Source organism: Paraliobacillus sp. PM-2 (genome assembly GCF_001368815.1).
GTDB lineage: Bacteria > Bacillota > Bacilli > Bacillales > Amphibacillaceae > Paraliobacillus.
In genome coordinates, this window is the sequence record NZ_CTEI01000001.1 from 634,384 (window position 1) to 692,054 (window position 57,671).

Annotated in this window: 49 protein-coding genes, 1 tRNA gene and 3 riboswitches (2 of these 53 only partly in view); of the genes, 35 read left to right on the forward strand and 15 right to left on the reverse strand. The window is 35.1% G+C overall.

The annotated features are described in order from the left end of the window. Positions 1 to 2,080 carry the 3' portion of a putative bifunctional diguanylate cyclase/phosphodiesterase gene (locus BN1058_RS02810; protein ID WP_176694430.1) on the forward strand. Its footprint begins 155 nt before the window's first position, so only the last 2,080 of its 2,235 coding nucleotides appear in the window; its start codon lies beyond the left edge, outside the window; its stop codon occupies positions 2,078 to 2,080. A gap of 85 nt (positions 2,081 to 2,165) precedes the next feature. On the opposite strand, the gene BN1058_RS02815 is transcribed toward BN1058_RS02810, so the two are convergent. Then, positions 2,166 to 3,791 (reverse strand): sodium:solute symporter family protein, encoded by a 1,626-nt coding sequence (locus BN1058_RS02815; RefSeq protein WP_090852562.1) that lies wholly within the window; start codon positions 3,789 to 3,791, stop codon positions 2,166 to 2,168. A 173-nt stretch (positions 3,792 to 3,964) separates the two neighbouring features. After that, positions 3,965 to 4,072: riboswitch (SAM riboswitch) on the reverse strand. Between the two features lie 245 nt (positions 4,073 to 4,317). On the opposite strand from BN1058_RS02815, the gene BN1058_RS02820 reads away from it, so the two are divergent. The 3 genes from BN1058_RS02820 to BN1058_RS02830 are packed head-to-tail and all read left to right on the forward strand — an operon-like array spanning position 4,318 to position 8,889. Next, positions 4,318 to 5,865 (forward strand): DUF2334 domain-containing protein, encoded by a 1,548-nt coding sequence (locus BN1058_RS02820; protein WP_090852565.1) that lies wholly within the window; start codon positions 4,318 to 4,320, stop codon positions 5,863 to 5,865. 21 nt (positions 5,866 to 5,886) lie between these two features. Next, complete coding sequence (locus tag BN1058_RS02825) at positions 5,887 to 7,626, forward strand: polysaccharide deacetylase family protein (protein ID WP_090852568.1); 1,740 nt, start codon at positions 5,887 to 5,889, stop codon at positions 7,624 to 7,626. 3 nt (positions 7,627 to 7,629) lie between these two features. Then, entirely contained in the window at positions 7,630 to 8,889 is a 1,260-nt protein-coding gene (locus tag BN1058_RS02830) for a glycosyltransferase family 2 protein (RefSeq protein WP_090852571.1), read from the forward strand. Between the two features lie 49 nt (positions 8,890 to 8,938). On the opposite strand, the gene BN1058_RS02835 is transcribed toward BN1058_RS02830, so the two are convergent. Both BN1058_RS02835 and BN1058_RS02840 read right to left on the reverse strand, forming a co-directional pair. Next, complete coding sequence (locus BN1058_RS02835) at positions 8,939 to 10,720, reverse strand: methyl-accepting chemotaxis protein (RefSeq protein WP_090852575.1); 1,782 nt, start codon at positions 10,718 to 10,720, stop codon at positions 8,939 to 8,941. 301 nt (positions 10,721 to 11,021) lie between these two features. Then, on the reverse strand, positions 11,022 to 11,744 hold the full coding sequence (locus BN1058_RS02840; protein WP_090852578.1) for a metallophosphoesterase family protein: 723 nt from the start codon (positions 11,742 to 11,744) through the stop codon (positions 11,022 to 11,024). Positions 11,745 to 11,948: 204 nt separating this feature from the next. Between BN1058_RS02840 and BN1058_RS02845 the strand changes: the two genes are divergently transcribed. Beyond that, positions 11,949 to 13,064 (forward strand): DEAD/DEAH box helicase, encoded by a 1,116-nt coding sequence (locus BN1058_RS02845; RefSeq protein WP_090852581.1) that lies wholly within the window; start codon positions 11,949 to 11,951, stop codon positions 13,062 to 13,064. Positions 13,065 to 13,108: 44 nt separating this feature from the next. Here the strand turns inward: BN1058_RS02845 and BN1058_RS02850 are convergent, their stop codons facing one another. Next, positions 13,109 to 13,756 carry a PAQR family membrane homeostasis protein TrhA gene (locus tag BN1058_RS02850; protein WP_090852584.1) on the reverse strand — a complete coding sequence of 216 codons (648 nt, stop codon included), beginning with the start codon at positions 13,754 to 13,756 and terminating at the stop codon, positions 13,109 to 13,111. Between the two features lie 172 nt (positions 13,757 to 13,928). Here BN1058_RS02850 and BN1058_RS02855 point away from each other — a divergent pair, with 172 nt between their 5' ends. The 11 genes from BN1058_RS02855 (at position 13,929) to BN1058_RS02905 (ending at position 27,126) form a co-directional block, all read left to right on the forward strand. Next, positions 13,929 to 14,273, forward strand: coding sequence for an ArsR/SmtB family transcription factor (locus BN1058_RS02855; protein ID WP_090852587.1), 345 nt, complete (start codon positions 13,929 to 13,931; stop codon positions 14,271 to 14,273). Between the two features lie 16 nt (positions 14,274 to 14,289). Further along, on the forward strand, positions 14,290 to 15,588 hold the full coding sequence (locus tag BN1058_RS02860; protein WP_090852590.1) for an arsenic transporter: 1,299 nt from the start codon (positions 14,290 to 14,292) through the stop codon (positions 15,586 to 15,588). A gap of 14 nt (positions 15,589 to 15,602) precedes the next feature. Beyond that, positions 15,603 to 16,022, forward strand: coding sequence for an arsenate reductase (thioredoxin) (arsC, locus tag BN1058_RS02865; protein WP_090852593.1), 420 nt, complete (start codon positions 15,603 to 15,605; stop codon positions 16,020 to 16,022). 214 nt (positions 16,023 to 16,236) lie between these two features. After that, on the forward strand, positions 16,237 to 17,097 hold the full coding sequence (locus BN1058_RS02870) for an ROK family protein (RefSeq protein WP_090852596.1): 861 nt from the start codon (positions 16,237 to 16,239) through the stop codon (positions 17,095 to 17,097). Positions 17,098 to 17,207: 110 nt separating this feature from the next. Beyond that, positions 17,208 to 17,321, forward strand: a riboswitch (SAM riboswitch). Positions 17,322 to 17,395: 74 nt separating this feature from the next. Continuing rightward, positions 17,396 to 18,496: a methionine biosynthesis PLP-dependent protein gene (locus tag BN1058_RS02875; protein WP_090852599.1), complete on the forward strand. Its 1,101-nt coding sequence runs from the start codon at positions 17,396 to 17,398 to the stop codon at positions 18,494 to 18,496. A gap of 303 nt (positions 18,497 to 18,799) precedes the next feature. Then, positions 18,800 to 20,101, forward strand: a complete 1,302-nt coding sequence (locus BN1058_RS02880) for a hemolysin family protein (RefSeq protein WP_369688249.1) — start codon at positions 18,800 to 18,802, stop codon at positions 20,099 to 20,101. Between the two features lie 198 nt (positions 20,102 to 20,299). Continuing rightward, positions 20,300 to 21,160 (forward strand): aldose epimerase family protein, encoded by an 861-nt coding sequence (locus BN1058_RS02885; protein WP_090852606.1) that lies wholly within the window; start codon positions 20,300 to 20,302, stop codon positions 21,158 to 21,160. A gap of 92 nt (positions 21,161 to 21,252) precedes the next feature. Next, on the forward strand, positions 21,253 to 22,677 hold the full coding sequence (locus tag BN1058_RS02890) for a hypothetical protein (protein WP_090852609.1): 1,425 nt from the start codon (positions 21,253 to 21,255) through the stop codon (positions 22,675 to 22,677). A gap of 76 nt (positions 22,678 to 22,753) precedes the next feature. After that, on the forward strand, positions 22,754 to 24,196 hold the full coding sequence (locus BN1058_RS02895) for a DEAD/DEAH box helicase (RefSeq protein ID WP_090852612.1): 1,443 nt from the start codon (positions 22,754 to 22,756) through the stop codon (positions 24,194 to 24,196). A 46-nt stretch (positions 24,197 to 24,242) separates the two neighbouring features. Then, positions 24,243 to 25,226 carry a Gfo/Idh/MocA family protein gene (locus tag BN1058_RS02900; RefSeq protein WP_090852615.1) on the forward strand — a complete coding sequence of 328 codons (984 nt, stop codon included), beginning with the start codon at positions 24,243 to 24,245 and terminating at the stop codon, positions 25,224 to 25,226. A 205-nt stretch (positions 25,227 to 25,431) separates the two neighbouring features. Next, positions 25,432 to 27,126 carry an FAD-dependent oxidoreductase gene (locus BN1058_RS02905; protein WP_090852620.1) on the forward strand — a complete coding sequence of 565 codons (1,695 nt, stop codon included), beginning with the start codon at positions 25,432 to 25,434 and terminating at the stop codon, positions 27,124 to 27,126. A gap of 81 nt (positions 27,127 to 27,207) precedes the next feature. Here the strand turns inward: BN1058_RS02905 and BN1058_RS02910 are convergent, their stop codons facing one another. Together BN1058_RS02910 and BN1058_RS02915 are read right to left on the reverse strand one after the other, a co-directional pair. Further along, complete coding sequence (locus BN1058_RS02910; RefSeq protein WP_090852623.1) at positions 27,208 to 29,259, reverse strand: CocE/NonD family hydrolase; 2,052 nt, start codon at positions 29,257 to 29,259, stop codon at positions 27,208 to 27,210. Between the two features lie 11 nt (positions 29,260 to 29,270). Then, complete coding sequence (locus BN1058_RS02915; RefSeq protein ID WP_255306963.1) at positions 29,271 to 29,966, reverse strand: TetR/AcrR family transcriptional regulator; 696 nt, start codon at positions 29,964 to 29,966, stop codon at positions 29,271 to 29,273. 145 nt (positions 29,967 to 30,111) lie between these two features. On the opposite strand from BN1058_RS02915, the gene BN1058_RS02920 reads away from it, so the two are divergent. The 9 genes from BN1058_RS02920 to BN1058_RS02960 all read left to right on the forward strand — a co-directional run bounded on the left by BN1058_RS02920 (position 30,112) and on the right by BN1058_RS02960 (position 36,885). Next, positions 30,112 to 30,204 (forward strand) — tRNA-Ser (locus BN1058_RS02920). An 89-nt stretch (positions 30,205 to 30,293) separates the two neighbouring features. Then, positions 30,294 to 31,214, forward strand: a complete 921-nt coding sequence (gene cyoE, locus BN1058_RS02925; protein ID WP_090852625.1) for a heme o synthase — start codon at positions 30,294 to 30,296, stop codon at positions 31,212 to 31,214. Between the two features lie 203 nt (positions 31,215 to 31,417). Further along, on the forward strand, positions 31,418 to 31,684 hold the full coding sequence (locus BN1058_RS02930; protein ID WP_090852628.1) for an AbrB/MazE/SpoVT family DNA-binding domain-containing protein: 267 nt from the start codon (positions 31,418 to 31,420) through the stop codon (positions 31,682 to 31,684). Between the two features lie 325 nt (positions 31,685 to 32,009). Continuing rightward, complete coding sequence (locus BN1058_RS02935; RefSeq protein ID WP_090852631.1) at positions 32,010 to 32,738, forward strand: SIS domain-containing protein; 729 nt, start codon at positions 32,010 to 32,012, stop codon at positions 32,736 to 32,738. 102 nt (positions 32,739 to 32,840) lie between these two features. Beyond that, a complete protein-coding gene (gene nagA, locus BN1058_RS02940; protein ID WP_090852633.1) occupies positions 32,841 to 34,013 on the forward strand; it encodes an N-acetylglucosamine-6-phosphate deacetylase in 1,173 nt (390 codons plus the stop codon). A gap of 10 nt (positions 34,014 to 34,023) precedes the next feature. Further along, a complete protein-coding gene (gene nagB, locus BN1058_RS02945; protein WP_090852636.1) occupies positions 34,024 to 34,755 on the forward strand; it encodes a glucosamine-6-phosphate deaminase in 732 nt (243 codons plus the stop codon). A gap of 103 nt (positions 34,756 to 34,858) precedes the next feature. Further along, positions 34,859 to 35,725, forward strand: coding sequence for a LysR family transcriptional regulator (locus BN1058_RS02950; RefSeq protein ID WP_090852639.1), 867 nt, complete (start codon positions 34,859 to 34,861; stop codon positions 35,723 to 35,725). Between the two features lie 108 nt (positions 35,726 to 35,833). After that, a complete protein-coding gene (locus BN1058_RS02955; protein ID WP_090852643.1) occupies positions 35,834 to 36,202 on the forward strand; it encodes a CidA/LrgA family protein in 369 nt (122 codons plus the stop codon). Next, positions 36,199 to 36,885: an LrgB family protein gene (locus BN1058_RS02960; RefSeq protein ID WP_090852645.1), complete on the forward strand. Its 687-nt coding sequence runs from the start codon at positions 36,199 to 36,201 to the stop codon at positions 36,883 to 36,885. Before BN1058_RS02955 ends, BN1058_RS02960 begins: the two co-directional genes overlap by 4 nt. A gap of 163 nt (positions 36,886 to 37,048) precedes the next feature. Here BN1058_RS02960 and BN1058_RS02965 read toward each other — a convergent pair whose 3' ends face one another. Beyond that, positions 37,049 to 38,002 carry a ribose-phosphate diphosphokinase gene (locus BN1058_RS02965; protein WP_090852647.1) on the reverse strand — a complete coding sequence of 318 codons (954 nt, stop codon included), beginning with the start codon at positions 38,000 to 38,002 and terminating at the stop codon, positions 37,049 to 37,051. A 511-nt stretch (positions 38,003 to 38,513) separates the two neighbouring features. Between BN1058_RS02965 and BN1058_RS02970 the strand changes: the two genes are divergently transcribed. Beyond that, a complete protein-coding gene (locus BN1058_RS02970) occupies positions 38,514 to 40,259 on the forward strand; it encodes a phospho-sugar mutase (protein ID WP_090852650.1) in 1,746 nt (581 codons plus the stop codon). Positions 40,260 to 40,361: 102 nt separating this feature from the next. Here BN1058_RS02970 and BN1058_RS02975 read toward each other — a convergent pair whose 3' ends face one another. Next, positions 40,362 to 41,357 carry an EAL domain-containing protein gene (locus BN1058_RS02975; RefSeq protein ID WP_090852653.1) on the reverse strand — a complete coding sequence of 332 codons (996 nt, stop codon included), beginning with the start codon at positions 41,355 to 41,357 and terminating at the stop codon, positions 40,362 to 40,364. A 223-nt stretch (positions 41,358 to 41,580) separates the two neighbouring features. On the opposite strand from BN1058_RS02975, the gene BN1058_RS02980 reads away from it, so the two are divergent. Next, the gene (locus BN1058_RS02980; protein WP_255306964.1) at positions 41,581 to 42,522 is read left to right on the forward strand and encodes an LCP family glycopolymer transferase; all 942 of its coding nucleotides are present in this window, start codon (positions 41,581 to 41,583) and stop codon (positions 42,520 to 42,522) included. Between the two features lie 176 nt (positions 42,523 to 42,698). Next, positions 42,699 to 42,779, reverse strand: a riboswitch (cyclic di-GMP riboswitch). A 76-nt stretch (positions 42,780 to 42,855) separates the two neighbouring features. On the opposite strand, the gene BN1058_RS02985 is transcribed toward BN1058_RS02980, so the two are convergent. The 3 genes from BN1058_RS02985 to ppc all read right to left on the reverse strand — a co-directional run bounded on the left by BN1058_RS02985 (position 42,856) and on the right by ppc (position 47,435). Further along, on the reverse strand, positions 42,856 to 43,059 hold the full coding sequence (locus BN1058_RS02985; RefSeq protein ID WP_090852655.1) for an aspartyl-phosphate phosphatase Spo0E family protein: 204 nt from the start codon (positions 43,057 to 43,059) through the stop codon (positions 42,856 to 42,858). 201 nt (positions 43,060 to 43,260) lie between these two features. Beyond that, positions 43,261 to 44,478, reverse strand: a complete 1,218-nt coding sequence (locus BN1058_RS02990; RefSeq protein WP_090851207.1) for an ISL3 family transposase — start codon at positions 44,476 to 44,478, stop codon at positions 43,261 to 43,263. Between the two features lie 191 nt (positions 44,479 to 44,669). Next, the gene (gene ppc / locus BN1058_RS02995) at positions 44,670 to 47,435 is read right to left on the reverse strand and encodes a phosphoenolpyruvate carboxylase (RefSeq protein ID WP_090852658.1); all 2,766 of its coding nucleotides are present in this window, start codon (positions 47,433 to 47,435) and stop codon (positions 44,670 to 44,672) included. A 532-nt stretch (positions 47,436 to 47,967) separates the two neighbouring features. Here ppc and glpK point away from each other — a divergent pair. Together glpK and BN1058_RS14450 are read left to right on the forward strand one after the other, a co-directional pair. Beyond that, a complete protein-coding gene (gene glpK / locus BN1058_RS03000; protein ID WP_090852662.1) occupies positions 47,968 to 49,461 on the forward strand; it encodes a glycerol kinase GlpK in 1,494 nt (497 codons plus the stop codon). A gap of 96 nt (positions 49,462 to 49,557) precedes the next feature. Next, positions 49,558 to 49,692: a hypothetical protein gene (locus tag BN1058_RS14450; protein ID WP_255306965.1), complete on the forward strand. Its 135-nt coding sequence runs from the start codon at positions 49,558 to 49,560 to the stop codon at positions 49,690 to 49,692. Between the two features lie 42 nt (positions 49,693 to 49,734). On the opposite strand, the gene BN1058_RS03005 is transcribed toward BN1058_RS14450, so the two are convergent. After that, positions 49,735 to 50,661 (reverse strand): aldo/keto reductase, encoded by a 927-nt coding sequence (locus BN1058_RS03005; RefSeq protein WP_090852665.1) that lies wholly within the window; start codon positions 50,659 to 50,661, stop codon positions 49,735 to 49,737. Positions 50,662 to 51,013: 352 nt separating this feature from the next. Here BN1058_RS03005 and BN1058_RS03010 point away from each other — a divergent pair, with 352 nt between their 5' ends. Continuing rightward, complete coding sequence (locus BN1058_RS03010) at positions 51,014 to 51,397, forward strand: SMU1112c/YaeR family gloxylase I-like metalloprotein (protein WP_090852668.1); 384 nt, start codon at positions 51,014 to 51,016, stop codon at positions 51,395 to 51,397. A gap of 43 nt (positions 51,398 to 51,440) precedes the next feature. Here BN1058_RS03010 and BN1058_RS03015 read toward each other — a convergent pair whose 3' ends face one another. After that, positions 51,441 to 51,902, reverse strand: coding sequence for a nucleoside deaminase (locus tag BN1058_RS03015; protein ID WP_090852672.1), 462 nt, complete (start codon positions 51,900 to 51,902; stop codon positions 51,441 to 51,443). 213 nt (positions 51,903 to 52,115) lie between these two features. Here BN1058_RS03015 and BN1058_RS03020 point away from each other — a divergent pair, with 213 nt between their 5' ends. The 4 genes from BN1058_RS03020 (at position 52,116) to BN1058_RS03035 (ending at position 54,290) form a co-directional block, all read left to right on the forward strand. After that, positions 52,116 to 52,298 carry a cold-shock protein gene (locus BN1058_RS03020; protein ID WP_090852675.1) on the forward strand — a complete coding sequence of 61 codons (183 nt, stop codon included), beginning with the start codon at positions 52,116 to 52,118 and terminating at the stop codon, positions 52,296 to 52,298. Positions 52,299 to 52,416: 118 nt separating this feature from the next. Beyond that, a complete protein-coding gene (locus BN1058_RS03025) occupies positions 52,417 to 52,971 on the forward strand; it encodes a chromate transporter (protein ID WP_090855928.1) in 555 nt (184 codons plus the stop codon). After that, positions 52,968 to 53,501, forward strand: a complete 534-nt coding sequence (locus BN1058_RS03030; protein ID WP_090852677.1) for a chromate transporter — start codon at positions 52,968 to 52,970, stop codon at positions 53,499 to 53,501. The genes BN1058_RS03025 and BN1058_RS03030 overlap by 4 nt, the downstream gene beginning before the upstream one ends. A 72-nt stretch (positions 53,502 to 53,573) precedes the next feature. Then, positions 53,574 to 54,290, forward strand: a complete 717-nt coding sequence (locus BN1058_RS03035) for a SurA N-terminal domain-containing protein (protein ID WP_090852680.1) — start codon at positions 53,574 to 53,576, stop codon at positions 54,288 to 54,290. Positions 54,291 to 54,307: 17 nt separating this feature from the next. Here the strand turns inward: BN1058_RS03035 and BN1058_RS03040 are convergent, their stop codons facing one another. Beyond that, complete coding sequence (locus tag BN1058_RS03040; protein ID WP_090852684.1) at positions 54,308 to 55,369, reverse strand: aromatic acid exporter family protein; 1,062 nt, start codon at positions 55,367 to 55,369, stop codon at positions 54,308 to 54,310. Positions 55,370 to 55,788: 419 nt separating this feature from the next. Between BN1058_RS03040 and BN1058_RS03045 the strand changes: the two genes are divergently transcribed. After that, complete coding sequence (locus BN1058_RS03045; RefSeq protein WP_090852687.1) at positions 55,789 to 56,232, forward strand: IDEAL domain-containing protein; 444 nt, start codon at positions 55,789 to 55,791, stop codon at positions 56,230 to 56,232. Positions 56,233 to 56,380: 148 nt separating this feature from the next. Here BN1058_RS03045 and BN1058_RS03050 read toward each other — a convergent pair whose 3' ends face one another. Next, on the reverse strand, positions 56,381 to 57,671 hold the 3' portion of the coding sequence (locus tag BN1058_RS03050) for a penicillin-binding transpeptidase domain-containing protein (RefSeq protein ID WP_090852690.1). 710 nt of this gene lie beyond the right edge of the window; the window shows 1,291 of its 2,001 coding nt (coding positions 711–2,001); its start codon lies off the right edge, out of view; its stop codon occupies positions 56,381 to 56,383.

Genomic DNA, 57,671 nt, shown 5'->3' on the forward strand with positions numbered 1-57,671 from the left:
TCGAGCTATTGTTATTACGCAAGGAAAGAAGCGTCATTTCTGGTTAATGATCGGTGTAGGGTTGTCGCTTTATTGTCTAGCTAATGCTAGTTGGATCTATTTATTTATTGTTTATCAAGTTACTACATATCCCTTTGTTTCTTTATTTTTATTAGTTATGGCATATTTTGTATTTTTAGCCTCGCTTGTTTATAAAATAAAGACGATTGAGATGAAAGAACCTGTTCAAGCTTTCTCTTTTAGCATTAGCGTATTTATGACATTTATCGTAGTGATTCACATGCACTACTTTATTCAGCCAATCATGTCACTTGTCAATGGTTCCATAGGTATGACCGTACTTATACTAGGGTTTCAAATAAGTACAATCAGTATCTTTTTTGCTGCTAGTTTATTGTTTTATGTTTCTCGCAAAAGTGCAGAAAAAGATCCTATTTTATTTCTTATAACCGGTATGTTCTTCCATGCTTCAGGTGTTTTTCTCTATTATTGTTTTTTAGTAAATAATATAGACTCTGTGATAGCTGATGTGGTTTGGTTACTTGGATTATTGTTTATTGTAAGTTCTTTAAAATTAGTAGAAGCACCTACAGAAATATCAGAGTGGAAAATGATTAAATACTTTGAAAATAGAGAGTCAAGATTTCCCTATATCATTGTTTTTATCTTATTAATAATGATCATTGAAAGTCACGATTGGGAATTAAATGCGTTAATTATTGGAATGACTATTATGTTGCTTATGATTAGTGGTAGGCAATGGTATGTCATGCGACATCACAGAAAATTAGTGAAAGAATATCGTTATTTGGCCTTTCATGACACATTAACTGGATTAAAGAATCGAACAAAATTCACCAAAGATTTAGAGACCATGATGCAAAAATCAGAAAAAGAACAACAACCATTCTTAATGTTTTTAATGGATCTAGATCAATTCAAAAGTATTAATGATACATTGGGTCACAATGTAGGAGATATGCTATTAGAAGCTGCATCTAAGCGGTTAAAGAAGGCCTTTGAGCAGGTGGGTAAGGTTTATCGCATTGGTGGAGATGAGTTTGTTATTATTGTACCCGGTTTGAAAAGGATATATGGCACACTATATGCGAAAACTGTATTAGATCTGTTTTCAACTCCTTTCTTGATAAAAAATCATACCATTATGGTAACACCTAGTATTGGTATTAGTGTATACCCAGAAGATGGCCAAAAACAAGAAACCTTGATTCATCATGCTGATGCGGCCATGTATTTAGCTAAAGAAAAGGGGAAAGCACAATACTGTTATTTTAATCAACAACTTTATCAAACTATCTTACGGAAAAAAAATATTGAATTAGAATTGCAACAGGCGATTGAGCTGAATCAATTTTCTTTATATTTTCAACCGAAGATCAATTTAAAAAGTGAGGAAATCATTGGTGTTGAGGCATTCATTCGATGGAATCATCCGAGATTAGGGGTGATATCGCCGTATGAGTTTATCCCGGTTGCAGAAGAAACAGGGTACATTTTTGCCATTGATGAATGGGTGATCACGCATGCCTGTGAACAACTTAGGCTTTGGCATCAAAAAGGATATGAAAATCTTACTATATCTATTAATGTATCTGCAAAACAATTGGAACAAAAAGATTTCAATACAAGACTTAAACAAATACTAAATCAAATAGCGTTAGATCCACAGTATTTAGAGTTAGAAATAAAAGAAAGTACGATGGGGAATATTGTACAGACGATTGACACATTAAATGAACTTCATGCTATTGGTGTTCGCATAGCCATTGATGATTTTGGTACAGGGTATTCCTCTTTGCATATATTACAATCATTACCTTTTGATACCATTAAAATTGATCAGTCTTTTGTAACCCAATTAGAGAAAAAGGAAAACGTATCGGTAATTAAAACAATTATTGACATTGGATCCAATCTTAATATGAAGGTTGTAGCCGAGGGAGTGGAGACAGCGTATCAAGCGCGAACCTTAGCAAATTTAAAATGCAAATATGGGCAAGGGTACTTTTTTTCTAAACCTTTGTCAGCAGAACAATTGCACCAATTTCTTGAGCAATAAGATGTCATGCGTGATCGATTATAATAAAATAAGGATCAACCCAACTAGCTGACCCTAGTGGGTTTGATCCTTTTTGATTATGGCTTTATTGATTCGTTACATGTAATGGTTGTGTAGCATACTGTGTTTCGTTTTTTTCTCGTACAAACAAGATACTAGAAATAAACAAGGTGACAATCGTTGAGAAGCCAAACAAACCGATTAAACCTAGCTCATGTAATGGTTTGAAAAAGATAATGGTAAAAGCACCTAGAATAATCGTAGTAATTACGGCAAGAAAGTCCTGTTTCGTATGATTTTTCACAGAAAAATAAATATTGGCATAATTTGTTAGAAGAGTAACGCTGATGATTGTTAGCACATTGGTTGACATACCGATCCATACTGGGTGAATATTTAAAAAGAATGAAGCAGGTTGCCAATCACCTAGATGATACCATAGCAATCCAGTAATAAATCCACTTATTAAAGAACTAACAACTGCACGTTTTGTTACAACAGGCCAAAATAATGCTGCAACAACAGGTGCAAATGTAGCAGCATTTCTTGTTGTCCATGCGAGTACATTCCACCATGCAGATTGTTCTGTTCGTAATAAACCAAATATAATCATTAATCCAGTAAGTAATAGTAAAGATAATTTAGTATAGCTAACTAATTGTTTATGACTTGCATTCGGGAAAATTGCACTACCTACATCTTTTCCAAGACTAGTAGCACCAGAAAATTGACACGGAGCCCCCCAACCAAGCGCGCAAGCCCAAATCCCTAAAAAGAACAAACCAACTAGAGGAGCAGGTAAAACTTCCATTAAATATTGTGGTAAGGCTACTAATCCAAGCGTTTCTCCTGGAATAACTACAGCTGCGGCTAAACCAAATAGAATGCCACATAGAATAAAAGGAATCCCTAAAAAGACAGCACCTATTAACCCTTTTTGTCCTTCTTCAGGGGTTCGACAAGATAGAGCCATTTGAAAAGCTGCTTGTGCTAGAATAACGTTCACTAAAAAGGTACCAAACCATGCAACAATTACTTGAATTCCTACAGCGTCAAAATCAAACATGGACGGTTTGTTTTGAGCAAGTTGAACCAAACCTTCTATACCAGGATTGAGGAAGAAGGCAATCAAACCAATTATGAACATAATTAGAAACACAATCGTATTCATGGTTTGGGTAAAAGCAACAGACCACATGCCTCCAGCTTGTAAGTAGATGAACAATAAAATAGCAGTGAATGCGACAGAGAAACTGAGCGAAATACCTGTAAAGACGTTTAATGCGGATGCAAATGCAATCGCTGTTGCAACGGACCACATTGGAAAAGCGAATGCTGTAATTAATCCAGCAATTCCTTTTGCTGTACGACCAAATTTATCACCGATTAGTCCCGATACGGTAACCATCATACGTTTGCGAAAGGATTTGATCATTAATAGCGCTATAATTAAAACTTGAATGGTTTCTGCAATACCATACCAAATGGCAGAGACACCTGTAAGGTATGACAATTCCACAATGGATATATAAGTAGACCCTGAGAATAATCCAGTGATACAAAAAGCAACTGTCCACCAACGGAAATTTCGCCCTCCAACAAAAAAATTATTTCCATTTGATGCTTTTACACGTGCTACATTACCAATGATGATTAATAAGAAAGTGTAAATAAGTGCAAAGGCAATCATCCAAACCCCATATTCTGTCATGTTATCCCTCCAATTCATTTTACAAAGACCTTTTTGCTCAGCATGGTTGTTATTTGAATTTCATTCGATACAAGTTACCTATTTTCAACTAAAAAAACCTCCTTTCTTAGCTAACAAATAAGAAGAAGGTTTATGATCCTATACGTTCCCGGATATCGAATATCAGGAATTTCTTCTTATCTTTCAGCTAGTTAGCTGCTGGATTTGGCACCTTATTTGCTTGAAACAAACGGTTGCCGTGGGATCATAGGACCAGATTCCTCCACCACTCATGATAAGCGTTATTTAATTTCTACTAATCATATCGGTAATAGTGTATATTGTCAAGTTATTCTGAATATTTGTGAAAATTTATTGAACTTCTTCCTCTAATAGCAGGTATTTTTTAAATTTATCTACATATTCATGTAAACAGGACTTTAGATGTAGGATAAACAAAGGAGGAAGTGAACTGATTAAATACAAATTAATTATCGTTTTCCTGTCTAGCACGTTATACTTTTCGCCTGTGTTTGATGGTTTAGTAGTGGTTGCAGATCCATCAAATGAACCCCAAATTGTGATCGTTTATTCTACCGATAGTGAATCAATAACTAAGGAAAAAAATCTATTAGCGTTGTTATTAGGCCACTTTACTTCAGATATCACATGGATAAATAGTAATTATTTAAAAGAAACAGATACCGCCGAAGCGACGCATCTATTTTATTATGGCCTATCAAAAAAGCAACTATCAAAAAAGACAATGAATATACTCGAATCATTTTCTGGTCCTTTTATTCACCTGGGTCATAATGTCGAACAAATGAATGACACGTTTTCATTCGATACAATCAATGAGTTAATGTATGCCTCCTCAATCGCTGTACCCAACCAAATAAACAAGAAAATAGTTGTAGAAGATATGCCTGTCTTGCTTATAGAAACAGAAGAGGATCTCCAAAAAGAAGTGTTAATAACAGCGAAAAAAGGAGAAAGAACAGTTCCATTACTAGTAAAAGAAAAAAATGCCTATTATTACGCAACGACTTATTTGTTTCCGCCAACGAGTTATTTGTTTGCAGACTTTTTACATGAATTATTTGATACGACTACACATCTCAGACGGCAAGTACTTATAAGAATTGAAGACATTCATCCTAGAACGGATGCGGCAAGATTAGAGGAAATTGCTGATGTTTTGGATGAACGAAATATTCCTTATTTGCTATCCGTTACTCCGATGTTTAAGAATCCGAAAACTGGTGATGAATTTTTTTTATGGGAAAATCAAGCATTAGTAAATGTGCTACAAGAGATGCAAGAAAATGGTGCTTCTATTGTTTTGCACGGGTATACGGATCAATTTAAACAAAGTCCAACAGGTACTGGATTTGAATTTTGGGATAAGGATAGAAATAAACCCATTTCATTCCTTAATGAAAAAAAGTATATCACTGAACGTATAGAAAAGGGCGTTCAGGCTTTAGTAGATAATGAGTTATATCCATTAGCTTTTGAGGTCCCGCATTATGCTATCTCACAGCAAGGCTATCAAGTGTTAACTGAATACTTTTCGACAATTGTTGGACAAATACAACTTACGGATGATGATTGGAGAATGATGAGTGCATCTCCTTATATCACAGCTCTACCCACTTTAAATGGAATGGTATTGATACCTGAAACAGCTGGATATATAATATATGATAAGCCACTACAATCCATACAAGATGTGAGAGAGAAGATAAAACATATACAAATCGTGCGAGATGGATTTGTTGGTGTTTTTTTTCATCCATTTATGGGGGGTGATTGGTTAAATACGTTATTAGATGAATTGGATTCAATGGAACAGGTTTATTGGTTTGATTTAAAAAAACAGAAACACGTTGTTTCTACAGATTTTGTCCATATCGAAACAAATAAAGGCAATATCAAGGTAAATCATATAAAGAATAGTTTAAAACCTATTCATCAAGAAGCCACAGATGTTGGAAAATCAAATCACTATGTTATTGGATTACTTATAGGTGTTGGTCTAATGATAAGTATCATTCTCTTTTCAATTGTACGATTCAGACATTCACATTAATCTATCTATGGAGGGAAAGGGATGGGGAAGCATTGGAAACCAATAATTTGTGTTGTACTATTAGGCATTATTTTTATTGAAAGTTCGATACATGTCATTCATGCTAAAAAACTTTCTTCTACACCAGCCGTCCTCGTAGTAGGTAAGTTTGATGGGGAAAAGGGGCATGTGAATCAAAGAAAGCTAGATTTATTAATCAGTCATTTTACAACAAATATTGTTTTTAAATCGATAAAAGAAGTAAAAGGGAATGATTTTCAAGATCGTACACATGTCGTTTATTTTGATGATCAGTTAGCTACCATTCCAAATGATTTTGTGGAATTACTATCTGATTTTCATGGTACTGTTTTAGCAATTGGAGAAAATGTTGCGCAGTTAGGTGAACGGTTTGCATTTATAAAGCAAAATGAAAAGCGTAACATCAATCAGATTTATTTGGCGACAGATAAAGCGGAAACCTTAAGTATACAAAAACAATCGATTATAAATATAGAAACAAGTAAAGAGGTGAAAACATGGCTATTTGGTAAAGGGGATAGTAGCAAAGAATATCCATTATTAATTCAAAATGAATCGATATTTTATTTAGCAATAACAACGATAGAAATGCCGGTAGCTACTCTCATTGGAGAGGTATTACATGAAGTTTTTTCAGTTGACCATCCTCATGAATATCAAGGGTATATTCGACTCGAGGATGTACATCCATTAGTGGAAGTTGATAAATTAATGAAGATTGCCCAATTGTTGAAGGAGCGCAAAATACCATATATGGTAGCAGTTATTCCAGTCTATATCCATCCGCAAACAAAAGAAAAATATCATCTCTCTGATTCCCCAGAATTGCTTAACGCTTTATCATTTATCCAAAACAATGGTGGTAGTATTGTTTTGCATGGATACACTCATCAATTTAGAGATAGTGAGACAGGTGAGGGGTTTGAATTTTGGGATGTAGAACATAATATGCCAATTTATCACGGAGTAAAGGAAACACCAGAAAAGAAGGGGATAGATGATTTTGCTAAGCGCGAAGACTATGACATTTACCTTAGAGAAAAACAAAAAATAGAGACAACATATATTGAAAAAAAGCTAACAAAAGGAATTAATGAATTGGCGAATTATCGTCTTTATCCCCTCGCTTTTGAGGCACCACACTATACCATGTCACAAAATGGTTATCAAATAACTTCACAATTCTTTTCGACCTACGTTGGTCAGTTACAATTAAGTGATCAAAATTGGCAAAAGATGATGGGAGCTCCTTATATAACTAACCCTCAATTTCTCAATGGGATGACGTTATTACCGGAAACGATTGGCTATATGGAACAGGCATCTTTTTCATTACAAAAGATGCGTAAAGCGATTAAAAGTCAGATGATGGTGCGAGATGGAATGGTTGCTGGATTTTATCATCCTTATTTAGGTGTAGAAGGTTTTAAAGAAATGCTTACATTACTAGAGCATGTACCTAACATGAAATGGATTGATTTAAAACAGATGGATAACGAAGTAGCAACAAGCCATGTAACGATTCAATCTAATGATGGAGAAATGCATACAGGAATAGATTATTTGAAATTATTTCAATCTGATAAGCGATATTTAATTTACCATATAAAAAAATTGCCACAAGTTCTTCTATGGATATTTATTGGTATAGGCAGTTGTGCAGTGTGTTTATTTATTTATTACATTTTGCTAAACAAGCATCAGCAACGTTCTCGATATCATTCGTACAGGAGGAAATAAGTTTTGGCAAATATGATGTTATATCTTTCCTTATTTTGTATTTGGGCTTTATTACTTTATCATCTGTTTTTAATGCAAGGTGGGTATCTGTTATCTCGAAAGAATCGACAGATGGAAAGACGATGGCAGCAAAATAAAACACCTTTTCCAACTGTTTCTATTTTAATTCCAGCACATAATGAGGCATTAGTGATTGGAGATACGTTACAGGCAATGTGTCAATTAAACTATCCGCTCCAGTCACTTGAAGTTATTGTTATTAATGATCATTCCAGTGATGGAACAGGTGAAATTGTTGAAGATTATGTGAAACAGTATCCATTTATTAAGGTCATTCACACCGTCCCACCATTAGGGGGGAAAGGCAAATCACGAGCATTGAATTTAGGATTAGAACAAGCAGTTGGTGACATCATTTGTGTATATGATGCAGATAACATCCCCGAATCGGATGCAATTTACTGGCTAACAGCAGGGCTAGCCAATGATTCGAAAGCAGGCGCAGTCGTTGGGAAGTTCCGAGTGAATAATGCGAATAAAAATTTTTTAACACGTCTAATTAATATAGAAACGATCTCTTTTCAATGGCTTGCTCAAGCTGGAAGATGGTTTTGGTTTAAAATGACCACGATACCAGGAACTAATTTCGCTATTAGACGGTCTATATTAGAAGAATTGGGTGGATGGGACGAAAAAGCCCTATCGGAAGATACGGAGTTAAGCTTTCGTGTGTATGATTTAGGTTATCATATTCGTTTTTTTCCTTCTGCAATTACTTGGGAACAAGAACCAGAATCTTGGAAGGTTTGGTGGAAGCAGCGAACGCGTTGGGCTAGAGGCAACCTTTATGTAATAACCAAATTTATCTTGCAATTTTATCGGTTGAAAAATAAAAAAGTATTTATTGATTTATTCTACTTCTTTTTTACCTATTTATTATTTTTCTTTGGTGTAGTTACATCTCATGGATTATTCATTACTAATTTATTTATAGATTTAGGATTAACCATTGGTTATGTATCCATTCTTTTAATAGGTATAGGGTTTTTGTTATTCATTATTGAAGAGATGTTAGCATTAAGTCTAGAAAAAGGACAGTTGACAGTTAAAAATATGTTAATTGTAGGATTGATGTATTTTACTTATTCACAATTATGGTTATTTTTAGTTGTTTATGCCACATTTTTAGAGATGAAGCGTATAGTACTTAGACAAGAAGTGAAATGGGATAAAACAAAACGATTTGTTAGTGAAAAGAAATAAGTGAGTTAGATAAATTATCTAACTCACTCATTTTAAAAATGATGTTTTTTTATAATTTGAATTGATCGACTTGTTCCTGTAATCTTTTGGCTAATTGTGCTAGTTCATCAGCACTTCTAGCTACTTCTTCCATGGATGAGTTCGTTTCTTCAACTGAAGCTGCCGTTTCTTCAACACCTGCTGCTGATTCTTGAGAAATTGCAGCAATTTCATCAACTGACTTATACATTGTTTGACTATTTGAAGAAATGGTGGTTAAATCACTAGCAATGTGTTGTACTTTTCCAACCATATCTGAAATCGAGTGATTGATTTCTTGGAAAGCTTGGCCGGTTTTTTCAATTTGATCGGATCCTTTTTCAACGGCAGAATAGCCAGCTTCTAAAGAATGTGCTACTTGGTTAGACTCCGACTGAATGGACTGAACAATTGATGTAATATCAGTAATAGAATGACTTACCTGTTCGGCTAGTTTGCGAACTTCATCTGCAACTACTGCAAAACCTTTTCCTTCTTCACCAGCGCGAGCGGCTTCAATAGCAGCATTAAGCGCTAATAAATTCGTTTGTTCAGCAATATCTTGAATGACGCCAACAATTTTTTCTATTTCATTTGATTGCTGATCCAATCCTTTTACTTTGTTAAATGAATCTTGAACTAATTGATGAATCTCTTGCATTTGCTGCACAGACATTTCCAATTGTTCTGCCCCTTCATCACTTAATTTCATTACTTGTTTAGAGCTATCGGCTACACTTGTACTATTGTTTGTTGCTTGGGATACAGTCTCATTATATTGTTGCATTGCTGTTGCTAAATCAACCGCATGATTTGACTGTGATTCGGCTCCTGTAGAAAGTTGTTCCATTGTGGCAGCAATTTGCTCACTTCCTTCCCTAACTTGGTCGGAAGATTGGGACAATTGGTCACTTTGTTGTCGTACATTTGTTGTCACACTACTTACATGATGAATCATTTGATAAACATTTTCTTTCATTATATTTACGGACTCCGCTAAATCTACAAATTCATCTTTTGATTTTGTTACTACTTTTTCACCTGTTAAATCTCCTTTAGCTAAGCGATGCATCTCTTCCTTAATGGTTGAAATGTTAAATAATAGCGAACGAATAAGAAAGATAAATATAATCATTGCTATAACTACCGAAACGCCCAGTGTAATAAAAGTAGTAAAGAGAATATTTTTTCGAATCATTTTTGCTAGCTGGTACATTTCAAAATCAATTGCTGCTACGGCAATGATTTTTCCGTTATCATTTTTTACTGTTTTAGCAAGGGTGATCGTGGATTTACCACTGGCTGCATCTATGTACGGCTTTGTCCAAGCAACATTATCATCTGCATTTACAGCAAGCTGATACCAGTCCCTTGTCGTTGGATCATAACCCGATAGATCAGTAGATTCATCAATTTGATGTAAATATAATTCTCCATCTGGTGTACCTAAATAAAGGTTCATAATATAGTCATTCTTGTTAGCCAATTCAGATAAAAAAGACTCATAATAACTGGTTAATGCAGGTTGATTAGCAGCAGGCATAGTTGGATATTGTTTCGTTGCTTCAGGTGGATGAATCTGATTTAATTGAAATTCCTCCATTTCAACCATACCCATCAACTTTGTTTCATATTCTTGAAAAATTTCTTGATACTTTGGTGAAAGGGATGCTATATCTTCTTTCTTAATAACGGCTTTCTCTAATATCTCTGTCTTGTTATACGAAATAATTCCAACGACGGTTAAAGGTATAATGAGTAATAATAGTACTGTAAGTGGTAATTTAAATTTAATCTTTGATATCATTTTCATAAGCTGTCCCCTTTGTTTATTTTCGAAAGTTTGTTTCCTTGACTACTTTTAGTCTACTTTTTCTTCATCCTTTCTCTTAGTAGCAGGAAATATAAATGCTTCTTCTGTTATTTTCGGCATAATTGCAGAAAAATGAATAAATAAAGGGGGAGAAAAAATTTCCAAGTGTTTGGGTAATAACTCATATGAAGGAAGATTGCACTAAGTAGTGAGGATTTGTTTTGAAGTTAGATCTCTATATTTAGAAAGAAATGAAGATAATCCGTCGATGTGGATTACATCGACGGATTATCTTTGGGCTTTATCCATTTTTAGCTGTGCGAAGTATTTGTTCCATCATCGCTGTGTTTGGGTAGTTAGCTTCTTTGTATGCTTGGATTGTTTTTTCGATATCGTAGGTGACTCGCTCGATTGATGTAGAAATTGAACCATCTGTTATTTCAACAATTGCATAAGAAGCTTTAGGGATACCATCAAAAGGTAAACCAACACTACCTAGGTTAATAATTGTCTTTCCATCAATATTCCGAATATAAGATTGATGAATGTGCCCATACAAATAAATATCTGCATTGTATTTATTTATGATCTTTTCCCTGATTTCATCGTTGGTTGCATCTGGTAAAACAACATCAAATAGGCTTGTTGGGGTTGCATGAAAAGCATGCATATGAATCCCTTGTTTAGTTAAATTTAAATTGGTTGGTAATGTTTCTAAATAATTTAATGCAGATTGATCTAATTGTGATACCGTCCATTCACGCTCTTGATTCATCAGATTTCGTGCTTGTTCAGGAACTTCCCCCTGTTTTACTCCTCGTACAATCCATTCATCTGCATTTCCTTTAATTACCGTTGTATTTAAATCTTGAATAAGTTTTATTGACCGTTTTGGTTCGGGTCCGCGATAGGCAATATCTCCAAGTACAACGATGTTATCGACTTCTTTTTCTTTTATACTAGCTAACACAGCCTCCAATGCAACGGCATTTCCATGTATATCAGAAATAAAAGCTAGTTTCATTTTGTAGCCTCCTTTGCAATAATTGATAATCGTCTTTCGCTGAATGCATAGCATATGTAAAGGGGAAACATATCTCACTATTCAACTTTCTATTCCTATCGTATCATGATTTTTGCTGTCTATGCTAATATTAAGGTATTAGACTATTCTTTATGATATAGTGTAGAAAGTATTACAATACTGATTTTTTTGAAGGAGATAGTTATGTTCGTCGATACATTACAACCATTTTTGCAACAAGCGTGGAAGGGCTCTGGTTTTTCAGAACCAACAATGATCCAAGAAAAAGCTTATCCCATAATAAAAGAAGGAAAAGATGTCATTGGCATTTCCCCTACTGGGAGTGGGAAGACGATTGCCTATTTACTTCCACTACTAGAAGAAATCGATGTCGATCAAAAGCAGACACAATTATTAATTCTAGCCTCTTCACATGAATTGGTGGCTCAAATTCATCGACTGATCCAGGAATGGACTGCTCATGCTGAGGTGACTAGTATGATGATGATTGGTGGTGCAAATATAAAACGACAAATAGAAAAGTTAAAGAAAAAGCCACAAATTGTTGTTGGTACCCCAGGACGAGTGCTTGAATTAATAAAACAAAAGAAATTTAAAGTACATGCATTACGATCGATTGTTTTAGATGAAGCTGATCAGCTGTTAGTTCCTGAACATCGCAATGACTTGTTTGGTATTATCAAAGCAGCCCCAAAACAGCGCCAGTTATTAATGTTTTCAGCCACCATTGCACAAGGATTAGCGGAAGAGGCTAATCGATTTATGGTAACCCCTGAGGTTATTCGCGTGAATAGCGAAGAAGCGGGTACACCAGAGGTTTCTTATCAATACATTACCTGTGACGAACGTGATAAGATAGATATACTTCGAAGTATGGCTCGTAACTTGAATGAGCAAATGCTTGTATTCTTTAGAGATAGTGGTAACTTATCGGTAGTTGCAGAAAAATTAGCATATAAAGGTATGCATGTTGAAGCTTTACATGGGAATTTAACTAAACAAAAAAGAGAAAAAGCCATACGGCAATTTACAAAAGGTGAGGTACAGCTGCTATTAGCCACCGATGTAGCAGCTAGAGGATTAGATGTGAAGGATTTAGGTTATGTTATTCAAATGGATGTACCTAAAGAAGCGGATCATTATCTTCATAGAGCTGGGAGAACAGGCCGAATTGGATCAGATGGCGGTGTTGTCGTGTCATTGGTTACACAATCTGAATTACGTCAATTAAAGCAGACAGCAAAAGCTTTAACAATTAAGTTAGAAGAGAAAGTGTTACGAAAAGGAAAACTTATGTAAAAAGATTCAACCAAGTTTTGATAATACTTGGTTGAATCTTTTTTTTATTTAATAGGCAATACATATAAAAGAACACAGAAAAAGTGTAAGATTGTTCCTGCTAATACAAACAGGTGCCAAAGTGCATGATGGAATTTGAACCAACGCCACATATAAAAGATCGCACCGACTGTGTATAAAATACCACCTAGTACGAGTAAGGTTAGGCCATCTGGATGAAGTTTTTCTGAAAGAGATCCCCAAGTAAAAACAATTAGCCATCCCATAACAATATAAAGAATGGTAGAAATAAATAAAAACTTCTTCACAAAGAAAATTTTAAAAATTGTACCACCAATTGCTAATCCCCACACAATACCAAATAATGTCCAACCCACAGCACCTTGTACTACGACAAATAAAAAGGGGGTGTACGTTCCTGCGATAAAAAAATAGATGGATGAGTGATCTAAAATCTCAAACACATTTTTTGCCTTTCCTTCTGGCAGGCTATGTAAAAGAGTAGACGACGTATAAAGTAATACCATAGTGGTCCCAAATAAAGTAAAACTAACGATGTGCCATGTATTACCATGTAAGGAAGCGAAGACAATTAATACTACTAATGCAGCTATACTAATTAGTATTCCAATTCCGTGTGTAATAGAATTAGCAACTTCTTCTCCTTTTGAAAAACGGTGTGTTTCAACCATATATGATAATCCTTTCTTGAATAGTTCTCATTATTATTATGAACGGATTATAAGAGAATAGCAATCTTTTCACGTATTGTTAACCATAAGTGATCCGTTCAGAGAAAATAGCATTGAATATATAAGTATATTATTATATGATAATATATATGCAGAAAGAGAGGGGATCTTTTTGAATCAACACCAGTTATCAATTGAACAAGCAGCTTCGATATTAAAATTATTAGCGGATAAAACAAGGTTAACGATTGTTAAGTTATTGGAACACCAGGATTGTTGTGTGTGTGAATTTGTTGAAGTTTTTCAGGTGAGTCAGCCATCCATTAGTCAGCATTTACGTAAATTGCGTGACGCTGGCATTGTGAAAGAGGAAAGAAGAGGACAATGGATTTTTTATTCCATGAATACCGATAATCGTGTCTTTCCTTTTATTAAACATGTGTTGTCTCAACTACCTAATCAAGAGGAAAAACTAATAGCGTTAGAAAAAAGCGGCAAACGAATTAGTTGTTGTTAATAGGAGGATTAGTATTGTGTCTTTATCAGTTGTTTTAGCAATTTTAATTTTTATCTTGACACTTGTATTTGTCATTTGGCAACCAAAAGGGCTTTCGATAGGGTGGTCAGCGTGTGGTGGCGCTATTTTAGCATTAATGCTAGGAGTAGTTGATTTCGGTGATGTGATAGAAGTAACACAAATCGTTTGGAATGCTACCTTAGCTTTTGTTGCCATTATTTTAATCTCCCTTATTTTAGATGAGATTGGTTTCTTTGAATGGGCATCTTTACATATGGCAAAAGCTGCAAATGGTAATGGTGTCAAGATGTTTGTTTATGTGAGTATACTCGGTGCAATTGTTGCAGCCTTTTTTGCAAATGATGGTGCAGCTCTCATATTGACGCCGATTGTATTAGCAATGGTACGTAATTTAAAATTTAGTGAGAAAATTATTTTTCCATTTATTATGGCGAGTGGTTTTATTGCAGATACCACTTCTTTACCATTAGTCGTGAGTAACTTAGTGAACATTGTTTCTGCAGACTTTTTTTCCATTGGATTTATTGAATACGCATCAAGAATGATTATCCCGAATTTGTTTTCTTTAGTAGCAACCATTTCTGTGTTGTATCTCTATTTTAGAAAAAATATTCCAAAAACCTATGATCTAACACATCTAAAGGAACCAAAGGAAGTTATTAAAGATCCTAAATTATTTCGTTTATCTTGGTATGTATTAGCTATTTTGTTAATTGGTTATTTTGTGAGTGAGTTTATTGCTGTACCAATTTCACTGATTGCTGGTACTATCGCGATTTTATTTTTGATCATGGCGAGAAGAAGTACAGCTGTCAGTACTTCCACAGTAGTAAAAGGTGCCCCTTGGGACATTGTTTTTTTCTCAATTGGTATGTATGTTGTGGTTTATGGGCTGCGTAATGCAGGTCTTACTGATTTACTGGCACAGTTGATTCAGCAAAGTGCGGAACAAGGATTATTTGTAGCGACGATTGCCATGGGTTTTATTGCCGCTTTACTGTCATCGGTCATGAACAATATGCCAACGGTCATGATTGATGCGTTAGCCATTGCAGAAACGAGTACTTCTGGTGTTATTCGTGAAGCATTGATTTATGCAAATGTTATTGGTTCTGATTTAGGTCCGAAAATCACACCAATCGGTTCTTTAGCTACATTATTATGGTTGCACGTGCTAGCTCAAAAAGGAATAAAAATTTCATGGGGAACCTATTTTAAAACAGGTATTATCCTAACGATTCCAATATTGTTCATTACCTTACTAGGTTTATTCTTAACACTATTATTACTGTAAAGGAGTTTGATCTTATGACGACAAAAACAATTTATTTTTTATGTACTGGTAATTCTTGTCGAAGCCAAATGGCAGAAGGATGGGCAAAAAAATATCTAGGGAAGGAATGGGAAGTTCGTAGTGCGGGGATAGAAGCGCACGGATTAAATCCGAATGCTGTTCGAGCAATGAAAGAAATCAATATCGACATATCCAATCAACAATCAGAGGTGATTGATAGTGATTTCCTAAATCATACCACATTAGCAGTCACCTTATGTGGAGATGCTGCGGACAAATGCCCGGTTACACCCCCGCAAGTTAAAAGAGTGCATTGGGGATTTGATGACCCTGCAAAAGCAGAAGGAACAGATGAAGAAAAATGGGAAGTCTTTCAACGTATAAGAGATGAAATTGGTGCTAGAATTAAGCATTTTGCTGAAACAGGGGAATAAAAAAGTAGGATTGGTTAGCTATAAATAATAAATCATAGTTTTCAGACTGTAGAATAAAATAACTATAAAGCTCTTTTTTCTATAAAAATCATAGTTATTGTGCAAAAATAAAACATTCCGTCATGTAAGGGGTTTCATTCTTTGTGTAGAAAGTGGTAAAGTAAGAGTATATAAAAGACGTTGCTGTAAGAGGTCAATGGAGGAGGAATTGGTAATGTATTATGGTGGGATAGAGGCTGGTGGAACAAAATTTGTTTGTGCTGTTAGTAATGAACAATTCGAAATAATTGATCGTATTAGTATTCCAACTACCATACCAGAAGAGACTTTAAAATATGTATTTGATTTTTTTGATCAATATAACTTAAATGCAATAGGTATCGGTTCATTTGGACCAATTGATGTTATGACCGATTCCGCCACATATGGCTATGTTACTTCCACACCAAAAAAAGGTTGGAATAATTATAATTTTGTGGGTACGATAAAGGAAAGATATAACATTCCTGTTGCTTGGACAACAGATGTAAATGCAGCAGCTTATGGTGAGTATCGAATGGGAAGTGCACAAAATGCTGGATCATGCATTTATTTAACCATTGGAACTGGCATTGGTGGTGGTGCAATCTTAAACGGGGAAGTTGTTGAAGGATTTGGTCATCCAGAGATGGGACATATATCAGTTAGAAAACATGCTGAAGATCCATTTGAAGGAGTATGCCCTTATCATGGAGATTGTTTAGAAGGCATTGCAGCTGGCCCAGCCATCGAGAAGCGTTTGAAGCAAAAAGGAAAAGATGTGGATAAAAATGATCCTTATTGGGACAAAGAAGCTTACTATATCGCACAAGCGTTAGTAAATTATACCATGATTTTACGTCCTGAAGTGATTATTTTAGGTGGTGGTGTGATGAAACAGGCGCAATTATTCCCACTTATTCGCACCCACTTTAAAACATTACTAAACGAGTATCTCACTACGCCAGATTTAGATACCTATATTACATCACCTGGCCTAGTCGATAATGCAGGCATTACAGGAAGCTTGCTACTAGCTGCAGAGAAAGCAATTTAGGACAGGGGGTCAGACGCCTTGTCCCATTCTTTAATAAGATCCTTGCAATCTACTGATACATGTATTAAACTTTACCATAAGTGAAAATTCTGAAAATTATATAGTGTGATTTCTTATCCAGAGAGACGGAGGGATTGGCCCTAAGATGTCTCAGCAACCAGCCTAACGATTAGGCACGGTGCTAATTCCAATAGACGCATAATAAGGTGTCTAGAAGATAAGAAGAATGACTTTTTATAGTTAAAAGGCCTTCTTCTTTGAGGGTCTTTTTTTTATAGGTATAGAGAGGAGTGAAGCAATGAAGGAATACAAAATACAAACAAAATTAGCCCAGTTAGGTAATCATAGTGATCCTAGAACAGGTGCGGTTAATCCACCAATTTATTTGTCTACAGCTTATCAACATAAAGGATTAGGAAAATCCACTGGCTATGATTATACGAGGACAGAAAATCCGACACGTTCTATTTTAGAAGACGGTATTGCTGACTTAGAGAAAGGTGATCGAGGATTTGCATGTAGCTCAGGAATGGCAGCAATTCAGCTTGTTTTATCTCTATTTTCGACTGGTGATGAATTGATTGCCCCAGAAGATGTTTACGGAGGCACCTATCGTTTATTTAAGCATTATCAAGAAGCATATGATGTAAAAACAACGTATTGTAGTTTTAATGATTTGGAGAAAGTGGAGCAATTTATTACATCAGATACAAAGGCAATTTTTATTGAAACACCAACAAACCCATTGATGCAAGAAATAGACATCACCTCATACGCAGCACTGGCTAAAAAATATCAGCTATTATTTATTGTAGATAATACATTTCTAACACCCATTTTACAACAACCAATTTCACTTGGGGCAGATATTGTCATCCATAGTGCTACGAAATATATTGGGGGACATAATGACGTACTGGCGGGGTTAGTTGTTACAAAAGGTTTATACTTGAGTGAAAAAATGGCAACTTTTCATAACGCCTCAGGTGCAGTACTCTCATCACTGGATGCATGGTTACTTGTGCGAGGGTTAAAGACACTGTCTCTAAGAGTTAGACAGCAACAGCATAATGCGAAGCAAATAGCAGCATTTTTAGAAGCTGATTCACGAATTGATAAGGTACTCTATCCAGGCAAAGGAGGAATGCTTTCCTTTCGGTTAAAGAAGGCTGAGTGGGTGGCTCCATTCCTTGAAAATCTACAATTAATTACATTTGCTGAAAGTTTAGGAGGAGTGGAGAGTTTTGTTACCTATCCAACGACACAAACACATGCCGACATTCCAGAAAATGAGCGTATTTCCCGGGGAATAGATGATCGGTTGCTGCGTTTTTCAACAGGAATTGAAGACGTAGCTGATTTGATTACTGATTTCAGGCAATGTATGAATCAATTATAAAAGCTACATGACAGATCCTCCTTTCGAGAATTGTTGTGGATTGTCGACAATAAACGTTAAACGCTTCGCTACCTTTTTATAGAAAGAAGCGTGACTAATCCAATGTTTCACAAAATTGAAGCATGATTACAGTTTATTTTTTATATAGATAAAAATATATCATTTAAATAGTCGTATTATTGGATTAATCAAAATCAGAATGGTTAACTTTACAAAAATATTTGAGTATGAATGATTGAAACGGTATGATAATAGGGTATAGGATTCTATACATTATTAAAACAGGAGTTGTTTGGCGTGACGATGTCTATTCTGATCTTAATTATTTTGATTTTATTAAATGCCTTTTTTGCGGCATCAGAAATTGCGTTAGTATCATTAAATGATAACAAAGTGAAACGAGAAGCAGAGCGTGGAGACAAAAAGGCGAAGATGTTAGACAAGTTGTTAAAAGAACCAGGCCGCTTTCTAGCAACGATACAAATCGGCATTACATTGGCAGGTTTTCTAGCGAGTGCGTTTGCAGCTGATACGTTTGCAACCCCTTTAGCTGAAAACTTACATGAAATAGGAGTTCCGATCTCACTTGGGATTTTAAACACCATGTCGGTCATTGTAATTACGATTTTATTATCTTATTTTACCTTAGTGGTTGGGGAACTAGTACCAAAACAATTAGCTTTGCAGAAGGCGGAAGCGATTGCTAATTTCTCAGTGAAGCCCTTGACATTGTTATTCAAAATAAGTTTACCAGTTGTCTGGTTTTTAAATTTGTCTACCAATACACTTGTACGTTTATTTGGTGTCGATCCACATGCGGAAAATGAAGAGGCAACAGAAGAAGAAATTCGTATGATGGTTGATATTGGCGGAGAGAAAGGCACCATTCACACAGACGAAAAATTAATGATTAATAATATTTTTGAGTTTAATGACAAAGAAGTATCAGATATTATGACACATCGAACCGATATGTGTGCACTAGAAATAAATACTCCTTTGAATGAAGTAGTGAAAATTGTTAATGAAAAAAGATATACAAGGTTTCCTATCTATGAGGGAGATGTTGATCACATAATCGGAGTATTACACACAAAAGATTTAATACCTTATATCCAAAAAGATAAACGAGATTATGTCTTAGGTGATACGTTACGAAAACCTTATTTCGTGATGGAAACGCAGCGAATTGATGCGATCTTTAAAGAAATGCAAAAGAATAATGTCCATATTGCAATTATTGTGGATGAATATGGTGGAACGGATGGGTTAATTACGATTGAAGATCTTATAGAAGAGATTGTTGGTGAAATATCAAGTGAACATGGAGAATTAGATGAAGAAAATCATGAAATAATTAAGATTTCACCGTATGAATATCGTATTGCAGGTAATACCCATTTGTATGATATTGAGTATCAGCTGAGTTTGGATTTACCTGTTGATGATTATGAGACGTTAAATGGGTTTTTGGTTGGCGAGATTGGTTATATTCCCAATCGTGGTGAAAATCTTTCGATCACATATAAGAAAGTAACATTTAAGGTAGAGGAAGTATCTGATAAACGCATTGAAAAGGTATATGTAACCATTAATGAAAAATAAATCTCTATCAATTACTTTATTGTGCTAATAAAAGTGTGTATTGGATATGTTTTAATGCATCATCCCGTATAGTAAATTAATTTTTAAGAATGTAACATTTTTCATAGGATTGTTACTATCTTTCTTGTATAATGTTAACTATATTGATTTTTATAGAGAGAATTTTCAACCATTATAATTAGTAAGGGGCTATCTATTATGTACAAAATTGAAACATATGAAGAGAAGTCGTTTGTTATGTATCAGTTAAGCAGTGAAGATAATTCATCGTGGATCAAGGTTTGCCCAGAACGTGGTGGTATTATTATTGGTTATGGTGTAGATGGAAAAGAATATCTATACTTGAATGAGGAAACACTATATGACCGAAAACAGAATGTCCGTGGTGGTATTCCTATTCTATTCCCAATATCTGGTCAGTTAAAGGACAAGAAATATGATTGGGATGGTAAAACATATGAAATGCCGAATCATGGCCTTGCTCGTATTCATCCTTGGGAAGTGATTGATACAAAGTGTGATGAAGAAAAAGCTTCTATTTCGATTTTATTTGAAAGTAGTATCGGGACAAAAGGTACTTTCCCATTTGATTTTGAAGTTGTGTTCACCTACACATTAAAGCAAAATCAATTGTTTATTCATCAATCCTATCGTAATATGGATACAAAACAGATGCCGATATACCCTGGACTACATCCATATTTTAAAGCAAAGTCTAAAGTGATATCTTTAGATACAGAAGCAACTACTTATTTTGATTATAACGATAATGAAGAAAAGCCTTTTGATGGAAAAGTGGATATGGAAGGATTAAAGGAAGCGGTAGTACTTGAAACAGATCATCAAAAATTAGAAGCAAAATATGATGAACATATAGATTTACATATAGAGACTGGAAGTGAATTTCGCTATACAGTACTATGGACACAAGCAGGAAAAGATTTCGTTTGTATCGAGCCATTTGCTGCTAAAACTGGGGAACTAAATCGTAAGGACGAACTAATTATGGTAGAACCAAAAGATTCATTAGAAACATGGGTTAGTTTTCAAATTGTATAATAATCAAAATGGGACAAGGGGACAGGCACCGTGTCCCATTTTTTTATGGAAGCGTTAGCTGTCCGTTGTTTCATGATATAGGGAGGGTAGTGATGAGTTATCTAAAGAAATTAACTGGGATTGTGTTTACCTTTGCGATTCTAGCCTATGCATTTTTACATTATACAACTTATATAAGCCCAACTGAAAAAGGATTCTACTATCTTGGGATAGTTGGGATTACTGTACTTGTAACAGGGATGACACGCTTGTCTTTTCGTGCGCTTATTGTTCCAACATTTCTATTATTCGCTGCATTTCTAATCCAATGGTTGACTGGTGGTGGGTTTGTTAATCTACTTATTCAAGGTGTAAGTAAAATGTCCAACTTAATCACGCTTTTATTAATTGTACCAGTGATTAGTTGGATTCTTCGTGAAGAATCATATATTGATGCAATCATTCGATTAGGTCAGCGTTTATTTCATTCAAGTAAGAAATTCTATGTTGGTATCATGCTCGTAAATCAAATCATTGCTTATTTTTTATTATTTGGTTCTATACCAATGATGTATGAATTTATTAATGATTTTTTTCGGTCTAAAACAGGAGAAGCGTGGGAATATTTTAAAGGTACAGCCTTGTTGCGGTCGTTTGCTTTGACAACCTTATGGGTAGTTAGTATACCAAGCTTTGCTTTTGCAGTGGATCATTTAGGAGCATCACTTGGATGGACGATATTGCAAGGATTTGTTATTTCTATGTTAGGAATAGGCTTAGCATTAGTTTTTTTAACAAGAAAAGAGAAAGCATATCAGATTAATTTTACTATAGGAATTAAGGAAGAAATGCAACACCGACTCAATTCGGCAATGCCACAAAAGGAAGCCAAAAAATTAGTAGTTGAATTTTCTATTTTATTTGTTTCTTTGTTTAGTACTATTTTTGTTATTCACTTCTTATTAGGATGGAGTATACTTGCAATTATTCCGCCGATTATTGTGATCTGGACGGCAGGATACTTTATTTTTAAAAAAAGACCAGAACGGTTTGTTGCAGAATGCAAGGCATATATTGCAGTTGATATAAAGCAAAAGGCACAGCAATTCAGTCTGTTACTTGCAGCTGGAATGCTTATTTATGCAATAAATCAATCTGGAGTAAGCGAGTATATGGTAGATGCTTTGTTTTACTTAGCCGATGTGATTCCATTTATGAATTTCTTAGCAATTATCCCTTTTATGGCTATCATATTAGGGTTTTTAGGTTTGGGCCCTTTGACAGTTATTGTATTAGTTGCAGGTATATTGGAAAATGTTTCGTTAATTTATCCCTCTGAACTAGTTGTATTAGCAATGACTTCGGGAAGTGTTATTTCCGTAATGCTTTCACCAGTTGTTTTACCGGTGATTATTTTAAGTACAACCAATCGCCTTAGTATAATTAAAAATGGATTAGGTTTTAATTGGAGTTATGCATTTCTTTTTTACCTAATGGTGCAGTTGTATATTCAAACCGTTTGGTATATCATTGGCTAACAAAAGGAACTAAGAAAAAACAGCAGAGTGGGACAAGGTGCCTGACCCCTTGTCCCGTTAGAAATGGAGCGAGGTTATGCAATCATCCTTTGATGGATTTCAATTAGAATCAACTATTTTAGAAGCACTAAAACGCTTGGAATATACAAAACCTACCGATGTTCAACAAGAAGTTATTCCTCATTTATTAAAAGACAAAGACCTTATTGTTCAATCAAAAACTGGTAGTGGAAAAACCGCTGCCTTTGCGATTCCACTCTGTGAAAAGATAGAATGGTTAGAGAATAAACCACAAGCACTTGTATTGACACCAACAAGAGAGTTGGCACAACAAATCAAACTCGACATAACAAATATTGGGAGATACAAGCGGGTGAAAGCTGTATCTATCTTTGGGAAACAGTCGTTTGAAAAACAAAAATTAGCTTTAAAACAAAAGAATCATATTGTTGTAGGCACACCTGGAAGAATATTAGATCATTTAGAAAAGGGCACGTTGCCAGTAGAATCTATTCAATATTTGGTTATTGATGAAGCGGATGAGTTGTTTAATATGGGCTTCATCGATCAAGTCCGAGCAATTATTGAAAAAATGCCAACTCAGCGTGTAACAACTTTATTTTCAGCAACATTTCCCGAAGAAGTAGAAAGTATTTGTCAATCATACTTGACCAAACCGCTAACGATTAAATTAAGTAAAGATAATCAACTGGATAACCCTATTGTGCAATATGTTGTGCATGTAACAAATGACAAAAAATTCGATGTATTACAAGCATTGTTAATAACAGAAAATCCTGATAGTTGTATTATTTTCTGTCGTACACAGGAACAGGTAGATAAACTACTGAAACAATTAAAGACTTGTCATTATCCAGTTGAAAAGATTCATGGTGGAATGACCCAAGAAGATAGATTCCGGGTGATGGATGCGTTTAAAGCTTCTACATTTCGCTATTTAGTTGCAACAGATGTTGCAGCAAGAGGAATAGACGTAGCTAATATCCCGCTTATTCTTAATTTTGATATACCACTAGAAAAAGAAAGTTATCTTCATCGAATTGGTCGAACTGGGCGAGCCGGTAGGACTGGAAAAGCGATTACCTTTGCTACTAATAGTGAACAAAGATACGTGAATGTAATAGAAGAATATATAGGGCAAGAACTAATCGAATTAGCCGTGCCTTCTAATGAACGCATAAAGAAGTGTAAAGATTCCTTTCATAAGAAAATAAGTACAAAACCACAACCTGGAAAGTCAATGAAAAAGAAGCTTGATCAAGACATTATGAAACTTTATTTTAATGGAGGAAAAAAGAAAAAAATTCGGGCATTAGATTTTGTTGGTACGATTGCTAATATTGATGGTGTTTCCTCTAATGATATTGGTATCATTTCAATTGAATATAGTCATTCTTATATAGAAATTTTAAATGGTAAGGGTCCATTGGTTTTGGATGCAATGAAGCATAAAACAGTAAAAGGAAAACAATTGAAAGTGCACAAAGCCAGGGAGTAGAAATTGGGACAAGGGGTCTGACCCCAATTAGGAGGGAGAGTGTGTTATGATGAAAAAAATAAAATGGGGTATTCTAGCAACAGGTGATATTGCAACAGCTTTTGCGAGCGATTTAACTTATGTAGAGAATGGAGCGTGCTATGCTGTAGGCTCTAGAAATCTAACCAAGGCGCAGAAATTCGCTGACAAATTTGGTGCTACGCATGCATATGGTTCCTATGAAGAACTAGCAGCAGACCCAGATGTAGATGTGATTTATATCGCGACACCACACCCGTATCACAAAGAAAATGTACTAACATGTTTACGCGCTGGTAAAGCCGTTTTATGCGAGAAACCATTTACTGTTAATGCGAATGAATTAGAAGAATTAATTACTTACGCTAGAGACAAGAAATTGTTCTTAATGGAAGGCATGTGGACAAGGTTTTTACCAGCTATTCGTAAAGTGCGAGAATGGATTGCATCACATGAGATTGGTGATATTCGCCTTGTGAAGGCTGACTTTGGCATTCGAGCGCCATGGTTACCAGAATGGCGATTGCTTAATCCTGAACTTGGTGGTGGGGCATTATTAGATGTAGGTATATATTCTGTTTCTTTTACATCGATGATATTGGGAGCAAATCCTGAGAAGATTATGAGTACTGCACACTTAGGAGAAACAGGGGTAGATGAACATTTCTCTATTTTATTAACGTATCCTGAGGGCAAAACAGCTAGTTTAAATGGAGCGATTCGAGTTGGATTAAAGAATGAGGCAATCATTCATGGAACAAAAGGTTATATTCAAATTCCGTCCTTTCATAATGCTCGGGAAGCTTCTTTACATGTAGGTGAAACCGTTCAAACATTTAAAGATAATCGTGAGGTATTAGGATTCCGGTTTGAAGCAGAAGAGGTAGGACGATTACTTCAAAACAATCAGAAAGAAAGCGATATCATCTCATTAGATGAATCACTAGCAATTATGAAGTTAATGGATAGTATTCGAGAACAATGGGGATTAACCTATCCATTTGAAGAATAAAAGGACAGGGACAAGGGGTCAGGCTCTTTGTCCCGTTTTTTTGTTTCAGATCTATTGAGTTAAATTATGAACACTTTATGAATATCAAATTTTTTTATTGCATTTATATACCCCTAATGGTATTATTGATCTGTGAAATAAATAACGATGAAATTGTAAAAAATGAATAGAGAATATTTTATTATGTATATTGGAGGTTTTATTAATGGGTAAACGTGTATTAGTAGTAGGTGGCGTAGCTGGTGGTGCTTCTGTTGCCGCAAGAGTTCGCCGTTTAGATGAAGAAGCAGAGATTATTATGTTTGAAAGAGGCCCACATGTTTCTTTTTCAAACTGTGCTTTACCTTATCATTTGAGCGGTGAAATTGCAGATAGTAATCGTCTTGTATTAATGAACCCAGAAAAATTTGATGTGCAATATCGTATTGAAGCACGAACAAATAGTGAGGTTGTAAAAATCAATCGTGATCGAAAAACAGTTACAGTAAAAAATACACAAACAAATGAGGAATATGAAGAAAAATACGATGATTTAGTTCTTTCTCCAGGAGCAAATCCAATTGTACCACCAATTGAAGGAGCCGATCATGCGCATGTATTCACTGTGCGTAACGTAGTTGATATTGAAAAGTTAAATCAATATGTTCAACAAAAAGATATTGAAAATGTTGCAGTTATTGGTGGCGGATTTATTGGAATTGAAGTGGCAGAGAACTTAGCGTATGCAGGAAAAAAAGTATCTTTGGTGGAAGCGCAAAACCAAGTAATGGCTCCATTTGATTATGATATGGTGCAAATATTGCATAAAGAAATGATGGATAAAGGCATTAATTTGGTATTAAGTGATGGGATTACTAAAGTAGAAGCAAACCAAATTGAATTACAATCAGGTAATAAAGTATCTGCTGATGCCGTTGTAATGGCGATTGGTGTTCGTCCAGAAACAGCCCTTGCCAAAGAAGCTGGCCTAGAAATAGGTACCACTGGTGGTATTAAGGTAGATCATAATTATCGAACAACCGATCATGCGATTTATGCAGTGGGTGATGCAATTGAGGTTCATCATAAAATTACCGGTCAAAAAACACGTCTTGCATTAGCTGGTCCAGCACAACGACAAGCACGTGCAGCAGCAGATCATATGTATGGCATTCCACATCGTAATACTGGGGTAATTGGCTCATCAGGTATAAAAATATTTGATTTAAATGCTGCATCTACTGGTATTAATGAGAAGCAAGCTAAATCAGCAAAAATAGATTATGATTATGTTTATGTTATTCCAATAGATAAAGTTGGTATTATGCCAGGAAGTAATGTGATGCACTTTAAATTACTATTTGAAGTACCAACAGGGAAAATCCTTGGTGCTCAGGCAATTGGAAAAGGAAATGTTGATAAGCGTATTGATGTGATCGCTACAATGATTATGATGAACGGTACCTTGGAAGATCTAAAAGAACTCGAATTAGTGTATTCACCTGTTTACGGTACCGCAAAAGATGTAGTAAACTTTGCTGCACTTGTGGGATTAAACATCTTAAATGGTGATGTGAAACAAGTGAAAGTGTCTGATGCAAGAGAGTTAGTGGAAAATGATGCGTTTATTATTGATGCGAGAGAGAAAAAAGAATATGAAGCTGGACATCTAAAAACGGCAAAAAATATTCCTTTAAGTGAGTTCAGAAATCGATTGGATGAGATTCCAGCGGATCAACCAGTGTATATTCATTGTCGTTCGGGTCAGCGTAGTTATAATGTGGTTGCTGCTCTACGCAACATGGGCTATGATAAGGTGTATAATATGTCAGGATCCTTTTTAGGTATTTCATTATATGAATACTTTAATGATCAAACACAACAAAGAGAACCAATTGTAACGAAATATAATTTTAAATAACCAACACCATAATCGAGCGTTTTGATAGTAAGAATGAATAAAGCAAAGGTAGTGCATGTGTATATGCACTACCTTTTTACTTTAGTTAAAGTCTCTAGGGATTTTTGTTTCCCATGTTTTTGTTGTTAATTCTTTCTCATTCTCATAAGCAGTTATTGTATTAGTCAGATAGAAGTATTCAAGATCACCATACATCTCACTATTTGTAATTAATTTCGTTTGCCAGTCGCCTCGTCCGACTGTTAACTCCCAGTCACATTGGATATGTGCTGATAGTGGATCATTTTCTTTTATGGTATAAATATTTTTGTTAATACTTCCGAATGAATTACCACTTTCTACCAATAATCTATCACCGGCATCAGAATAATCAATTAACTGCCAAACTTGTTCAATTGGTTTGTGGACAATATCAAATGTACGCTCATCTTCTCTTAACGTTTTTCTTTCAGTAACGGGTGCTGTTTCTGGAATATCAAATCGATCTGCTTGTTGATCTTCCGGCTGAATTGTTCGAGTTGGAAGCTCGATATATGTTTGCTCTCCAGTATACAACGTGACTTGAACGGGTTTAGGAGATGGCCAAGCTTTTGTCCAGTATGTTGGTGCAATAGCCACTTCTAATTGATGTCCAACGGGAATCTGTTGTCCTAATGCATCTAACTGTATCGTAATGTCATATTGTTTACCTGGTACAAGTGCTTCAGGATGTTCGTGCGATTGATAATGATTTAAATTTAACATTCCCCAGCTAATTAATGTTGATTCCCCAGTTGGTGCTTTATCCATCAATCGAACAGCTAGTAATGCATTTTCTTGGTCAACAGCAATACGACCATGAAAGACAGGGTGCCCAAGTAATTCCATTTTTTCTGTTAATGGCTCAGAAGTAAATACCGTGGCTTTTCCATTTTCTAACCGTTGATCTCCTGGAAAATCGCCAGCTTGACCAAATGGACAGAATAATCCAGCATATAAGCCATGTTCTTGTCTATTAGCAATATTCATTGCTGTAGCGTCTGTTAATTGTGTCGATAACTGTTGTTGATTGAAATAATAAGGCTTGTAATTAATACTTTTAGCTGGCCATGTGGTATCTGCAACCCATCTGCCTGGACGTGACTCATAACTTGCAGCTGGTTTGGCACTCTCTTGCATCCAAGTAATCAATTCTGGTTCTTCCGTTATGCCAGTATCCTCTTCTTTAAGCCACTGATCCCACCATCTTAGTGCTTCTTGTAAAAAGCCAATAGCAGGTTCAGGTGTAGCCACCTCAGGATACTCATGCACCCATGGACCAATTAGCCCTTTTGTTGGAGCATCAATGTTTTCCAAAATGCGAAATACAGCATCGGTATAACCATCATACCAACCACTAACAGCAAATACTGGTATGTTTATATCTGTATAGTCCTCACAAATGGATCCATGTTTCCAATAATCATCTCTTCGTTGGTGACGTAGCCATTCTTCAACATAAGGAGGCGTATTTTCAACTCGATCAATCCAATTCTCTCTCCAACTTTCGCCTACAACTTCAGGATCCTGTGGTCTAGCACTATAAGCAAACATGGTTGATGACCACCAGAGCATATCAGAAGCTAAAATATTTCCTCCGCGGTAATGCACATCATCACTGTAGCGGTCATCTGTTGAGCAAAGTGTAATGATTGCTTTTAACGCAGGGTGGTTTCTTGCGGCAACTTGTAAACTATTAAATCCACCCCATGACTTACCGAACATACCAATCTTACCAGTTGACCATGGTTGATTTACGATCCAATCGAATACTTCAAGGGCATCGTCTTGTTCTTGTTTTAAATATTCATCCATTAAAATACCATCTGAATCTCCACTTCCTCGTATATCGACACGAATACTAGCATAACCATGACCAGCAAAATATGGATGACGAGCAGAATCTCGAATAGCGGTAAAATCATTTTTACGATAAGGAATGTATTCTAATAAAGCAGGAACAGGATGTGTTTCCGCGTCCTCAGGCAACCAAATCGTAGCCGCTAATTTTGCACCGTCAGACATTGGGATCCAAATATTTTCTATTTTCTTTACCTTTCTTGGGTAATCTGTCTTCACACGTCTATTTTCTGAATCTTTAATATTAAAAACCATTTCTTTTCCCCCTAGTTATTTAGATTAAAATTAATTTGTGATTGCTTATCTATGGCAATATAATGCATCACTAGCTCTTTTACGTAGGAAAGGGTAATTTCAATTGCTTCCTCTTTTGTCCATTTCCTTCTTTGATTCATATAGGTACTCATGATTCCTTTCCAAATCATAAACGTCATATCGGATATTCGTTCGACATCTTTTTGTTGAATAAACCCTTCAGTGACTGCCGGTGCAATGTACAAAGCACTTCGCTTGGAAAAATCGTGCTCCATAATGATTGGTTTAATTTCTTCAGGAAGTCCAACTAATTCCATGGAGAAAACATCATAATAAGAAGCAAGCATATCTTTTGGTGAATCACCTAAGTTTTCTGTAAAGATAATGGAGTAGATATGTGGGTTATCAAAACTATGTAAACAAAAACATTGCCATGCATAAAGCCATTTTTCTACTGTATTTTTGCCCTTTGCCACATACGTTGGTAAGTCATTAATATAATTGGTTGTAAAATGCATGGCAGCAAAAAATTTTAAATGGGATAAGTCTTTAAAATAATTGTAAGCAGTAGAACTTGTATAACCAGCTCGCTCTGCAATTTTTCGAATGGTTATTTGTTCAACTCCTTCTTCTTCAATGATCTCTACAGCACCATCAAGAAAATATCTCCACATTCTTTCGCGTTGTATCGTTTTTCGATTTTTCAACGTGCAACCTCCAATAATGAACGCATTCATTTTATGAACGTGTTCACGTTTAGTTAATACCATTTTAACAAATAAGTTTTATTTGTCAAAAAATACTCCTTGCAACTAATTTAAATTTTTACTAGAATAACATGTGTTCATCAATGGAGGAGTACCCAAGTTCGGCTGAAGGGGATGCACTCGAAATGCATTAGGACGGGCAACTGTTGCGTGGGTTCGAATCCCACCTCCTCCGCCATTTATACCTCTATTTGTCAGTTGCTATACGCATCTTTTTTTTCTTCAACATGTTATAATAAGAATATCACTTTATTGGGGGAAATAAAGATGAAGCAACTTTCTACAATGTCCACACCTACAACAAAATCAAATGAAACCTCATTCTTACAAGGTGTAAAGGCTCTTTTTAAAGGTCTTGTGCTTGTTTCCAATATACTACCAGTACTTGCTGGAATAACCGCAGCACTTTACACAAATCAAATGATCACTCAACATCCATTGCTAACTACTATTCTAACCTTATTAGGTACAACATGTGTCATTGCTGGTGCGCTTGTATTTAACAATTGGTATGATGCAGATATAGATGCAGTGATGAAACGAACGATGCATCGTCCCACCGTTACCGGTCAGTTCTCGCTATCTAGTGTTTTTAATATTGCTATTATACTATCTGTCTTAGGATTTATTTTATTAAGCTTTACAACGCTTTTAGCTGTTATCTTTGCTTTGATCGGCTGGATTACCTATGTCTTTTTATATACCATGTGGTCCAAACGAAGATATACGTGGAATACGATTATAGGTAGTGTTTCGGGAGCGGTTACACCATTAATTGGTTGGTTTGCAATCACATCAGAGCTCTCACTTATCCCTTTTGCAATGGTTCTTATCCTTTTTCTCTGGCAAATGCCTCATACGTATGTTATTGCTATTAAGAAATATAATGAATATAAAATAGCAGGAGTAAAAATGCTTCCTGTAACGCATGGAATAGCAACAGCAAAAAGAAGAACAACATATTATTTGGCCAGTTTGATCCCTAGTTCTTTGATGTTTTATCCACTTAGTCCTGTGTTTACCATAATTGCGGTTCTTATGGCTAGTATCGGGTTGATCATTGCTGTCACTAGTTATGTTAACCAAAAGGATGATTGGAAATGGGCCAATAGAATCTTTCTTTTTTCAGTTAATTACATTATGTTCCTTTTTATAGGAATCGTTATTACGACATTTATTTTATACTAAAGGTATGTAGTCCATCTATTAGACAAAAGTACAGTAGAATCGGCTGATCAGGACTTGTTTATCTATTAAACGATTTGTTTGCTAGTTAAAAAGTCTAGTATTTTTTTAAAAGAGTAGTAATATTTTCATAAAAAGGAATTACAAACTTTGAAAAAATGTGATATTCTTGTAGAAAAGAATACTATTCAGGGGGAATGTGCCAAATGAAAAGTACAGGTATTGTTAGAAAAACGGATCATTTAGGACGAATTGTATTACCTAAAGAATTGCGTACATCTTTAAATATTGCGAATAAAGACCCATTAGAAATATTTACAGATAGTGATCGCATTGTCTTACGTAAATTTAATTCAAATAGAGCGTGTATGATTACAGGGGAAGTAAGTGATCAAAATCAATCATTCTTTGATGGGAAAATTACGTTAAGCCCAAGAGGAATCGAATTATTACAAAAGGAATTGCAATCATAAATTATTTTTAGGCGAGTGTATGTGTTTAGAACATGTATTCTCGCTTTTTTAACAGAAAGCTCTTTTTCTAAAAAGGTACTATAAAAAGCAAGTAGGTATGATCTAATAAGTCTTTGATTCCTTGTATTTTTTAGCGGCTCTGTCATGTAACACTTGTGTTACATGACAGAGTCGTTATGCTTGTCGAAGTAAAATGGAGGATGTATTCTTCCAATTTGTCTTTTATTTCGACTCTCTAAACTAGCTAAAATCGTATGTTTCAGTTATGTTTAATATATAAGATGTGAAAATCTCTTTAAACATACTAGGTAATAGGAGAGAGAATATGTTACATGATTATTTTAAAAAAGTAACCGATTTATTAAAACAAGTAGAAAATCAAGAGGAAATAGTCATTAGGAAAGCAGGAAAAAAAATTGCTCAAGCAATTGAAAATGAAAAAATTATTCATTTGTTTGGATGTGGTCACTCACATATTTTAATGGAAGAGTTTTTTTATCGAGCAGGTGGACTTGTTCCAGTTCGACCTATTTTTCATGAACCACTCATGCTTCATGAAGGTGGTCAAAGATCTTCGCAATTAGAAAAGCAACCTAATTATGCTAAACAATTTATGATAGATCAACCGATTGAACCTGGTGATGTTTGTATTGTACTATCTACATCTGGTTTGAATCCTGTTCCTATTGATGTTGCCCAAATCAGTAAAGATAAAGGGGCATTTGTGATTGGTTTAACCTCTATTCCTTATTCAACAAGCCAATCACCACGACACCAATCAGGTAAGCGTTTAATGGATGTTGTTGATTTAGTTATTAATAATAAAGCGCCAATTGGAGATGCTATCCTTATGCATGAAGAAGTGACTGTACCTTTTTCATCAAGTTCTACATTAATTGGTGTAGCTATTCTTCATGCAGTCTTTGCAGAGGCAATCAAGATGATGGGAGATAAAGGGATTGAAGCGCCAGTTTTTGTTAGTGGGAACATTGAAGGATCGGCTACTCACAATCAAAAGTTAGTAGAGAAATATCAAAATCGAATAAATTTTTAATAGGTAGTAAATAAATTAGGGGAAAACAGGGATTGGTATAGACAACTATAGAATTTTTATGCTAATCTTACTATATGAAATATACTAGCAAGGAGCGGTCATATGTCCAATAATGAAGCACTTTTAATTAAGAATGTGCGTGTAATCACAGAGACAGAATGTAAAGAAAATGGGTATATTAAAGTAGTTGATGGTAAAATCGCAACTATCTCAGATGAAATGCCTGAAGATGCGAATATCTCTGTTGTTAATGGAGAAGGTTTAACTGCTATACCAGGTTTTATTGATTCACATATCCATGGTGCAGATGGCGCAGATGTAATGGATGCTACACCTGAAGCAATTGAAACAATGGCAAAGGCACTTCCTAAAGAGGGAACAACAAGCTTTCTAGCTACTACCATTACACAATCTGATCAAAATATTGAAGCAGCACTTAAAAATATAGGTACATATGTTAGTAAAGAAGGACAAGCAGAAGTGGTTGGTGTGCACTTAGAGGGGCCTTTTATATCTAACAAGCGTGCTGGTGCACAACCAGAAAAGTTTATTCAAAAAGCCGATATTGAAAAATTTAATCATTGGCAAACATTAGCACAAAAGAAAATTAAAACAATTACAATGGCACCTGAAACTGATCCAGATGGGGCGTTTATTAAGGCATTGAGTGCACAAGGTATTAATGTATCTGCAGGACATACTGATGCCGGCATTGAAGAAATGAAATTAGCTGTATCACAAGGTGTCAGTCAAGTAACACATATAGCGAATGCAATGACTGGGATTCATCATCGAGATATTGGTGTTGTGGGTGCTACCCTATTACTCGATCAAATTAAAGCAGAACTAATTGCAGATGGGATCCACGTATCACCAGAAATGATTGAGTTAATTTATCAAAATATTGGTAGTGAACGCTTGATGTTAATCACTGATGCGCTCAGAGCTAAATGTTTACCACCTGGAGAATATGATTTGGGCGGCCAAATGGCTACAGTTAATAATGAGAAAGCTGTTTTATCCGATGGTACATTGGCAGGAAGTATCTTACGTATGGTGGATGCAGCCAAAAATATGTCTGCATTTACTGAAGCACAAATACAAGACATTGTACAAATGACAGCTGTAAACCCTGCAAAACAATTGGATATTTTTGATCGTAAGGGAAGTATTACACAAGGTAAAGATGCAGATATTGTATTAATTGATAATAATTGGAATGTGCGCTATACTCTTTGTAGAGGTAATGTTGCATATTCATATGAACAGGAATAGGAGAGATTATATGGATTTTATTATTGTAGATAATTATGAAGAAATGAGTAAATCAGCTGCTGCAATCTTTGTAGAGAACGTGAATAAGAAACCAGATACAGTGTTAGGTTTAGCAACTGGCTCTACACCAGAAAGATTTTATGAGCTGTTAATTAATGAATATAAGGAAAATAACGTTTCTTTTGAAAATGTAACAAGTTTCAATTTAGATGAATATGTTGGTATTTCACCAAAAAATTCACAAAGTTACCATTACTACATGAATGAGAAACTTTTTAATCATATTAACTTGCCATCTGAACAGGCACATCTTCCAGAAGGAAAGACAGATCATTTACAAGAAGCTTGTGAGGAGTATGAACAAAAGATTAATACAGCAGGTGGTATTGATCTTCAACTATTAGGAATTGGATTGAATGGACATATTGGCTTTAATGAGCCAGGCACTTCGTTTGATCAAGAGACTCATGTAGTTGACTTGGCACCATCCACACGTGAAGCGAATGCTCGTTTCTTTGATTCTATTGATGAAGTACCAACAAAAGCCATCACAATGGGAATTAAAACAATCATGCAAAGTAAACAGATCGTTTTATTAATTTCTGGTGAGAAGAAAGCAGATTGTTTATATCAATTAGTAAATGATCCAGTAAGTGAAGATTTCCCTGCTTCTATTTTAAATCAACATCCAAATGTAACAATCATTGCTGACAAAGCAGCAGCATCAAAAATAAATAAATAAAAAGGGACGAGGGACAGGCACTCTGTCCCTTTTCTAATGGTGTTATTTTATTAAAAGTGGGGCAGAGGGTATGACCCCGTGTCCCATAAAGGAGTTGGATTTGATGGAACTCAGGCAACTGCAGTATTTTTTTGAGGTGGCTAAACACAAAAGTATATCTAGAGCTGCTGATGTATTGCACATTTCGCAACCAGCATTAAGTAAAATGATCAAAAATCTAGAAGTTGAATTAGGAATGACGCTTTTACTACGGACGAATAAGGCAAGTGAGTTAACGGATGCAGGAATGGTTGTGTTTGAGTATGCCAAAAAAATAAATCAACAAATGGATGACATGATGATTATTTTACATGATCTTACTGAATTGAAGCGTGGGGAAATTCATTTTGGTCTACCACCAATTATCGGTAGTTTATTCTTTCCTAATGTATTAGCAGCTTTTCATAAAGCGTATCCTAATATAAAAATTAATATAACAGAATATGGTGGAGCAAAAGTAGTGAGAAGTGTTGTAGAGGGAGAAATGGATTTAGGTGTAACTGTACTACCAATTGATGAAAGTCTTTTCGATATTTATCCATTGGTAAAAGAAAATATGCAATTGGTTGTACATCGGGACCATTCACTAGCTCATCGAAAAGCGGTTGATTTAAGTGAACTGAAAAATGAAGAATTTATTTTTTATCATGAGGATTTTGCTTTGCACGATATGATATGGCAACATTTTTTGGATGTTGGCTATGAACCAAAAATTTTATTTAAAAGCTCACAATGGGACCTAATGTCAGAAATGGTTGCTGCTGATTTAGGTATAACGATTTTACCAAAATCTATATGTGATAGAGTGAAAAACGATGCCATCCAAATTATTGATTTGACCCCCAAAATTCCTTGGAACCTAGCGGTAATAAAAAAGAAAGGCAAATATCTTTCTTATGCTGGGCGGACATTTATTCATTTTATTCGTTAAATTTGGTATAACTAAAAGTTATGTATAACATAAAATATATGTATTTTACGAATATATCGAACTGATGTATGCTTTAATTAAAGCAAAGCATTTATCAGGGGTGTAGACATGAAGATTTGGACAGTTATGATGCAAATATTATTAATACATATTTTCTTATTTTTAGCAATTGGATTAAAACAGTTACTTTCTATACCATTACCTGCTTCCATGATCGGTTTGGTATTACTATTTCTTGCCTTATTTTTAAGAATCATTAAATTGGAATGGGTAGAACAAGGAGCGAATTGGCTAATGGCAGAGTTATTACTTTTCTTTATACCTTCTGCAGTTGGTATCGTTAATTATAATGAAATAGCTAGTTGGCAAGGTGTTGAAATTGTTTTCATTATAGGTATTAGTACTTTTATTGTAATGAGCTTAACTGCATTCATTGCAGATTGGATAGAGAAAAAGAAAGGAGCGCATGTAGAATGATGATCTTACTTGTAACAGTTATTACGTATGTTTTTTATTTACTAACCAAAAAGTTAAATAAAAGATTTGCCTTTCCATTATTTCATCCGCTCTTGTTCACACCATTGCTAATCATTATTGTTATCACACTTTTAAACATCCCAGCATCTGAGTATCTAGATGGAGCTACCTTTCTAACCCATATGCTTGGACCAGCAACGATTGCATTTGCAGTTCCAATTTATAAACATTTGTCAATTTTAAAAAAATATCTTGGTTTAATAACAATTAGTATTACTGCTGGTTCATTAATTGCCGTTTTCTCTTCCTATGGATTGTCGTTATTATTACATATTGATCGTAGTTTTTTAGTTAGTGTTCTTCCTCGATCGATCACAACTCCCATCGCGATGGAGGTATCGAAGGAAATAGGAGGGTTACCAACCTTAACTACTGTCTTTGTAATTATAACTGGAGTTGTTGGTGGGATTATGGGCCCTTCTGTTATAAAACGATTTGCAATCACATCACCAATGGCACAAGGACTTGCTCTAGGGATGAGTGCACATGGTGTTGGTACAAGTAAAGCAATGGAGTATGGAGAACAAGCTACTACCTTTTCAACTTTAGCAATGATATTCGCTGCTACTATTACCATTGTTTGGGGAAAACTATTAATTCCAACACTTGTTGCATTTATATAATAGCAAAAAGCGATATTTTTAAGAGCATAGTGCTACTAAAAAATATCGCTTTTTGCTTGTATAGATAGGATCTAGCTTTGATTAACAAAGAAGCATTATGAACTAACTTGAAACTGAAAGGTCCGAGTAGTGACGTACATGAATAAAGTCATGCCATTTTATTTTAGACGTCAAATAAAGGACTTACTGATTCTTGTCGATATACGCGTAAAATTGCTTCACTAAATAATGCTGCAGTGCTAAGTTGTGTCATTTTATTACTCCATTTTTCTTCAGGAATCGGAATGGTATCTGTTATTACAAGTTCTTTAATTGGTGAAGCGTTAATTTTTTCTGTTGCAATACCAGAAAGAACGGGATGTGTACATGTTGCATACACTTCTTTTGCACCATTATCCATCAATGCTTGTGCACCAGTGGTTACACGTCTACCAGTATCAACAATATCATCGATGATAATAGCGGTTTTCCCTTCGATATCACCAACTACTTTAAGCTGAGATGCATCGACATCCCTTGGTCCACGTCGATCCAGAATAGCAATTGGTGCCTCCATACGATCAGCAAATTGGCGTGCACGTTTTACACTACCATGGTCTGGTGCAACAACAACGATATCTTCTAGCTTTTTATCAGAAAAATAAGCCGCAAGTATTGGTATTCCTGTTAAAGGATCAACTGGAACATCGAAAAATCCTTGTGTTTGTGTTGCATGAATATCAAGTGACATCACACGGGAAGCGCCTGATTTTTCGATTAGATCAGCAATCAACTTTGCTGCAATTGGTTCACGCGCTTTTGTCTTTCGATCTTGACGAGCATAACCATAATAAGGAATCACAACATTTATTGTTTTTGGAGACGCTCGTTTTAATGCATCTAGCATAATTAATAATTCCATAATATGTTGATTTGCAGGATCAGATGTAGATTGAATCACATATACATCACACCCACGTACACTTTCTTCAATATTAATTTGCACTTCTCCATCACTAAAGGTTTTTACAGAACAATCACCTAATGTTACACCAGTATGTTCAGCAATTTTCTCTGCCAAAATTGGATTAGAACTTAACGTAAATATTTTTAATTCATTTAACTTGTCTTTCGACACAAACAATCGCTCCTTTTTTAAAAAAGATAAGTAGACATTTCATGCAAAAGTGTTTTATACAAAAAAGCCTGTCTATAAAAGACATAAGAAATGAGCAATGTTTGCACATGGTCATAATCTTATTAAAGCTTATTCAGACAGATTTGGCACGCTTTGTCTTTTTTGATTTAAACGTATCTATCATAATTGTAAAGCAAATCAAATCATAAAGCTAGTTATCAACTATTGAATGTCGAAATTTATTTAAATATGTATTAATTATTTATTAATAAAATAAATTTATAAAGATATCGAGACGAGAAAATTATTATTTGTTATAATGAACTATTAGTAAGGGGATACGTACTTTTTGCATATAACTAAACCGCTCATGTATGTCATCAACGATAATAAACAAAAAGTAATTGAACGAGACAATAGATGTATAGCAAAAATAAAAAAGGATTCTGAAATAGGTTTTGGTTGCATCCAATAGAAGGATAAGTAATATTGATGATCGGAGGAGAAGCGTATGAATTGGAAAGATAATTATTACAAATGGAACAATTTTGAGGGTTTGGATTCAGAACTGAGAGCACAATTAACTGAAATTGAAAATGACGAAAAAAAATTAGAGGATAGTTTTTATAAAGAACTTGAATTTGGTACAGGTGGAATGCGTGGTGAGTTAGGCCCTGGCTCTAATCGGTTGAATATTTATACGATTCGTAAAGCAGCTGAAGGTTTAGCAAGATACATAGAAGAACAAGGAGAAGTAGCAAAAACACGTGGGGTAGTCATTGCATATGATTCACGTTTTAAGTCCCCGTTATTTGCAATGGAAGCGGCAAAAACACTTAGCTATCACGGCATTCAGACATATGTATTTGATGCGTTACGTCCAACGCCAGAACTTTCATTTGCGGTCAGATATTTACACGCGTTTAGTGGTATTGTTATCACAGCAAGTCACAATCCCCCAGAATATAATGGGTTTAAAGTATATGGTGATGACGGTGGGCAACTTCCACCAGGTCCAGCTGATGTGGTTGTGGAAAAGGTAAATGAAGTAGAAAATGAGTTAATTATTCCAGTTGCAGATGAAGAAGAAATAAAGCAAAGTGGTTTATTACAAATTATAGGGGATAAGATTGATGAGGCTTATCAACAGCAGCTACAAACAATTGTAGTAAATCCAGCTTACATTAATCAAGTAGCAGATGACTTTAAAATTGTCTATACACCTCTACATGGTACAGGAAATATCCCTGTTCGAGAAGGACTAAAGAAAATGGGTTTTAAACAGGTAGAGGTTGTCGCTGAGCAAGAACTTCCAGACCCTAATTTTTCTACAGTAAAATCGCCAAATCCAGAGGAACATGCTGCCTTTGAATTAGCTATTAAGCAAGGTGAGAAACATCATGCCGATATTTTATTAGCAACAGATCCGGATACTGATCGTGTTGGTGTAGCGGTGAAAGATGAAGAAGGAAAGTATCAAGTATTAACAGGTAATCAGGTTGGTGCTTTGCTATTAAACTATCTAATTACAGAAAAGAAGCAACAAGGAACATTAGCACCTCATGCTACAGTGTTAAAAACAATTGTAACTTCTGAGATTGGAAGAGATATAGCAAATAAACATGGATTGGAAACAGTAGATACGTTAACTGGCTTTAAATTCATAGGTGAAAAAATTAAAGAATATAAAGAAACTGGCCAACATCATTTCTTATTTGGTTATGAAGAAAGTTATGGCTATTTAATCGGTGATTTTGTAAGGGATAAAGATGCTGTTCAAGCCTGCATGATGGCTGCTGAAGTTGCGGCATACTATAAAACAAAAGGGAAAACCTTGTATCAGGGCTTATTAGAAATTTTTGAACAATACGGTTATTATTTTGAGTCTTTACAATCATTAACACTAAAAGGGAAAGATGGGGCGGAACAAATTCAAGCATTATTAACAGCCTTTCGAACCAATCCTCCTAAAGAGGTGCTAGGATCTAAGGTAGTTGTGATTGAAGATTATCAGTCAAGTGAGCGAATCTTAGTTGATATTGCAAAAACAGAAACGATTACACTACCAAAATCGAATGTATTAAAATACAAGCTAGAGGATGGATCTTGGTTCTGTTTACGTCCATCAGGTACTGAACCAAAGATTAAATTCTATTTCGCGGTTAATGGAGATACATTAGAAGGGACAAAAGATAAATTAAATAAATTTGAAACAGAAGTAATGACGCGTGTACATGGATTAACCAACCAAGCGTAAATAAATGGAAAAATCTAAATGTGATAAAAATAATTGGCAGGAAATCAATGTTTTATTTTGATTTCTGCCGATTTTTATTTATCTCGTTTTTCTAAGACTTGATTAGATCGATGTTTTTATTTCTGGTGTTGGTTTGCCGAATAAATAGCCTTGAAATAATTGATAGCCTCTTTGTTTTAGCCACATAAAATCCTCTTCCGTTTCTATACCTTCTGCTAAAGGGATCGAACCAATTTCATTTGCCTTTTCTAAAAAGAGTATAGCAGCTTGTTGCTTTTTCCTATCTTTTGTTACTCCTTGCACATATTTCATATCTAATTTCATCACATTTGGTTTTAAATCTGTTAAAAGATTAATGGTACTAAATCCCTCTCCGACATCGTCTAATGCGTAATTAAATCCACGATTACGATAATAATGTAAGATATCTTTTAAATGATTTACATCATCAACTTTATCTGTTTCTACCACTTCAAAAACGAGTCTATCGGTATCTAAATGTAATTGTTCCGCTAGTCTAGTGGTTGATCGTAAACAGAATGCAGGAGAATAAATAGATGTTGGAATGAAATTGATAAATGCCTTTTTATTGTCTGGTATATTCGCAGCGTGTCGAACAGCTGTTAATCTACACAAACGGTCTAGTGCATATAATCGCCCACGCTTTCGAGCAGCGTCAAAAATAACATCAGGATAAATGGTCTGTCCGGTGGAATCATTAAATCGAGCAAGTAATTCATAGCCATAAATCTGTTTATCAGCTGTTAGAATTGGTTGGTAATGGCAATGGATTTGTTTTTTTTGAATGATTTGATCAATCCATTTGGCTTCAAGTACTTTACTTATGTTTGTTAATGGTTGCCATTGGTGATCAAGAATACGATAATATATCTCATTCATATCCATATGATCTTGACTAAAGTCATAGATACTTGTAGCTCCTTCTTCATTGGTGAAAAGGTGTTTATCTTTAATTTCAATTGGAATGTTTCTTCTTTTTAAATGGTTATGTATGATTGAGAGCATATCTTCAATAGGATTAGTTGTGCATTTTATTTCAATTGTTAATTCTGTTATAAAACAATGTTTACATGACAAGTGATTTCCCTCGTTCCTTATTATAGTAGCTGTCTAGATTGAATAGTAGATTAATAGATATACTTCCTTTACCCTTTTTTTGATGTATTCAACCTTATTCATTACTTTGTCTGTATGAAACTATGAGAACATGATACGACCAGTGAAACTTTTTATTTGATTCGGGCGTCTATATATACAAGAATCAATAACAAGAGATGCAACTAGAGAAAGAGGTGCTTTTGTGGTTAACGAAAGTAGATTAACAAAGAGAAATTCAACCAAAAGAAGAGGTTTAAAAATTGTACTTATTATACTTGCTATACTAATGCTTGGTATTGCAGGTTATTTATTTTCTATTTGGTGGGATGCCAAGCAAACAGTAGATAATGAAATTCACCAAGGGATAGATAGTATTGATACAACTGTCACGAAGGAGAAACTCGATAGGAAAGAGCCACTGAATGTATTATTACTAGGTGTAGATGAACGAAAAAATGATTCTGGTCGATCAGATGCCTTAATGATTCTTTCCATCAACCCCGATGATAATAGTATCCAGATTGTTAGTATTCCTAGAGATACTCGTGTGGAGATTGTTGGCAATGGTACAACGGAAAAAATAAATCATGCATATGCTCGTGGTGGATCAGATATGGCTGTTAATACAGTGGAAAATTTTCTTAATGTAGATTTGGATTATTATGTGAAAGTAAATATGGAAGGATTAGAAGACCTTGTTGATGCTGTTGGTGGAATTACAGTTGATAATGAATTAGCGTGGGTAGACTCAGGCTATTATAAAAAAGGATATCGTTATAAAAAAGGTGACATTCATTTAGATGGTGCTCAAGCCTTAGGTTATGTCCGTATGCGCAAGCAGGATCCAGAGGGAGATTTTGGACGGACGAAAAGACAGCGTAAAGTAATTGAAGGAATTATTGATCAAGGCGCAAGTATTGGATCAGTTACTAAAATAAGTGATATTCTTGATGTATTAGGTTCAAATGTAGAAACGAATATGGACTTTGGGGATATGCAAAACCTATTCTTAAATTACCGTAATACAAGAAAAAATATAAGTACGTACATGATGGAAGGGCAAGGTCAACGAATTGATCATACGTATTATTTGATTATGACACAAGAAGAAATTAGTAAAGTACACAATATGATTTCTAAATAGTAAAAGAATTTTCATGGTGAATCTTAGGCTGTTTATAGTAGCATAAGAAAAAGACGTCTTTAATCTATGAAAAGGCGTCTTTTTCATTAAAAAATAATCCACAAGAAACACACAGTTTCTGACCAAAGCTTACTAATAATCACTGCTACTGCTGTGATTATTCTTTTCTAGAAATATTCGATAACTGGCAAGCGTAGTTTCCCGTAGCTCCTATAGTTTTGCGTCACCATCTTTCAATGGTTTTGCCCTTTTCGTGAAAGTTTGATGAAAAGATAAATCCGTGGATTATTTGAAGTGATAGGAATAGAAGAGTTGTTTCAATCAGGTTCATGCTTAATTTTTTTTATTTGTTGAAGCAATATAATCATATATTAATTTATCTAATTCCTGTGAAACAGTTATTACATCTTGTTTGTTTTTTGTGCACTTATAGTACTGGTACATTTGATGCCTTAGTTTCTCTATTTCCTCTAGTTTTTCCTTGTCTGTTTTATCAAGTGATAGGTTTTGATCTTGCAGTGCTAGGATTATGCTCACCGCCTTACATTCATTTTGATAATATTAGTCTATACCAATTACGAACGAAAGTAAACAGATGAAATTTATATATTTATGTCGATAAATGTCTGCTGTTAACAATAGAAACTAGTGTATTATAATTACGACTAAGATACTAATAATATCATAAAAATATGGTTCTACGTCAAATGTTGGGGTAGGAGTACTTGCTCCTATCCCTTAACCTACTTGAAAATCTAAATCTTTATATTGATGATGCAATAATACACGTAACCTTAATCGATCATATCGTTTAAAGCCGAATGCATTACGTTTAATAACCTTGGTTTGATTATTTAAGCCTTCGACAAACCCATTGTTATAACCAAAGGCAAAACTATTTAGCACTTCTGGTTGCCAATTTTTAATCGTACCAATAGCTTGGATAAACGCTTCCATGCCTGACTTTTCTACTTGGGTGTAAAAGCGATATAAGCCTTGTTTAATCTCACCTAAATCTTTCGTTCCAGTCTTCGCTTCATCAAACCAAGAACGAAATGCCTCTTTTAAACCATAGGCTGTTCGTAAATCCTCTGATAAACTTAAATACCTTTCTAAATACCAATGTTGCTTATCCGTAAGATCCTCATATCGTTTGTAGAAAACATGCTTCATTCGTTTACACTTCTTACGATCATAATCATGAAAGTCCTTCTGAACACGTCTTCGTACCCGTTCTAATGCCCAATAAATGTACCGACAAAAGTGAAAGCGATCTGCGATAATGATTGGATTTCCTAAGGCTTTTTTTACGGCTGCTTTAAAGCTGTAGCTCATATCCATGACAACCATCTTCACTTGAGATCCCTTTTTCGCTAAGTACTTTTTAACTGTACGTACCGAACGGTTTGGCAAAATATCAAGGGGGACGCCTGTTTCTCCATTTGCGACGATCACTTGGTACTTCCCTTCTGATGTATCGCCTTTATATTCATCGATAGCTATTACTGGTGGCAACGTATCCACCTCTTTTAATCTAGCAGCTGCCAGTTGGTCAAATCTACGTATCGCTGTTGCTTGCGATGTTCGGAACTGCCCCGCAGTATCTTTAAAGTTTTTTCCCTGAATAACGCGAAGCCCTAGGGCTTGATTCCATTCGATGGAATGCCTTTGATATCGCTCTACAACGTGGTTCTTCTCAGGAAATCTCTTTCCACAAGAACAGACATATCTACGCTTTCGATAAAATAAATAAGAGGTTCGCTCAAAGAGCTTTAAATGCTGCACTTTTTGTATTCTATAATCATGGATACGGCTTGTCCTCTTCCCACAAGCTGGACAACGGTGCTTCCTGACGGGTAACTTTACGTGTAAGTAAAAGTTTCCCTCCAACTCCTCCATCTTTGTTACAATGACACTTTCTAATCCAGGTAATTTCATGTTAAACTGCATATACACGCATCTCCTATCCCTTTGGTTTGTTTTTCGTCAATTCAAGTGTAAAGGATATAGGAGCTTGCGTGTTTTATTTTGCTTAATTTTTTTCATACCCCAACATATATAATAGAGCCAAAAATATCCGCTCTGTGAAACATTAAAAGGCTATTCTCATCTTTAAAGGAGAATAGCCTTTAATAGTGTTAGAATGATCAACCTGTGTTACGAAGTCCTGCTGCGATACCGTTAATTGTAAGTAATACTTCTGTTAACAGAGTACTTAGTACTTCTTCATTTGCACCTTGTTTATCTTCCACTCGTAGTTGAGAGATTAAATTGACTTGAATTAAGTTTAATGGATCTACTAAAGGATTACGCAAACGAACAGATTCTTTAATATTAGGTTTATGATCCATTAATTCTTCTTGTTGTGATATTTTTAGAACCATTGCTTTGGTTAGATTATATTCTTCTACAATTTGATCATAAATACGTGTTTGTATTGTTTTGTCTTCAATCATTTTTGTATATTCTTTTGCTGTTGTTAGATCTGCTTTGGTTAATGCCATTTGTAAATTATTAATGGTTGACTGGAAAAATGGCCAAGTATTATAAAGCTCTTGTAGCAATTCTAAATCATTGGTTTCTTCAATGAATTTATAAAAACCAGTTCCAGCAGCAAACCAGGCAGGAAGAAGTTGTCTACTTTGTGTCCAAGCAAATACCCATGGAATCGCACGTAAATCTTCAAATCGATCACTACCTTTACGTTTCATAGGACGTGAACCAATATTTAGTGCTCCCAATTCATTTAAAGGTGTTGCTTGATTGAAATAGCGTAAAAATCCATCATCATTAAATACTAATGATTGATATTTTTGTAATGCATAATTAGAAATACTACTCATTGCTTTTTTTGCTTTTTCAGATGGCATTTCCTTTCGTCTTTCATCCTCTGTTAATCCAGCAATGGCTGTCATCATGGTCGTAGTTGCTTGTTCTAAACTACGGTATGCAATGTCTGTTAACAGGTAGCGAGAGGATAATACTTCACCCTGCTCTGTAATTTTCACCCCATCGCCTAATGTGATAGGTGGTTGGGATAAAAGACTTGTATATAATGGTCCACCACCACGACCTAGAGAACCACCACGTCCGTGGAAATATTTTAATTTCACGCCATAAGAAGAGGCGATAGAATGAATTTCCTCTTGTGCTTGATATAGTTCCCAGTTAGCAGTTAATGTTCCACCATCTTTACTACTATCGGAATAACCGAGCATAATTTCTTGTAGATCACCACGTGCTTCTAAATGCTTACGATACAATGGAATATCAAATAATTTTTTAATCATGTTTGGACCATGTTTTAAATCATCAATTGTTTCTAATAATGGAGCAACATGTAGACGACTTTTCACATGTCCATTTGGATAGACACGATACAATCCTACTTCCTTTGCAAGAACAAGTACTTCAAGTAAGTCACTAACTGAAGCAGTCATACTTATTAAGTAAACCTCAATTGCACGCTCACCAAACACATCTTTTGCTTCTTTAATCATTCGGAATGTATTAATCATTTCTTGCGTCTCATCTGAGAACTCATCGTAAATAGAGATAAGTGGACGAGGGTCTTCTAATACTTTAATTAATACTTCTAATTTTTCTTCTTCCTCTAGATCTTTGTAGGCTGGCGCGATATTTACTTGGCGTAAGATTTCTGCAATTGCACTTTCGTGTTCTCCGCTATGGTTACGCACATCAAGTGTGGCTAGATGGAATCCAAAAACTTCAACTTGACGAATCACTTTACGCAGTAATTTTATTGGATTGTTGGCCGGATGATGCATCATTAAACTATCTTGAATCAGATGTAAATCATCGAGCAATGCATGTGCATCTCGGTACGCTCGTTCATCATCTTTTTCTGTATATTCAATTCGTTTTAACATTAGTCCGAGTTTAATTCGGTATACTTCATCTTCTTTATGCCAACCGTTATAGTTTAATTCTTTACGATCCATTTCGATGGACTGTAGAATCTCATCACTTACTTTTACTTTTTTCGTTGATTGACTTAATAATTCCTTCAGTCTATCTAATGAGTCTTTATATTTATTAAGTACGAGTGTTCGATGTTCCCTAATTGTTTGTAAAGTTGTTTTGGCAGTAACATTTGGATTACCATCACGATCGCCACCAATCCAAGAACCAAACCGAAGAAAGGAAGGGACGTGCCAACGCTTTTTATACTTTTCATAAAGTAAATCTTCTAAGTCTTGATGTAGGCGTGGTAATACTTCAAATAATACTTTATCAAAGAAATATAATCCGTTAGAAACTTCTTTCATTACAGAAGGTTTTTTCTCGCGAATTTCGGATGATTGCCATAATATTGTTATTTCATTTTCAATGGTCTCTTGAATGACCTTTTTAGAATATCGTGTATAGGAATGATCCCAAGCCTTCAATAAATCTGCAATACGTTGGTGAATACGAAGCATGGTTCTTCTTGTTGCTTCCGTAGGGTGAGCTGTTATCACTAATTCTAAAGAAAGTTGTTCTAATAGTTCTCCGATTCTTTCTGGTGAGATATTGTTTTCGAATAAACGTTTCACACCATCTTCTAAAGAACCTGGTTGAATAATGGAATCATCTTGTGCTTGATATTCCCTGCGTCGCCTTCCGCGATATGTTTGCTCAGCAATATTGAACAAATGTAAATTCACAGAAAAGGCACGAATCACATTTTCTCGAAGTGGAGGTTCTAATTGGTCAATTTCTTGTTTAATTTTTACATAAATACTTGGATCTTGTGAATCTCTTAGTGAAGTTGTTAAGGTACGAATTTTATTTACTTTTTCAAGTAATTCCTGGCCGCCTTCATGAAACAATACCCTATCTAAGATTTCATTTAAGTATTCCACGTCGCGATGTAGAGGTACGGTACTAGTTCCTTTCATATTTGTATCCATATCATTCACTTCCTTTCAAAAAATTCTATTACTTTACTAGTAGATACTTTTTTTATTTTTGAGGATTGATGATTCGTTGGTTGCAGATGTTATTTTATAGACATAAATCTATTCTAACATGTTTTTTTGTTGAAATTAACTGAAAAGTTTGTAATTTTTAGTTGATTCCATTGTTTTTCTTGTATCTTAAATTAATAATACCTTATTTCCGACTAATAAAAGTCTATTTAAATAGTTTATCTGAATTAATGTCATTTGAAAAGTAAAAAAATTGAAGCAAAAAAATAAAATAACTATTGATAACGGTTACATTTTTGTTTATTATAGAGTATGTAGCAAGCGAGCTGCATCCCTTCGCAAGTATTTGCCTGTGTCTTCCATATATTGTGTTACCAACGTAATGGTGCAATATAAAGAAGATACAGGTGTTTTTTTATACAATAAAATCTGGAAAAATGACTTGGGTTTTTGACCTCAGCAGATAAAGATTAAAATTTGGCATTAAAATTATTTTTGAAAAGAGGAATGCATAATGGTAGATAAATACATATTAGCAATTGATCAAGGGACAACAAGTTCACGTGCTTTTTTATTTGATAAGGGAGGTAACATGAAAGCTGAAGCACAACGAGAATTTGAACAGTTTTTTCCTGAACCAGGATGGGTGGAGCATGATGCAGACGAAATATGGACATCTGTATTAGCATGTATGGCTGATGTGCTCAGAAAGGCTGAGATTACGGCTGATCAGGTTGCAGGCATAGGAATAACCAATCAGAGAGAAACAACTGTTGTATGGGATAAACATACCGGAAAGCCAATCTATAAAGCAATTGTTTGGCAATCACGTCAAACGGAACCAATTTGTAGTGTGCTGCGTGATCAAGGATATGAAGAGATGATTCGGAAAAAAACTGGTTTAATCATTGATCCATACTTTTCTGGAACAAAAATAAAATGGATATTAGATAATGTGGAGGGAGGAAGAGATAAAGCTGAAAACGGAGATTTATTATTTGGAACGATTGATACGTGGCTCATATACAAATTAACAGGTGGGAAAAAACATGTAACAGATTATTCCAATGCTTCTAGAACCTTATTATATAATATTCATGAGCAAAAATGGGATGACGATTTATTACGCTTAATGGATATACCAAAGCGTATGCTACCCGAAGTAAGACCTTCTTCTGAGGTATACGGTACTACGGTTTCTTATCACTTCTTTGGACAAGAAATTCCTATAGCAGGTGCTGCTGGGGATCAGCAAGCAGCACTTTTTGGTCAGCGGTGCTTTCGTAAAGGCATGGCCAAAAATACGTATGGAACAGGTTGTTTTATGTTAATGAATACAGATAATCAAGCAGTAACATCACAACATGGTTTATTAACAACAATTGCGTGGGGAATAGACGACAAAATTGTTTATGCATTAGAAGGAAGTATATTTATTGCAGGATCTGCGATTCAATGGTTACGTGATGGGATGCGCATGATAAAGCACGCATCTGAAAGTGAAATGTATGCAAAACGGGTAGACTCAACAGATGGGGTTTATTTTGTTCCTGCATTTGTTGGATTAGGCACCCCATATTGGGATAGTGATGCACGAGCTGCAATGTTTGGTATTACTAGAGGCACAACAAAAGAACATATCATACGTGCAACGTTGGAATCGTTAGCTTATCAAACAACAGATGTATTAGATGCAATGGTGAAAGATGCTAAGACCAATGTTCAGGCATTGCGTGTAGATGGTGGTGCGGTGAATAACCATTTTTTAATGCAGTTTCAAAGTGATTTGTTGGATCTAACGGTAGAACGTCCTATGATAAACGAAACAACCGCATTAGGCGCAGCTTATCTCGCGGGATTAGCTGTAGGTTTTTGGAAAGATCAACAAGAACTTGAAAGCCATGCGAAAAAGGCAACTGTGTTTCATCCTGAGATGAGTGAAAGGGAGAGGGCAACGTTATATCAAGGTTGGAAAAAAGCAGTTCACGCTACAAGAGTTTTTAAATAGTCCCTGTAGTTAACATAAAAATTATATTCTTTCTCTATCTTGTTAATGGTTCTCCTTTTTTTGCATATGCTAAAAGGGAAAAGGAGGTTATGCTATATGGCTAGAAATAGAGAAAGAGATCGCTCCCGAGGCATGATGTCTAAAAAACAAACAGCAAGTGCGAATGAACTATTGAAGTACGCCAATAAAAATAATACAATGCCGTTTGATTGGTCGAAATTAAATAAGTAAATGGACAAACGCAGCAATTAGATTAATTGCTGCGTTAATTATCTATTGATTTACATGTTGTGGATGATCTGTAGAAACCATTGTTAAATCCGAAGCTGCTGCATTACTAATTACTTGTTCTGGATTTTTGCAACCTGGAATAACAGTAGTCACTGCAGGGTGTTGTAAGCACCATGCTAATGCCCAAGTCGCCATTGAAGTATTTTCCGGTACTTCTGTTTTCCTTATTTCTTCAACTGCTTGTAATTTTCTAGTTTGCTCCTTCTTATCACGATGAGAGCGTACGTCAGAAGAATCAAAATGGGCACCTGGTTTATATTTACCACTTAAATAGCCGCTTGCTAATGGTACGCGAGCTAAAACACCCAATTGATCTCTTTCTGCGATTGGGAAAATTTCGTGTTCAGGTGCCTGATCTAATCGATTGTAAACGACTTGAAGTGCACTTATTCCCACTTCATTAGCCGCTTTTACTTGATAGGGGGCATCATTTTCTCTTAAGGAGAGGCCTATGTGACGGATTTTCCCCGCTTGCTTTTGCTTATCTAACATCGTCCAAAGTGCATCATTATTGAACTCTTCATCTGTACAGGAATGAGCTTGATAAAGATCAATGTAATCTGTTTGTAGTGCTTTTAACGACTGATCAAGTTGTTTTAACACATCTTCAGGTTTCCAATGTCTTGTTCGCTCAAAAGGTTGATGGAAATGATGACCGAATTTTGTTGCAATCGTCCAATCTTCTCTTTGATGTCTTTTTATATAATCTCCAATGAAACGCTCAGATAAATGGTCACCATAACATTCTGCTGTATCAATTAAATTAATTCCTTGTATACTTGCTTCATTAAGGATAGCGTCTACTTCCTTCTGATTAAAATCTTTTCCCCATTCACCACCGAATTGCCATGTGCCCAATCCAATAACAGAAACATATAAATCAGTCGTGCCAATTTTTCTGTAATGCATCAAAAATCATCTCTCTTTCATCATTTGTTTTTGCATATAAACTAAATTTCCCTTACAAAAATAGCTAGTTATATTTTATCGCATCCAATGGTTTTAAAACAAAAAAAGAGCATCCAATGTTAATGGATGCAAAAAAGGGGGACAATCTAATTTGACAAAATTCAATATTCACATGTAAAAATCTTTAAAAAAAGATCTTTTACAAGAATATTAATTACCAAAATTGTAACCGTTTTCATTATAGTATATATAAATGAGTTTTCCATCGGACTAAAGACCTATTTTAATTAAATAACAAATTGTGTATTTTAGTTTGTATACATGTTAACAATTTTTATAGGGGATGAAATCAGTGTTCGAATCTATTCATCATGTTGCTATTATCTGTTCGGATTACGAAAAATCAAAGGCATTCTATGTTGATATATTAGGATTGCAAGTAATACAAGAGGTTTATCGTGAAGCAAGAGCTTCTTACAAACTGGATCTGGCCTTAGGAAACACTTACGTTATCGAATTGTTTTCGTTTCCTGATTCACCAAGACGATTAAGTTATCCTGAAGCACAAGGGCTTAGGCATTTAGCTTTCTCTGTTCGTGATCTTAATTATGTTGTTGAAACCCTGACAGAAAAAGGAATTGAAGTTGAACCTATTCGTATTGATCCGTGTACTGAGGCTAGATTTACTTTTTTTCAAGATCCAGATGGTTTACCAATTGAGATAGTTGAAAAATAAGTGGGAAAAGGTTAGCTTTTTCCTCTTATATTTGCCTTTCCACTCAAGTTAATTCTTTCCACTTTTCAAAAGGAATATTTTTTTCTTCTATATCAAATGCATAAAAAGGAATGTTCCTTTGTTCATGTGGCTTGTTCATGTCGTGAAAAATAAACGTATCGTCAAATCCTTCTGCTGCTGCTAGTGCGTGATCTGCTGCATAATAGACCTTTTTTAAGCGAGACCAATAAATGGCACCGAAACACATAGGACATGGTTCACAACTTGTATACATTGTACAACCTTCTAGTGTGGTTGTTTCTAAATTTTCGCATGCATCACGTATTGCCTGTACTTCAGCGTGAGCGGTAGGATCATGTTTTGTAAGCATATCATTCTTCCCAGTACCAACAATGATTCCATTTTCATCGACAATAATGGAGGCAAAAGGTTCTCCACCATTTTTTTCTACATTTGCTATTGCTAATGCGATCGTTTGCTTCAAATAATTTTGGTGTTTTTCCATAAGCGTCCCTCCTAATAGTATTACACACATGATAACAAATAATCGATAGGTAACAATAGTTATACGCACTACGGTTATATTTATCTGATTTGTATAAGTTCATTTGTTGAATTTTACATTCATTATAATTCGCTTCACATCGAATAAGCCCTTTGTCTTTTGTTATGAAAAGGGTTATAATAGAGAGTAATACCCAAGAAAGGGGATGTCCCTATGGCATATTATAATAATAAGAAAGAACCAGTTGAAGAAATTGAAACAACGGTTTGGTCTTGCACAAGTGATTCTTGTTCAGGATGGATGCGAGAAGATTATTCTTTTGAAACAGAGCCGACTTGTCCGCTTTGTCATGCAGAAATGACAAAGGAAACCCGTGTTCTACCCAAATTAAGTTAACAACATGATATAGATGAATCAATAAGGCTTCCACTATATGGAGGCTTTATTTGTTTTGAATGGAAAAATTTTATTATGTAAGCTGTTGGTGCTTAGAAAAAGAAAGGAAAGACTTGTAATGAATCAATGGTATTTATTTTTGGCTTTTTTTCGGGTTGGGATCCTTGGTTATGGTGGAGGTCCGTCATCTATTCCACTTGTACAAAAGGAAGTTGTAGAGAAGTACAAATGGTTGAATAATGAAGAATTCGGAAATATTTTGGCTTTAGCAAATGCCTTGCCAGGGCCAATTGCCACGAAAATGGCTGGATATATTGGTTACAGAGTAGCTGGTGTAATTGGAATGTTGAATGCTGTACTTGCTACGATTGTACCAACTATTTTTTTAATGATTATATTATTAACTTTTTTATCATCAGCAAGTGATACTCCATGGATGAATGGCATGACAAAAGCAGTTCTCCCGGTGGTTGGGGTAATGTTAGCAGTATTAGCATTTAATTTTCTGAAAAAAGCAAAGGTCGATTTGGGTTGGTTTTGGATGTCCATTCTTGCAATCACATCATTTCTTTTCACTGAATTACTCGGAATTCATCCTGCTATTCTTATCTTAGGGTTACTGATTGTAGCATTAGTAAAACCAGATGCTGACAAACAGGAGGAATCCTCATGAGTACATATTGGCAATTATTTATCGCCTTTTTCATTCCGGGTATTCTAGGTTATGGTGGCGGACCTGCTTCCATTCCATTAGTTGAAAATGAAGTAGTAGGTAGATTTCAGTGGATGACCGTTAGTGATTTTAGTGAAATGTTAGCGATGGCGAATGCACTGCCAGGACCAATTGCGACAAAAATGGCAGGATTTATTGGTTTTCAACAAGGTGGCGTAATGGGTTCTGTTGTTGCGGTTTTTGCAACAGTTGTTCCATCCTTGTTATTGATGATCATACTTCTAGGGCTATTGATGAAATATAAAGATTCCCCAAAAGTTAAACGAATGACAATGTTCATTCGACCAACAATTGCAGTGCTGCTAGGAGCAATGGCGTTGCAGTTCTTTCAAACTTCGTACGTTGACACCGGTTTTTTTCAAATGAGTGGAATTGGGTTGATTAGTTTTCTATTGATGGAGCGTTTAAAAGTTCATCCGGCATTTGTGATAGCAGGTGCTCTAGTGTTTGGGGCGTTATTCTTGGGATAATGAGAATAGTTGCATTATAATCGAAAAAATGTTTTAATATGGAAACAATAAAACAATTGGAGTGACCCGTTTATGTTAAAAAAAATAGGTAGCTTTCTTCTTGTAAGTATGCTATTTACTATATTAGTAGCTTGTAGTGATAGTGGGGAAGAAAGAGACGAATCAACGAATCGTACAAGTGATTCCACCACAGAAGAAGTGACTGTGTCAGAGGATGAAATAGTCGGAGAAGACATGGTAGTGGCGGTTGTTAATGGAGAGAAGCTAACCGGTGAAAAATATAATACTGTCTATACACAGACAAAAACATTATTATCTGAACAAGGACAAGATGTGGATGATCAAGCGTTTATAAAAGAAAGGGCACTAAATGCACTTGTGAGTCAAGAAGTATTATCACAGGATGCAGAAGAGAATGGCATTAATATAACCGACAAAGAAATTGATGATTATATAGCTGAAGCAAAAGCACAGTTTGATTCTGAGGAGCTATTTGAACAGGAATTGGAAAAACTCAACTACACGATAGAATCATTTCGAGAGCAAGTGGCCATGCAATTGGAACAAAAGGCTTATGTGAAAGAATCATTTGGTGATATAGAAGTATCGGACGAAGAGATAGAATCATATTATAACGAGTTGAAAAAGCAAAGTGATGAGCTTCCTAAGTTAGAAGAGGTTCGAGATAGTATTGAAGCACAACTTGCTAATAAACAATTGCAGGATAAACTCAATCAACGAATTAAAAAATTAAAAGATGATGCAGAAATAGAAATGAATATCTCATAAGAAAAGCTAGTCTCTACTTAGTGGAGACTAGCTTTTTTGGTCTGTTCATCATTTGTGTTTAACATCTGTTCTACTAGATGATAAATGGATAATAGCTCATATAATATAACTATTTCAGGGTTAAAGAAAGTTGACGGATCTTCTTTATATATTAGCTGTTCTTCCTTTTTACATTGCCAAAATTGTTCCATTAAATTTTTTATGTATTGACGATGCTGTTGGATGCGGAATGAATCAGGATTTTCCATTGTATCAGCTAAAGCTTGAACGGTGGTTACTATATGAGTACACTGTTCTTTTGTCCAAGTAATATCTTCTAAAGGCGTATTAATCAAGTTACCAATATGATAGTGGACTAGCCGCAGTGCTGTTAATTTCTCTTCTTCATCTTGTAGCTCTTGTTTCAGCTCCTTTGATAGTCGATGATATTTGGCCTCTGATTGTTGATAGTGTAATAATTTATCCGTTGTATCTAACTTTTTCTTTAATTGTGCAAACGTTTCTTGTACGCGAACTCTTTGTGCACAATCTTGTGTTTGAAATAAAATGTCTTTTGCTATCGCCTTTAATTCTTCTCCGGTATTAGCTAATGCTGTATCGATGTTTGTTAAGATACGTGACGAATAGTTTGGCGGTAAAACAAACATATTTACTGCAGTAGAAACAAGTAGTCCAATAGAAGTAGTACCTAAACGAATAAAAAAAGCAATAAGGTAGTGGTCATGTATAACCTCTATCATTGCTACAGAAGTTAGTGTTGCAACAAGAAGTCCTGCATGTAACTTCAATTTAAAACAAGTAATAATGGTAAAAATAGCGGCCGCTGTATAAGTAAGCGGAGAATTCCCGAACAGAGAAATAAAAAAAACAGCATAAGCGGAACCGATTGCTGAGGCTGGGAATCGTATAATACCTTTTTTTATGGAGTCATTTACTGTTGGTTCAATGGTAACAATTGCAGTGATGACTGCAAAAACTGCAGGCCAATTAAGCCATTGACAGATGAGAGAAGTCAGAAAGACAGCAACACCTGTTTTAACGACCCTGCTACCGAATAATTTTTTGTGTGTTTTTCTCAATCTAGTCACCTTCGTCGTCTGATTTTTTCCCTAACTTTAAGTATATCCAACATTAAAGAGTAATGGCAAGACTATTAATAATTATTTTGTGTTTATTTTTTGACAATTGTTTAATAAGAATAAAATTACCTAATGTAATCGTTTTCTAATTATATAATTAATGATATAATACCTGCAAACGTTATCCGTAATATAGATATAAAAAATGTCTTACTAATTGAGACACTTAGGTTTTAAGGGAAGTCTAAAAAATATGAGAATAGTGATAACGTGATGTTTAAAGGGTTCCAATTTTGATGGAACCCTAATATTATATTAGTAATCGTTTCACTTCCAAAGATAAGTGAGTAGCAACATTTAATAGGTGTGCAAAAGAAATGTATGGTGTTTCATGTTTAATAGCATAAGGGAGTGTTTACATGTTATCGGTTAATATGTTTCAACCTTATTATGTGAAGGAAGAACCCGATCGAATTCGGATTGTATTAGCTTATCAGTATTTTTCTTTATGGCTTGATGGGCAAGTGTATCAGTTTGTCCCATTGGAATCACGAAAAATAGAAGTAAATCGGACAACGTTAAAAGTGCTTAATCAAAAAGCAATCTTTGTGTTTCAAAAAGGGACAAAATACAAGAGCATTGCTTTAGCTGAATTACTACAAATTCCTGATTTTGACCAACGAGTGCAGACGATCATTTATCCATATGTAAAAGAAGACAAAAATAATTATTTTTTTAATGAAGTAAACGATATCATTCTTGCTTTGGAAAAGCAAAATATGAAGCGATTAATTGACAATGCGTTAGACAAAAAAGATATCGGACAGTTTATGAAGTATTCGACACAATTAAATAATATGTAAGCTAGCAAAATATGTCGTTTTTGTTAGCTTTTTTGTTTATTGATTTATTGTGTAGTTTAAGCAGATATATCCAACCATTGGAACAAAGGCTACAAGTTAAACACAATAAAAAGAACAATGCCAGGAAAATGATCCTGACACTGTTCTGTTAATATAATTGATTAAAAATATTGGCTACTTTTTCTACGGTATAGTGACTGCCACCTTTATCTTCTACATGTTCAACCATCATGGAAAGAATCATTGATTCATCTTCAGGATAAGCCACAAACCAGCCATTTTCTTGCCCTTTAGTATCTTCCTGAGAGCTTTTTAGTTCAGCGGTTCCTGTTTTTCCAGACAATTGAACCGTATCAATGTTTGCCTCTGGTGCTGTTCCATTAGAAGCAGTAACCACTTGACGCAATGCCTGTTTGATTACTTGTGTATCTTCACTTGAAAGTAATCCCTCTTGCCATGTGACGCTGTTTTCTTCATCAAGTTCAAGTGTTGGCTGTAGCATATCTCCATCATTTAAAAAGGTTGTAAAAGCAGTTGCTAGGTGAAGTGCGCTAACTTGCAGTTGTCCTTGACCATATCCCGAGTCCGCTAATAAAATTTCTTTATCAATGGAGCCCGTGGAAGAAATTGAACTATCTTGAATAGGATAGGTAAATGGTAATTCCTGCCCAAATCCAAAGCTTTCAAGTCCAGCAACGAAAGCATCACTATCCATTTCAATAGCTTTTTTGGCAAAATAAATGTTATCTGAGCGAATCAAAGCATCCGTTAAATCAACAGGGTTTGAAGAAGTGGATACACGTCGAACTGCATAATTTCCCCAAGCATCTTTTGACCATGTTTTACCATTAATGTCGATGCCTTCCCCATTTTTAATGGAACCATTTTGAAGGCCAATTGCACCTATAATTGGTTTAATCGCAGAGCCTGGAGAGAATGTTGCTGCAAAACGATTAGTTAAAGGTGTTTGTTCGTCGTTTTGGATGGCTTCCCATTTCGATTGGCTAATCCCGTATGTTAATTCATTTGGATCAAAAGCAGGGCTTGATACTAAAGCCAATGTTTCTCCTGTTTTGGGATTGATTGCTGTAGCGGTGCCAGCATCTTCATCAAAACTGTTATAGATCGTTTGTTGGATGTTTGCGTCAATCGTAACCGTAATATCTTCCCCATCTTGCACTTGTTTTTCTGCAATAACAGTTGAATCGCCATTTTCAGATTCGGCAACAATAGCAACACCGTTTTCTCCTTTTAACCTTGACTCAAATAATTGTTCTAATCCACGTTTCCCTATTTGATCATTTTGAGAATAGGTGCCTTTTTTTTGCGCTTTTAACTCTTCAGCAGTAATTTGACCGATGTAACCAACTAGATGAGCAGTAGCTTCACTATATGGGTATGTCCGACCAGTTATATCTTTTTTGACTACCGATGGAATA

Excerpts from the sequence above, each read along its gene's own strand:
- BN1058_RS02905 (WP_090852620.1), top strand. The coding sequence starts at position 25,432 with ATGGGTAAACGTGTATTAGTAGTAGGTGGCGTAGCTGGTGGTGCTTCT.
- BN1058_RS02960 (WP_090852645.1), top strand. The coding sequence starts at position 36,199 with ATGATGATCTTACTTGTAACAGTTATTACGTATGTTTTTTATTTACTA.
- glpK (WP_090852662.1), top strand. The coding sequence starts at position 47,968 with ATGGTAGATAAATACATATTAGCAATTGATCAAGGGACAACAAGTTCA.
- BN1058_RS03015 (WP_090852672.1), bottom strand. The coding sequence starts at position 51,902 with ATGGAAAAACACCAAAATTATTTGAAGCAAACGATCGCATTAGCAATA.
- BN1058_RS02955 (WP_090852643.1), top strand. The coding sequence starts at position 35,834 with ATGAAGATTTGGACAGTTATGATGCAAATATTATTAATACATATTTTC.
- BN1058_RS03025 (WP_090855928.1), top strand. The coding sequence starts at position 52,417 with ATGAATCAATGGTATTTATTTTTGGCTTTTTTTCGGGTTGGGATCCTT.
- BN1058_RS02815 (WP_090852562.1), bottom strand. The coding sequence starts at position 3,791 with ATGACAGAATATGGGGTTTGGATGATTGCCTTTGCACTTATTTACACT.
- ppc (WP_090852658.1), bottom strand. The coding sequence starts at position 47,435 with ATGGATACAAATATGAAAGGAACTAGTACCGTACCTCTACATCGCGAC.
- BN1058_RS02875 (WP_090852599.1), top strand. The coding sequence starts at position 17,396 with ATGAAGGAATACAAAATACAAACAAAATTAGCCCAGTTAGGTAATCAT.
- BN1058_RS02880 (WP_369688249.1), top strand. The coding sequence starts at position 18,800 with ATGTCTATTCTGATCTTAATTATTTTGATTTTATTAAATGCCTTTTTT.
- BN1058_RS14450 (WP_255306965.1), top strand. The coding sequence starts at position 49,558 with ATGGCTAGAAATAGAGAAAGAGATCGCTCCCGAGGCATGATGTCTAAA.
- BN1058_RS02870 (WP_090852596.1), top strand. The coding sequence starts at position 16,237 with ATGTATTATGGTGGGATAGAGGCTGGTGGAACAAAATTTGTTTGTGCT.
- arsC (WP_090852593.1), top strand. The coding sequence starts at position 15,603 with ATGACGACAAAAACAATTTATTTTTTATGTACTGGTAATTCTTGTCGA.
- BN1058_RS02970 (WP_090852650.1), top strand. The coding sequence starts at position 38,514 with ATGAATTGGAAAGATAATTATTACAAATGGAACAATTTTGAGGGTTTG.
- BN1058_RS02885 (WP_090852606.1), top strand. The coding sequence starts at position 20,300 with ATGTACAAAATTGAAACATATGAAGAGAAGTCGTTTGTTATGTATCAG.
- BN1058_RS03045 (WP_090852687.1), top strand. The coding sequence starts at position 55,789 with ATGTTATCGGTTAATATGTTTCAACCTTATTATGTGAAGGAAGAACCC.
- nagB (WP_090852636.1), top strand. The coding sequence starts at position 34,024 with ATGGATTTTATTATTGTAGATAATTATGAAGAAATGAGTAAATCAGCT.
- cyoE (WP_090852625.1), top strand. The coding sequence starts at position 30,294 with ATGAAGCAACTTTCTACAATGTCCACACCTACAACAAAATCAAATGAA.
- BN1058_RS02845 (WP_090852581.1), top strand. The coding sequence starts at position 11,949 with ATGTTCGTCGATACATTACAACCATTTTTGCAACAAGCGTGGAAGGGC.
- nagA (WP_090852633.1), top strand. The coding sequence starts at position 32,841 with ATGTCCAATAATGAAGCACTTTTAATTAAGAATGTGCGTGTAATCACA.
- BN1058_RS02930 (WP_090852628.1), top strand. The coding sequence starts at position 31,418 with ATGAAAAGTACAGGTATTGTTAGAAAAACGGATCATTTAGGACGAATT.
- BN1058_RS02950 (WP_090852639.1), top strand. The coding sequence starts at position 34,859 with ATGGAACTCAGGCAACTGCAGTATTTTTTTGAGGTGGCTAAACACAAA.
- BN1058_RS03035 (WP_090852680.1), top strand. The coding sequence starts at position 53,574 with ATGTTAAAAAAAATAGGTAGCTTTCTTCTTGTAAGTATGCTATTTACT.
- BN1058_RS02900 (WP_090852615.1), top strand. The coding sequence starts at position 24,243 with ATGATGAAAAAAATAAAATGGGGTATTCTAGCAACAGGTGATATTGCA.
- BN1058_RS02850 (WP_090852584.1), bottom strand. The coding sequence starts at position 13,756 with ATGGTTGAAACACACCGTTTTTCAAAAGGAGAAGAAGTTGCTAATTCT.
- BN1058_RS02890 (WP_090852609.1), top strand. The coding sequence starts at position 21,253 with ATGAGTTATCTAAAGAAATTAACTGGGATTGTGTTTACCTTTGCGATT.
- BN1058_RS03020 (WP_090852675.1), top strand. The coding sequence starts at position 52,116 with ATGGCATATTATAATAATAAGAAAGAACCAGTTGAAGAAATTGAAACA.
- BN1058_RS02835 (WP_090852575.1), bottom strand. The coding sequence starts at position 10,720 with ATGAAAATGATATCAAAGATTAAATTTAAATTACCACTTACAGTACTA.
- BN1058_RS02825 (WP_090852568.1), top strand. The coding sequence starts at position 5,887 with ATGGGGAAGCATTGGAAACCAATAATTTGTGTTGTACTATTAGGCATT.
- BN1058_RS02840 (WP_090852578.1), bottom strand. The coding sequence starts at position 11,744 with ATGAAACTAGCTTTTATTTCTGATATACATGGAAATGCCGTTGCATTG.
- BN1058_RS03030 (WP_090852677.1), top strand. The coding sequence starts at position 52,968 with ATGAGTACATATTGGCAATTATTTATCGCCTTTTTCATTCCGGGTATT.
- BN1058_RS02935 (WP_090852631.1), top strand. The coding sequence starts at position 32,010 with ATGTTACATGATTATTTTAAAAAAGTAACCGATTTATTAAAACAAGTA.
- BN1058_RS03005 (WP_090852665.1), bottom strand. The coding sequence starts at position 50,661 with ATGCATTACAGAAAAATTGGCACGACTGATTTATATGTTTCTGTTATT.
- BN1058_RS02895 (WP_090852612.1), top strand. The coding sequence starts at position 22,754 with ATGCAATCATCCTTTGATGGATTTCAATTAGAATCAACTATTTTAGAA.
- BN1058_RS02910 (WP_090852623.1), bottom strand. The coding sequence starts at position 29,259 with ATGGTTTTTAATATTAAAGATTCAGAAAATAGACGTGTGAAGACAGAT.